The sequence below is a fragment of the Streptosporangium sp. NPDC000095 genome (assembly GCF_042899335.1).
Taxonomy (GTDB): domain Bacteria; phylum Actinomycetota; class Actinomycetes; order Streptosporangiales; family Streptosporangiaceae; genus Streptosporangium.
In genome coordinates this window covers 1-57,264 of sequence record NZ_JBIAZS010000024.1, presented here as the reverse complement: position 1 = coordinate 57,264, position 57,264 = coordinate 1, and the positions used below count along the sequence as shown (strand labels likewise).

At 70.2% G+C, this 57,264-nt stretch carries 46 protein-coding genes, 1 pseudogene and 1 riboswitch (1 of these 48 only partly in view); of the genes and pseudogenes, 18 read left to right on the top strand and 29 right to left on the bottom strand.

Annotated elements, in window-relative coordinates; all coding sequences use genetic code 11:
• A protein-coding gene (locus tag ACFY3V_RS36320) for a beta-N-acetylhexosaminidase (protein ID WP_362906656.1) crosses the window boundary here: on the bottom strand, window positions 1-1,374 show its 5' portion. It extends 270 nt beyond the left edge of the window; only the first 1,374 of its 1,644 coding nucleotides appear in the window; the start codon lies at window positions 1,372-1,374; its stop codon lies off the left edge, out of view.
• A 140-nt stretch (window positions 1,375-1,514) separates the two neighbouring features.
• Here ACFY3V_RS36320 and ACFY3V_RS36315 point away from each other — a divergent pair, with 140 nt between their 5' ends.
• Window positions 1,515-3,044, top strand: coding sequence for a N,N-dimethylformamidase beta subunit family domain-containing protein (locus tag ACFY3V_RS36315; protein ID WP_389779766.1), 1,530 nt, complete (start codon window positions 1,515-1,517; stop codon window positions 3,042-3,044).
• Between the two features lie 185 nt (window positions 3,045-3,229).
• Here ACFY3V_RS36315 and ACFY3V_RS36310 read toward each other — a convergent pair whose 3' ends face one another.
• The 3 genes from ACFY3V_RS36310 to ACFY3V_RS36300 form a co-directional block, all read right to left on the bottom strand.
• Window positions 3,230-4,144 (bottom strand): N-acetylmuramoyl-L-alanine amidase, encoded by a 915-nt coding sequence (locus ACFY3V_RS36310; protein WP_389779764.1) that lies wholly within the window; start codon window positions 4,142-4,144, stop codon window positions 3,230-3,232.
• A gap of 270 nt (window positions 4,145-4,414) precedes the next feature.
• Window positions 4,415-4,663, bottom strand: a complete 249-nt coding sequence (locus ACFY3V_RS36305) for a hypothetical protein (RefSeq protein WP_344978307.1) — start codon at window positions 4,661-4,663, stop codon at window positions 4,415-4,417.
• A gap of 122 nt (window positions 4,664-4,785) precedes the next feature.
• On the bottom strand, window positions 4,786-5,871 hold the full coding sequence (locus ACFY3V_RS36300) for a LacI family DNA-binding transcriptional regulator (protein ID WP_389779761.1): 1,086 nt from the start codon (window positions 5,869-5,871) through the stop codon (window positions 4,786-4,788).
• A 135-nt stretch (window positions 5,872-6,006) separates the two neighbouring features.
• Here ACFY3V_RS36300 and ACFY3V_RS36295 point away from each other — a divergent pair, with 135 nt between their 5' ends.
• Window positions 6,007-6,732 (top strand): TetR/AcrR family transcriptional regulator, encoded by a 726-nt coding sequence (locus ACFY3V_RS36295; protein ID WP_389779759.1) that lies wholly within the window; start codon window positions 6,007-6,009, stop codon window positions 6,730-6,732.
• 170 nt (window positions 6,733-6,902) lie between these two features.
• On the opposite strand, the gene bldC is transcribed toward ACFY3V_RS36295, so the two are convergent.
• Both bldC and ACFY3V_RS36285 read right to left on the bottom strand, forming a co-directional pair.
• On the bottom strand, window positions 6,903-7,106 hold the full coding sequence (gene bldC / locus ACFY3V_RS36290; RefSeq protein WP_013133571.1) for a developmental transcriptional regulator BldC: 204 nt from the start codon (window positions 7,104-7,106) through the stop codon (window positions 6,903-6,905).
• Window positions 7,107-7,424: 318 nt separating this feature from the next.
• Complete coding sequence (locus ACFY3V_RS36285; protein ID WP_362906648.1) at window positions 7,425-8,282, bottom strand: hypothetical protein; 858 nt, start codon at window positions 8,280-8,282, stop codon at window positions 7,425-7,427.
• Between the two features lie 180 nt (window positions 8,283-8,462).
• Between ACFY3V_RS36285 and ACFY3V_RS36280 the strand changes: the two genes are divergently transcribed.
• Together ACFY3V_RS36280 and ACFY3V_RS36275 are read left to right on the top strand one after the other, a co-directional pair.
• Window positions 8,463-9,566 (top strand): Leu/Phe/Val dehydrogenase, encoded by a 1,104-nt coding sequence (locus ACFY3V_RS36280; protein WP_389779757.1) that lies wholly within the window; start codon window positions 8,463-8,465, stop codon window positions 9,564-9,566.
• A gap of 149 nt (window positions 9,567-9,715) precedes the next feature.
• A complete protein-coding gene (locus tag ACFY3V_RS36275; RefSeq protein WP_350941243.1) occupies window positions 9,716-9,949 on the top strand; it encodes a DUF3073 domain-containing protein in 234 nt (77 codons plus the stop codon).
• A 198-nt stretch (window positions 9,950-10,147) separates the two neighbouring features.
• Here the strand turns inward: ACFY3V_RS36275 and purM are convergent, their stop codons facing one another.
• On the bottom strand, window positions 10,148-11,173 hold the full coding sequence (gene purM / locus ACFY3V_RS36270) for a phosphoribosylformylglycinamidine cyclo-ligase (RefSeq protein WP_362906643.1): 1,026 nt from the start codon (window positions 11,171-11,173) through the stop codon (window positions 10,148-10,150).
• A 28-nt stretch (window positions 11,174-11,201) separates the two neighbouring features.
• A complete protein-coding gene (gene purF, locus ACFY3V_RS36265) occupies window positions 11,202-12,647 on the bottom strand; it encodes an amidophosphoribosyltransferase (protein ID WP_362906641.1) in 1,446 nt (481 codons plus the stop codon).
• Window positions 12,648-13,261: 614 nt separating this feature from the next.
• On the opposite strand from purF, the gene ACFY3V_RS36260 reads away from it, so the two are divergent.
• Window positions 13,262-14,179 carry a hypothetical protein gene (locus ACFY3V_RS36260; RefSeq protein WP_389779754.1) on the top strand — a complete coding sequence of 306 codons (918 nt, stop codon included), beginning with the start codon at window positions 13,262-13,264 and terminating at the stop codon, window positions 14,177-14,179.
• Between the two features lie 21 nt (window positions 14,180-14,200).
• Here the strand turns inward: ACFY3V_RS36260 and ACFY3V_RS36255 are convergent, their stop codons facing one another.
• Window positions 14,201-14,656 carry a sterol carrier family protein gene (locus tag ACFY3V_RS36255; RefSeq protein WP_350950171.1) on the bottom strand — a complete coding sequence of 152 codons (456 nt, stop codon included), beginning with the start codon at window positions 14,654-14,656 and terminating at the stop codon, window positions 14,201-14,203.
• A 222-nt stretch (window positions 14,657-14,878) separates the two neighbouring features.
• On the opposite strand from ACFY3V_RS36255, the gene ACFY3V_RS36250 reads away from it, so the two are divergent.
• Window positions 14,879-16,978 (top strand): PhoX family protein, encoded by a 2,100-nt coding sequence (locus ACFY3V_RS36250; RefSeq protein ID WP_389779752.1) that lies wholly within the window; start codon window positions 14,879-14,881, stop codon window positions 16,976-16,978.
• 82 nt (window positions 16,979-17,060) lie between these two features.
• Here ACFY3V_RS36250 and ACFY3V_RS36245 read toward each other — a convergent pair whose 3' ends face one another.
• A complete protein-coding gene (locus tag ACFY3V_RS36245) occupies window positions 17,061-18,497 on the bottom strand; it encodes an MFS transporter (RefSeq protein WP_389779750.1) in 1,437 nt (478 codons plus the stop codon).
• A gap of 82 nt (window positions 18,498-18,579) precedes the next feature.
• Between ACFY3V_RS36245 and ACFY3V_RS36240 the strand changes: the two genes are divergently transcribed.
• Window positions 18,580-19,245, top strand: a complete 666-nt coding sequence (locus ACFY3V_RS36240; protein WP_389779837.1) for a TetR/AcrR family transcriptional regulator — start codon at window positions 18,580-18,582, stop codon at window positions 19,243-19,245.
• Here ACFY3V_RS36240 and ACFY3V_RS36235 read toward each other — a convergent pair.
• The 3 genes from ACFY3V_RS36235 to ACFY3V_RS36225 are packed head-to-tail and all read right to left on the bottom strand — an operon-like array spanning window position 19,231 to window position 23,542.
• On the bottom strand, window positions 19,231-20,715 hold the full coding sequence (locus ACFY3V_RS36235; protein WP_389779748.1) for an MFS transporter: 1,485 nt from the start codon (window positions 20,713-20,715) through the stop codon (window positions 19,231-19,233). The genes ACFY3V_RS36240 and ACFY3V_RS36235 overlap by 15 nt on opposite strands.
• A gap of 43 nt (window positions 20,716-20,758) precedes the next feature.
• Complete coding sequence (locus ACFY3V_RS36230) at window positions 20,759-21,427, bottom strand: Crp/Fnr family transcriptional regulator (RefSeq protein WP_362906932.1); 669 nt, start codon at window positions 21,425-21,427, stop codon at window positions 20,759-20,761.
• Between the two features lie 57 nt (window positions 21,428-21,484).
• The gene (locus ACFY3V_RS36225; protein ID WP_389779745.1) at window positions 21,485-23,542 is read right to left on the bottom strand and encodes an adenylate/guanylate cyclase domain-containing protein; all 2,058 of its coding nucleotides are present in this window, start codon (window positions 23,540-23,542) and stop codon (window positions 21,485-21,487) included.
• Between the two features lie 243 nt (window positions 23,543-23,785).
• Between ACFY3V_RS36225 and ACFY3V_RS36220 the strand changes: the two genes are divergently transcribed.
• Window positions 23,786-24,847 carry a hypothetical protein gene (locus ACFY3V_RS36220; RefSeq protein WP_389779743.1) on the top strand — a complete coding sequence of 354 codons (1,062 nt, stop codon included), beginning with the start codon at window positions 23,786-23,788 and terminating at the stop codon, window positions 24,845-24,847.
• 399 nt (window positions 24,848-25,246) lie between these two features.
• Here the strand turns inward: ACFY3V_RS36220 and purL are convergent, their stop codons facing one another.
• The 4 genes from purL to purS form a co-directional block, all read right to left on the bottom strand.
• Window positions 25,247-27,502 carry a phosphoribosylformylglycinamidine synthase subunit PurL gene (gene purL, locus ACFY3V_RS36215; protein ID WP_362906938.1) on the bottom strand — a complete coding sequence of 752 codons (2,256 nt, stop codon included), beginning with the start codon at window positions 27,500-27,502 and terminating at the stop codon, window positions 25,247-25,249.
• Complete coding sequence (purQ, locus tag ACFY3V_RS36210; protein ID WP_362906940.1) at window positions 27,499-28,182, bottom strand: phosphoribosylformylglycinamidine synthase subunit PurQ; 684 nt, start codon at window positions 28,180-28,182, stop codon at window positions 27,499-27,501. The genes purL and purQ overlap by 4 nt, the downstream gene beginning before the upstream one ends.
• 241 nt (window positions 28,183-28,423) lie before the next feature.
• Window positions 28,424-28,891 (bottom strand): ATP-binding protein, encoded by a 468-nt coding sequence (locus ACFY3V_RS36205; protein WP_389779740.1) that lies wholly within the window; start codon window positions 28,889-28,891, stop codon window positions 28,424-28,426.
• A gap of 142 nt (window positions 28,892-29,033) precedes the next feature.
• On the bottom strand, window positions 29,034-29,279 hold the full coding sequence (purS, locus tag ACFY3V_RS36200) for a phosphoribosylformylglycinamidine synthase subunit PurS (RefSeq protein WP_350950147.1): 246 nt from the start codon (window positions 29,277-29,279) through the stop codon (window positions 29,034-29,036).
• Between the two features lie 410 nt (window positions 29,280-29,689).
• On the opposite strand from purS, the gene pdhA reads away from it, so the two are divergent.
• The 5 genes from pdhA (at window position 29,690) to ACFY3V_RS36175 (ending at window position 36,347) form a co-directional block, all read left to right on the top strand.
• A complete protein-coding gene (gene pdhA / locus ACFY3V_RS36195; RefSeq protein WP_350950148.1) occupies window positions 29,690-30,781 on the top strand; it encodes a pyruvate dehydrogenase (acetyl-transferring) E1 component subunit alpha in 1,092 nt (363 codons plus the stop codon).
• Window positions 30,778-31,755 (top strand): alpha-ketoacid dehydrogenase subunit beta, encoded by a 978-nt coding sequence (locus ACFY3V_RS36190; protein WP_350950149.1) that lies wholly within the window; start codon window positions 30,778-30,780, stop codon window positions 31,753-31,755. Before pdhA ends, ACFY3V_RS36190 begins: the two co-directional genes overlap by 4 nt.
• A gap of 14 nt (window positions 31,756-31,769) precedes the next feature.
• Entirely contained in the window at window positions 31,770-33,332 is a 1,563-nt protein-coding gene (locus tag ACFY3V_RS36185) for a 2-oxo acid dehydrogenase subunit E2 (RefSeq protein WP_389779737.1), read from the top strand.
• An 887-nt stretch (window positions 33,333-34,219) separates the two neighbouring features.
• Window positions 34,220-35,950, top strand: a complete 1,731-nt coding sequence (locus ACFY3V_RS36180) for an ABC transporter ATP-binding protein (protein WP_389779735.1) — start codon at window positions 34,220-34,222, stop codon at window positions 35,948-35,950.
• Between the two features lie 103 nt (window positions 35,951-36,053).
• The gene (locus tag ACFY3V_RS36175; protein WP_362906947.1) at window positions 36,054-36,347 is read left to right on the top strand and encodes a Dabb family protein; all 294 of its coding nucleotides are present in this window, start codon (window positions 36,054-36,056) and stop codon (window positions 36,345-36,347) included.
• Window positions 36,348-36,376: 29 nt separating this feature from the next.
• Here ACFY3V_RS36175 and ACFY3V_RS36170 read toward each other — a convergent pair whose 3' ends face one another.
• The 5 genes from ACFY3V_RS36170 to ACFY3V_RS36150 form a co-directional block, all read right to left on the bottom strand.
• Entirely contained in the window at window positions 36,377-36,601 is a 225-nt protein-coding gene (locus ACFY3V_RS36170; RefSeq protein ID WP_350950153.1) for a DUF6458 family protein, read from the bottom strand.
• A gap of 53 nt (window positions 36,602-36,654) precedes the next feature.
• Window positions 36,655-37,881 (bottom strand): adenylosuccinate synthetase, encoded by a 1,227-nt coding sequence (locus ACFY3V_RS36165; protein WP_362906949.1) that lies wholly within the window; start codon window positions 37,879-37,881, stop codon window positions 36,655-36,657.
• A 358-nt stretch (window positions 37,882-38,239) separates the two neighbouring features.
• Window positions 38,240-39,196 carry a hypothetical protein gene (locus ACFY3V_RS36160; RefSeq protein ID WP_389779730.1) on the bottom strand — a complete coding sequence of 319 codons (957 nt, stop codon included), beginning with the start codon at window positions 39,194-39,196 and terminating at the stop codon, window positions 38,240-38,242.
• 147 nt (window positions 39,197-39,343) lie between these two features.
• Window positions 39,344-40,309: a lipopolysaccharide kinase InaA family protein gene (locus ACFY3V_RS36155; RefSeq protein ID WP_389779727.1), complete on the bottom strand. Its 966-nt coding sequence runs from the start codon at window positions 40,307-40,309 to the stop codon at window positions 39,344-39,346.
• Window positions 40,306-41,058, bottom strand: coding sequence for an NUDIX domain-containing protein (locus ACFY3V_RS36150; protein ID WP_362906953.1), 753 nt, complete (start codon window positions 41,056-41,058; stop codon window positions 40,306-40,308). The genes ACFY3V_RS36155 and ACFY3V_RS36150 overlap by 4 nt, the downstream gene beginning before the upstream one ends.
• A 122-nt stretch (window positions 41,059-41,180) precedes the next feature.
• On the opposite strand from ACFY3V_RS36150, the gene ACFY3V_RS36145 reads away from it, so the two are divergent.
• Complete coding sequence (locus tag ACFY3V_RS36145) at window positions 41,181-41,483, top strand: hypothetical protein (RefSeq protein WP_389779725.1); 303 nt, start codon at window positions 41,181-41,183, stop codon at window positions 41,481-41,483.
• 149 nt (window positions 41,484-41,632) lie between these two features.
• On the opposite strand, the gene ACFY3V_RS36140 is transcribed toward ACFY3V_RS36145, so the two are convergent.
• A complete protein-coding gene (locus ACFY3V_RS36140) occupies window positions 41,633-43,462 on the bottom strand; it encodes an acyl-CoA dehydrogenase (RefSeq protein ID WP_389779723.1) in 1,830 nt (609 codons plus the stop codon).
• Between the two features lie 191 nt (window positions 43,463-43,653).
• On the opposite strand from ACFY3V_RS36140, the gene ACFY3V_RS36135 reads away from it, so the two are divergent.
• From ACFY3V_RS36135 to ACFY3V_RS36125, 3 genes are all read left to right on the top strand, one after another.
• On the top strand, window positions 43,654-44,439 hold the full coding sequence (locus ACFY3V_RS36135) for a class I SAM-dependent methyltransferase (protein ID WP_389779721.1): 786 nt from the start codon (window positions 43,654-43,656) through the stop codon (window positions 44,437-44,439).
• Window positions 44,440-44,460: 21 nt separating this feature from the next.
• Window positions 44,461-44,526: riboswitch (guanidine-III (ykkC-III) riboswitch) on the top strand.
• Window positions 44,527-44,545: 19 nt separating this feature from the next.
• Window positions 44,546-44,869, top strand: a complete 324-nt coding sequence (locus ACFY3V_RS36130; protein WP_389779719.1) for a DMT family transporter — start codon at window positions 44,546-44,548, stop codon at window positions 44,867-44,869.
• 259 nt (window positions 44,870-45,128) lie between these two features.
• On the top strand, window positions 45,129-45,500 hold the full coding sequence (locus ACFY3V_RS36125) for a VOC family protein (protein ID WP_362906961.1): 372 nt from the start codon (window positions 45,129-45,131) through the stop codon (window positions 45,498-45,500).
• A gap of 248 nt (window positions 45,501-45,748) precedes the next feature.
• Here ACFY3V_RS36125 and ACFY3V_RS36120 read toward each other — a convergent pair whose 3' ends face one another.
• The 4 genes and pseudogenes from ACFY3V_RS36120 to ACFY3V_RS36105 all read right to left on the bottom strand — a co-directional run bounded on the left by ACFY3V_RS36120 (window position 45,749) and on the right by ACFY3V_RS36105 (window position 50,803).
• A complete protein-coding gene (locus tag ACFY3V_RS36120) occupies window positions 45,749-46,213 on the bottom strand; it encodes a hypothetical protein (protein ID WP_362906963.1) in 465 nt (154 codons plus the stop codon).
• Between the two features lie 86 nt (window positions 46,214-46,299).
• On the bottom strand, window positions 46,300-48,318 hold the full coding sequence (locus ACFY3V_RS36115) for a molybdopterin-dependent oxidoreductase (RefSeq protein ID WP_389779716.1): 2,019 nt from the start codon (window positions 48,316-48,318) through the stop codon (window positions 46,300-46,302).
• A gap of 178 nt (window positions 48,319-48,496) precedes the next feature.
• On the bottom strand, window positions 48,497-50,308 hold the full coding sequence (locus tag ACFY3V_RS36110; protein ID WP_389779714.1) for a M28 family metallopeptidase: 1,812 nt from the start codon (window positions 50,306-50,308) through the stop codon (window positions 48,497-48,499).
• Window positions 50,309-50,444: 136 nt separating this feature from the next.
• A pseudogene (locus ACFY3V_RS36105) lies at window positions 50,445-50,803 on the bottom strand (RpiB/LacA/LacB family sugar-phosphate isomerase).
• Between the two features lie 151 nt (window positions 50,804-50,954).
• On the opposite strand from ACFY3V_RS36105, the gene ACFY3V_RS36100 reads away from it, so the two are divergent.
• Window positions 50,955-53,381 (top strand): lysylphosphatidylglycerol synthase transmembrane domain-containing protein, encoded by a 2,427-nt coding sequence (locus ACFY3V_RS36100; RefSeq protein ID WP_362906969.1) that lies wholly within the window; start codon window positions 50,955-50,957, stop codon window positions 53,379-53,381.
• Window positions 53,382-53,500: 119 nt separating this feature from the next.
• Here ACFY3V_RS36100 and mgrA read toward each other — a convergent pair whose 3' ends face one another.
• Together mgrA and ACFY3V_RS36090 are read right to left on the bottom strand one after the other, a co-directional pair.
• Window positions 53,501-54,529, bottom strand: a complete 1,029-nt coding sequence (mgrA, locus tag ACFY3V_RS36095; RefSeq protein WP_350950169.1) for an L-glyceraldehyde 3-phosphate reductase — start codon at window positions 54,527-54,529, stop codon at window positions 53,501-53,503.
• On the bottom strand, window positions 54,526-56,586 hold the full coding sequence (locus ACFY3V_RS36090) for a S9 family peptidase (protein ID WP_389779711.1): 2,061 nt from the start codon (window positions 56,584-56,586) through the stop codon (window positions 54,526-54,528). The genes mgrA and ACFY3V_RS36090 overlap by 4 nt, the downstream gene beginning before the upstream one ends.
• Between the last annotated feature and the right edge of the window lie 678 nt (window positions 56,587-57,264).

Here is a 57,264-nt window from a genome sequence, read left to right as displayed (position 1 = left end):
CACCGCCCGCGCGTCGGGCAGCCGTTCGCTCCACAGCTGGAACTGTGCCCCGAGCACGTGTTCCCGCTCCTCGGCCGTCCACGACTCCGGCGCCGGAGCGTAGGCCGCGACGTCGGAGACGGTGATCGCGTCGCCGATCGCGAGGGGCTCCTCCTCACTGGAGGCCTCGGCGTAGTCGAAGTACAGGGGGAAGACGGGGGTCTGCACCACGTCGTGCCCGGCGGCGGCGGCGCGCCTCGCCACCCCGGGGCCGCGCCAGGGCATCACGATCGTGTCGGGCCTGAGCATGCCGCTCACGAACGCCTCGTCCCACACCACCGCCCTGCTGCCGTGTTCGGCCAGCTCGTCCGCGAGCCGGCGCAGGAACCAGGCGTGCAGGTCGCTCAGGCTCCCCAGCCCCAGCTCCGCCTGGAAGGCGACGATCTCGGGGGAGCCGGCCCAGTCGTCGAGCACGCACTCGTCCCCGCCGATGTGGACGTACGGGGTCTCGCCCAGCGCCCCGGTGATCTCCTCGATCACGCCGGTCAGGAAGTCGATCGTCTCCGGCAGGGGGGACAGGATCGCGGGGGAGATGCCCCAGCGATCCAGCACCGTGAAGGGCTCGGGGCTCCGGCCGCCGGTGGCGCGGGCGTCGAACCCGGGGTAGGCGGCGAGGATCGCCGAGGCGTGTCCCGGCACGTCGATCTCGGGCACGACCGTCACGGCTCGGGCCCGCGCGTAGGCGCCGATCTCCGCGAGGTCCTCCAGCGTGTAGTAGCCGCCGTGCGGTACGTCGTCGAAGGCGAGATCCTCCCGGTAGTGGCTGGTGACCGTACGCGGGCGGTGCGCGCCCACCTCGTGCAGCCGGGGATACCGACGGCTCTCGACCCGCCACCCCTGGTCGTCCACCAGGTGCAGGTGCAGGCGGTTCAGCTTGTGGACCGCCATGAGGTCGACCATCCTGAGCACCTCGCGCTTGGGCATGAAGTGCCGCGCCACGTCCAGGTGCACCCCGCGCCAGGAGAACCGGGGCGCGTCCCGCACCCGGCCGAGGGGGACGCTCCAGTCCGCCCCGCCGCCGGCCACCGTGCGAAACGCCGCCGAGGGCAGCAGCTGCCGCAGCGTCTGGCCCGCGTAGAAGGCGCCGGCGCGGTCTCCGGCCGCGATCCGCACGCCCTCGCCGGTCACCTCCAGGACGTACGCCTCGGCGCCGAGTGAGGCGTCCGGCTCCACCGTGATCGTTCCCGCCTCGCCCGGGCGCGGGTCGAGGACGGCGAGCGCGAGACGTACGGCGTCGACCGGCTCGGCGGGGCCGGAGACGACGACCCCGTGGGGCAGGCCGAGGGCACCGCCGGCAGGTGTGAAGGCGGAGGGGGACGGCAGGAGGTCAGTCATGCTGTAGATCATGCCAAATCGCCGGAATCGCCGGGGGGACCGGCTTTTCACGCCGGCGAGCCCGGACACGGGATCAAGAACCGCCCAAGTACCGCGCGGGAGAAGCGGGGAAGACTCTCCGCCCGGACATGCTGCTGCTCATGTTCCAACCTTCCAGGGTCTCCAGGCGTCCGGCCCGCACACCGTCGGCGATCCTGGTGACGATCATGCTGGTCGCCGGGTGCGCCGTCACCGTCGAGAACCCCTCGACCTCGTCCTCGCCCACTCCCACGGTGTCCTCCTCCGCGGTGAGGAGCGCCGAGGGGGACGACACCACCGTGGCGGAGAACGCGAGGGAGGGCGATCCCGGGTGGCGGGTGCGCCGACGCGGCGCCGAGCACGAGATCGAGGGCTTCGCCGACCGGGTGAGCGTGCTGCCCGGCGAGAGCTTCCGGCTGTACGTCTCGACCACCGCCGACCGCTACACCGCGAGGGCCTTCCGGATGGGCTGGTACGGCGGGGCCGGGGCGAGACAGGTCTGGCGGGCCGCCGGACTGCCCGGCGGGAGGCAGGCGCCACCCAGGACGATCGCCGCCACGGGAACGGTGACCGCCGCCCACTGGAAGCCCGGCCCCGAGGTGGACACCTCGGGATGGCCGGAGGGCTCCTACCTGATCAGGCTGGACGCCGCCACCGGGGGACGGCGCTACGTCCCCCTCACCGTGAGGTCCGCCTCCGCCGGGGGACGCCTCGTCGTCGTGAACGCGGTCACCACCTGGCAGGCGTACAACGACTGGGGCGGCCGCAGCCTCTACCACGGCCCCGGCGGCTTCGCGGACAGGTCCCGGGCGGTCAGCTTCGACCGTCCGTACGACACATCGGGGGCGCGGCTCTTCCTGGACATGGAACGCGACGCCATCGAGCTCGCCGAGCGTCGCGGCCTTCCGCTCGCCTACGTCACGAGCCTGGACCTGGACCGCGACCCGCACGTCCTCGACGGGGCCAGGGGGCTGGTGTCGCTGGGCCACGACGAGTACTGGTCGCCGGGCATGCGCCGCACCGTCGAGGCCGCCCGCGACCGCGGCACCAACCTCGCCTTCCTCGGTGCCAACGCGGTCTACTGGCGGATCCGCCTCGCCGCGACGCGCCTGGGACCTCGCCGCCTGGTGGTCTGCCACAAGGACGCCGCCGAGGACGCCCGGACGGTCCTGTGGCGGGCCACCGCCAGGCCGGAGAGCTCGCTGACCGGCCCGATGTACGACTGCTTCCCCTCCGAGTCCGCCTACGTGGTCAGGCGCCCCGGCAACTGGATCTTCAAGGGGACCGGGGTGCGGCGCGGCACCGTCTTCCCCGGGATGGTCGGCGTCGAGACCGACAGGGTCGGCGCGGGCGTACCGCGCCCCATGGAGGTCCTGTCGGTCTCCCCGGTCGACTGCGGAGGTCGCGCCACGGTCGCGCACAGCGCCTACTACACCGTGCCGAGCGGCGCCGGGGTGTTCAGCTCGGGCACGATGCGCTGGGTGTGCGCGATGCGGGGTGCCCGCTGCGGCCACGGCGTCACGCGGGAGGCGGGGGCCTTCGTCCGCAGGGCGACGGGGAACATCCTGAAGGTCTTCGCGGCCGGCCCGGCCGCGCGCAGCCACCCGGCCCGGGACAACCTGAGGTCCCTGGGTCTGGAAGGACCCCGCTGAGGTGCCCCCTCCCCCCGAGCATGGGCTCGGAGGTACCGCTGTAAGCCGCTGAGCGTGTCTCCGCGCCGCCGGAACTCCCTCCGGCGGCGGGGGCCCGGCGGTAACGCTGGAAGCCGCTGAGGGGCTTCTCCGTGCCCACGGGATACCGTCGGAGCCCGCCCGAGGTGCCTCGGGCTCGCCCTCGCCTACCGCTTGAGGTACTGCTGGAGCCCGTTCGCGAGAGAGAGCGCGATCTTCTGCCGGAACGCCGCCTGCTGGAACTTGGCCGCCTCGGTGGGGTTCTTCATGTTGCCCGACTCGATGAAGATCTTGGGAACCGTGGAGAGGTTCAGTCCGCCGAGGTCGTCGCGGTAGTCGAGGGCGTTCTTGCCGATGTAGGTGGAGTACGACAGCCCGGTGCCGCGCGCGAAGGCGTTGCGAACGTCCAGGCCGAGCTTCTTGGAGGCCCCGACCACCGGGTCGACCGGGCCGCCGATCTTCTCCGGCATGATCACATGGAAGCCGTGGTTGGCGGTGCTCGACCCGTCGGCGTGGACCGAGATCGCCGCGTCCGCCTTCGCGTCGTTGCCGATCGCGGCTCGCTCGGTGATGCACGGCCCGACGCCGGAGTTGTCGGCACGGGTCAGCTTCACCGTCGCGCCGCGGCTCTTCAGGATCTTGGCCAGGCGCTGCGAGACGTCCCAGGTGAAGGCGGCCTCGCTGTAGCCGTTCGCGGTGGCGGTGCCCGTGGTGTCGCACGCCTTCCACTGGGTCAGAACGTTGACCTTCTTGTTGATCTCCGCGGGGTGACGGTAGTTCTGCCCGTTGTGGCCGGGGTCGATGACCACGATCTTGCCGCTGAGCGGCCGGTCGCTCTGGACGCTCCGCCCCGCCGCGGGACTCGCGGTGGGATCGCTCGCCGTGCCGGTCGCCGGGCCGCTCAGGGTGTCGGCGGCCGGTGCCGCGGCCGTGTCGGCGGCGGGAGGGACGGGGCCGCGCTCTCGCGCGAGGTCGGCGCCCGTGGCGGTGCCACCGCAGGCGGCGGCGCCGAGTCCGCACAGGACAAGGGTCGTCGCGAGTGCTTTGCCGGTCACGCTCATCGCCCCCAAGGAAGTCGTCAATCATCCAACTTACGTGGCTCGGACGTGTGACTCAGCCGATGTCGCGATATGTGCTCGCCCGTCACGAGGCGTGACGCACTCCCTCCTCAGCAGGGCTCTCCCGCCCCGCGACGCCCGTCACGCGATGTGACACGTTCCCGCCTCAGGCGGGCCTTCCCGTCACGGGACACGGCCCGCCATAGGACACGGCCCGCCAGGAGACACGGCTTCGGGGAACCCTCCCCGTCACGGGACCCGGCCTCAGCCGGACTCTCCCGTCCCGGGACAGGCTCACCAGACGTGCTCGCCGACCTCCTGCTTCTGCAGGAGCGAGGCGAGCTCCCTGGCGTCCTCGGCGTCCAGCCCGAGGACCACACGCGGCCGTCCCCACGGATGGTCGATCGAATGAGCCACGTAACTGGCCACGGACTCGGCTCCGGCGTCGCCGCCGCGGCCCCGGGCGGCCCGCCAGTGGGCCCATGCCCGCTCAAGCTCGGCCGCGGCCCGCTGGGCGCATGACACAAGTTCCGGATCACGCATCGCTACCCCCTCGTCTCGGCCAGAGTCAACACCGGCGGCACGCGGGCGCCCTCGATGTTGACCCGGATTTGAGGAGGTCATGGAGCCTGCCTGGGCGGACTGTAACGCTCCAGGCAGGCTCTTCAGCGTTCGGTGGGGCCCGTGCTGTTCCGTACGACCAGCTGCGGCGTGACCTGACGCAGACGCGAGGCCTTGCCGGGGTCTCCGATCCGGTCGTTCAGCAGCGCGGCGGCGGAGCGTCCCATGGCGCGGCGGGGCTGGTCCACGGTGGTCAGCGAGATCGGCTGGGTGCCCGCCCGGTGGATGTTGTCGTACCCGACCACGGACAGGTCCTCGGGAACCCGCAGTCCCAGCTCGGTGGCCGCGGAGAGCACGCCCATCGCCACCCGGTCGTTGGCGGCGAAGATCGCTGTCGGCCGGGGGTCGCGCGTGAGCAGGCTGTGCGCCGCCCTGGCGCCCCCCTCCTCGCTGGACTCGCCCTCCTCGACCATGATGTACGGCGCCAGGGAGTGCCTGCGCATCGCGACCAGGTAACCCTCGCACCGGAAGCGCCCCGAGGAGATGCCCGCGGCCTCGATGTGGGCGATCCTGCGGTGACCGAGCTCCACGAGGTGGTCGACGGCGAGGCGGGCACCGAGCTGGTCGTCGTCGACGACGATGTCCACGCCGCCGAGGTCGATGTCGCGCTCGCCCACCACCACGGTCGGCGTGTAGCCGGTGGCCTCGATGAGCGTCCCGCTGGTGGGCGCGATGCCGAGCAGGACGAGCCCGTCGACGCGAAGTTCGAGGAACGCCTCGACCGCCTCGTCCTCGAAGGCGGGGTCCCACTGGCTGTTGCCGATGAGGAGTCTCAGCCCGTCGCCGTGCAGGCTCTCCTGCAGGCCGTCCAGGAACTCCGCGTAGAACGGGTTGTGCAGGTCGGCGACGAGTGCCCCGACCAGGTGGGTACGGCCCTCGACCAGGCTGCGCGCGACGGCGTTGGGCCGGTAGCCGAGGTCTCTGGCCGCCTGGAGCACGGCCTGCCTGCGATGTTCGCTGACGTGGGGCGATCCGCGCAGGACGAGCGAGACCAGTGATTTGGAGACACCGGCTCGTTCTGCCACGTTGCGGATCGTGGGTCTCGGGCGTGGCCCGCCCCCGTCGGATAAGACGGGCTCGGCGAACCCGCGGGCTCGTGTGACGGTGGTGTTGACTGACGGTCCTGACATGGCTCTCCCCCGCGATGGTGGATGGGCACCTGTCACTCAAAACGATCGAGTTCCGAATGGGGTACGGGTTGGAGGGAAGGGAACTCCGATCTTGACCAAGCGACCGGGCGGAACGGCTCCGATAGTCTTCACGATGTGAGGTCGACATCCGGAGCCGCCGAACGGGCGAAAACCGTGCCGGGGGACACGCGACCGGCGCGACGCAGGCTCAGTGTCGACCGGCGTCGCGAGGAGCTCATGGCGGCGGCGCTGGAGCTGTTCAGCAGGCATGACGCCGAGCACGTGTCGATCGACGACGTGGCCTCCGCGGCCGGCGCGTCACGGGCCCTGGTCTACCACTACTTCGGTGGCAAGCAGGAGCTCTACGTCGCCGCGCTGAAAAGCGCCGCGGCCCAATTGGAGGCGAGGCTCAGGCCTCAGGGGGCGGGCACCCCGCTGGACGAGCTCGCCGGAGGGCTCACCCGATACTTCGACTTCGTCGAGGAGCACGCGACGGGCTTCGCCGCGCTGCTCAAGGGCGGTCCCGCCAACCGCAGCGGCGAGATCGGGGAGGTCGTCGACTCGGTCAGGCACCGGCTGCTCAGGCTGATCATGAAGCAGATGCGGATCGAGGAGCCGGGTCCCGTGCTCCGGGTCGCGCTGCGCTCGTGGATCGCCTCCGTCGAGACCGCGGGCCTCGACTGGCTGGAGCGCCGCGACATCGAGCGGCCGACGCTGGAGCGGATGCTGATCGGCCAGTTGGTGGCGCTGCTCGGCGTGGCGGCCGAGCACGATTCGCGCGTCGGCGAGTTGCTGGACGACCTGTTCAGAGAACAGGCGAGTCGTCCCGTGGACCTGGAGAGGTCCGGGACGGACGGCTGAGGAAGCCCCTGGGGCACCCGCTGAGCCGTTCAGGAGCACGTGCCCGGCCGTGCGGAGCACGTGCTGGGGCGGCGCCGGGCGGGCGACGCCGCTCCCCACAAACCCGTGTGGCCTACACGCTCAAAGGGTGAGCGCGCACCAATCCCCCTAGGTCAGTGACGGCCCCCGTCTTACTCTGAGCGCTGCTGCGGAATCCCCGCGAGCAGCGCGCGAACCTCGGTCTCCCGGTATCGGCGGTGTCCACCCAGGGTGCGGATGGACGTCAACTTGCCCGCCTTCGCCCACCGGGTCACGGTCTTGGGATCGACGCGGAACATGGTTGCGACCTCCGCCGGGGTGAGCAGCGGCTCTGCCTCGGGTGTACGAGCTGACATTTGTGCGGCCTCTCCTCCATGTGGACCGGCGACAGCGATCCTGCGACTTGACGCTTGTCACGGATGTCCGCCTATGGCCCTTGCGTGCGGCTGTTTGGGCCATATGCGGCATCACCCGATGTGACCATACAGCCACGTAGAGCGATTGGCGAGTCTTTGAGCGACTCATCTCTCTTGTGCACGTGTTGTTGTCACGCTCGGTGATTCTAGCGACACGTTTCGTGGTATCGCAGTGAAAACGGCAAACTACTCAGTTCGTAGGTGCATCCCCGGTCATCGACGGACCTACTTACGCAGGTCGAAGGGATGATTTGCGACTCAGTTTGCTGATTCGAGAAGTTGTATTGATCGCCAGCGGAGGATGACGCGCTGGTACATGGCGAACGCCAGTTCTTCCTCGCCTTTTTCCAGACCTGTCAGCGCCGCCGTGAGTTCCGCCACGGACTCGTCGGCCTGGAGTGTCTCGTCGTCCATGAGGTTGACGATGCCGCCGTAGTCCAGCTCGACCAGGGAGTGCGGGTGGAACTCCTCCAGCCAGCGTGCCACGTCCTCGACCTCGGCCGTGACCGAGGCGTCGCCCACCTGCCTCTTGATGATCTGCAGGGCGCGGGCGCTGCGGCGCCTCGCGTGGGCCATGGAGGTGACGTAGATCAGGTTGCGCGTGGTGGTCGTGCCGCCCTGCCCCTCGCCGCCGTCGATCACCAGCCAGCGCTCGTTGCCGTCGAAGGGGACGAACCACGAGGTCGGAACGTGCCAGGTGGAGCCGCGGATGTGCGTGCGCAGCGCGGCGGAGTCGGTGCCGCGCTTGAACCGGTCGAAGTCGTCGGCCGTCCGCTCCGCGACGGCCGGCGGGAAGAAGCGCTCCATCAGCTTGGGCGGGGTCGCCCCGCGAAAGCGTGAGAAGGCGAGCCACGACCTCAGCCTGCTCTGCCAGGGGCAGACGTACAGGACCTCCTCCACGCGCCTCAGATAGGCGTTGGGGCTCTCCTGGGCGGGTGCCGGGGTAGGCGGTACCCCGAGGAGGCGCCGCACCGCCTCGCCGTGTTCGGCGTGCAGGGCGCTCGCTCGGCGCGGTCGGTCGGTCGTCTCGGAGTAGGCGGACCACGAGACGCGCTCCGCCGGGGCGAACGCGACCAGCGGTTCGTAGACGCGGAGGTACGCGGCATAGGGCAGCACGACCGCATCGTGTCACGAAGGACCGACCGTTGTCCGTAGCGAGCCCGCTTCCGCGGGGGTCGTCTCGGTCACTGAGATGGGACGTTCGTGCACGTCGTCCCGGTTGGGGACTTGTGGTTACGCTGAGGGTGATCTCCGCCGCAACGGTGCGGCGGTAACGAACGACTGGGAGTCACCACAGTGACCGACGTCTTCGGGCTGTCCCACAAGGACGCGGGCCCGGTAACCGGCCAGGCGAGGCACGAACAGGTCGTTTTCTGCTCCGACGAGCGAAGCGGCCTCCACGCGATCATCGCCATCCACAACACCGCTCTGGGCCCCGGTCTGGGCGGCACCAGGTTCTACCCCTACGAGAGCGAGCAGGCCGCGCTGGCGGACGTGCTCAACCTCTCGCGGGCGATGGCCTACAAGAACGCCCTGGCGGGACTCGACCTCGGCGGCGGCAAGGCCGTCATCATCGGTGACCCGGCGAAGGACAAGAGCGAGGCGCTGCTGCGCGCCTACGGCAGGTTCGTCCAGTCGCTCGGGGGCCGCTACTACACGGCGTGCGACGTCGGCACCTACAGCGAGGACATGGACGTCGTGGCCCGCGAGTGCTCGTACGTGACCGGCCGCACCCCGGCCAACGGCGGGGCCGGCGACTCGTCGATCCTGACCGCGCTCGGCGTGTTCCAGGGCATGCGCGCCGCCGCCGAGCACGCGTACGGGACGCCCTCGCTGCGTGGCAGGCGTGTCGGCGTGGAGGGCGTGGGCAAGGTCGGCCACCGCCTGGTCGGCCATCTGATCGAGGACGGCGCGGAGGTCGTGGTCTGCGACGTGAGCGAACAGGCGGTGGAGCGGCTGCGGCGGATCCACCCGCAGGTCGAGGTCGTCGCCGACCGGTCGGAGATCACCTCCGCCGACATCGACGTCTACGCGCCGTGCGCCCTCGGCGGGGCACTGGACGACGAGACGGTGGCCCGCCTGCGCGCCACGATCGTCTGCGGTGGGGCCAACAACCAGCTCGCCCACCCCGGCGTGGAGAAGCGGCTCGCCGACCGCGGGATCCTCTACGCGCCCGACTACGTGGTCAACTCCGGCGGTGTGATCCAGGTCGCGGACGAGATCAGGGGGTTCAACATGGAGCGGGCGCAGGCAAAGGCCACCCAGATCTACGACACGACTCTCAAGATCTTCTCCAGCGCGGCGGAGGAAGGCGTTCCCCCGGCGGTCGCAGCCGATAGGCTGGCTGAGCGCAGAATGTCGGAAGTCGGGCGAATTAGGGGCATTTGGCTGGGCCGCTAGCCCCACACGCCCATACGACGTACCGAGCCGGGCGTAAAACGGGTACGGTTGTAGGCGAACGAGAGCTGACGCCTAAGTCAGGTGGCGTCAGTGCGTGGTGCGTTAGCGACGAGGGGTCGGGCACGACCCCACACGAGGGGGTCGAGCCAATGGGGCGCGGCCGAGCAAAGGCCAAGCAGGTCAAGGTTGCTCGCCAGCTGAAGTACAACAGCGGTGGCACTGATCTTGAGCGTCTGCGCGACGAGCTCGGAGTCAGAGACGACTCCAACCACAATGACGACTCCAACGACGCCTACGACGAGCTGGCGGATCGGTACGCCGATTACGCCGATGACTTCGGCTCCGGAGATGACCGCGACGACGGGAAATCCGGCCGCCGCTAGGCGGATTTCAGGTTGATGTGAGCAGGGCACCCGGTGGTGGACACAAGCCGCCGGGTGTTCTTCTCGCTGCGGGTCGACCATATGCGGCGCTCCGGTGGGTCCGGAGCGCCTTTCGCCGTACCCGCCTCCCATCCGGTTCCTCCTCCCCTTCGCGAGGGGAGGAGGACAGCACGGGGGTTTCTCGGAGAAAAGCGCCGATCAGCGGAAACGTGCCTCGCCCGAGCCCTCGACGATCTCACCGAGCACCCAGGCGGGGAGGTTCCGCTCGCCGAGCAGCGCGAGGGCGGGCCCCACGGCCTCGGCGGGGACGACCGCGGCCATGCCCACGCCCAGGTTGAACGTCCGGTCCATGTCGGCCTGGGCCACCCCGCCGTGCCCCGCGAGCACCTCGAAGACGGCCGGCGGGGTCCACGACGAGCGGTCGAGCAGCGCGTCCAGCCCCGGAGGCAGCGAGCGGGACAGGTTGCCCGCGAGGCCGCCGCCCGTGATGTGGGCGTACGCGTGGACGTCGACCGCGCGGGCGAGCTCCAGGCAGTCGAGGGAGTAAATCCTGGTCGGCTCCAGAAGCTCCTCGCCCAGCGTCCGCCCCAGCTCGGGCAGCTCGGCCTCCAGCGAGAGCCCCGCCCGGTCGATGATGTGCCTGACCAGCGAGTATCCGTTGGAGTGCACGCCCGAGGACGCCAGCGCGAGGACCACGTCGCCCGCGCGGACCCTGTCGCGGCCGAGCATCCTGTCGGCCTCCACCACCCCGGTGGCGGCGCCCGCGAGGTCGTACTCGCCGGCCTCCATGGCGCCGGGGTGCTCGGCGGTCTCCCCGCCGACGAGGGCGCAGCCCGCGAGGCGGCAGCCCTCGGCGACGCCGCCCACGATCTCGGCGATCCGCTCGGGGACCACCTTGCCGCAGGCGATGTAGTCGGTCATGAACAGCGGCTCGGCGCCGCAGACCACCAGGTCGTCGACGACCATGCCGACCAGGTCGATCCCGATCGTGTCGTGCTTGTCCAGCCGCTGGGCCAGCATGACCTTGGTGCCGACACCGTCGGTCGACGTGGTGAGCAGCGGTCGTCTGTACGAGAGCAGGGCCGAGGCGTCGAAGAGGCCGGCGAAGCCGCTGGCGTCGTCCACGACCTCCGGTCTGCGCGCCCGCGCGACCTTCGACTTCATCAGCTCGACGGCGCGCTCGCCCGCGTCGATGTCCACTCCGGCGGCCGCGTAGCTGGTCATGAACCCTCTCCTCGCGTGCCGAGCCCGCTCAACGCTTGGCCTCTAGCACGTACTTGCCCACGTTGTCCTGGTCGATCGGGATCGGATACTTACCGTCGAAGCAGGCGCGGCAGAGCCGGTCCTCGGGGATCGTGGTGGCCGCGGTCAGGCCCTCCAGCGAGATGTATCCGAGTGAGTCGGCGCCGAGCGAGGCGCGGATCTCCTCCACGCTGAGCGAACCGGCGATCAGCTCGGCCCGGGTGGCGAAGTCGATGCCGTAGAAGCAGGGCCAGCTGACCGGCGGGGAGGAGATCCGGACGTGCACCTCGGTGGCACCCGCCTCGCGCAGCATCTTCACGATCGCCCGCTGCGTGTTGCCCCGCACGATCGAGTCGTCCACGACCACCAGGCGCTTGCCCGCGACGACCTCCTTCAGCGGGTTGAGCTTCAGCCGGATGCCCAGCTGCCGGATCGTCTGGGACGGCTGGATGAAGGTGCGGCCCACGTAGGAATTCTTGACCAGACCTTGACCGTAGGGGATCCCGCTCTCCTCGGCGTAGCCGACGGCGGCGGGGGTGCCCGACTCGGGCGTCGGGATGACCAGGTCGGCCTCGATCGGGTGCTCGCGGGCCAGCACGCGGCCGACCTCGACGCGCGTGGTCTGCACGCCGCGCCCGGCGATCGTGGTGTCGGGGCGGGCGAGGTAGACGTACTCGAACAGGCAGCCCTTGGGCTCGGCGAGTGCGAACCTGCGCGAGCGCACACCGCGCTCGTCGATGGTGATCAGCTCGCCCGGCTCGATCTCGCGGACGAACGTGGCGCCCACGATGTCCAGCGCCGCGGTCTCCGAGGCCACCACCCAGCCGCGCTCCAGGCGTCCCAGGACCAGCGGGCGGACGCCCTGCGGGTCACGGGCCGCGTAAAGGGTCTTCTCGTCCATGAAGACGAGCGAGTAGGCGCCCCTGACCTGCGGAAGAAGTTCGGCGGCCGCGTCGTCGATCGACCGGTCGCGGTCCTGGGCCAGGAGTGCGGCCAGCACCTCGGTGTCGGTCGTCGCCCGGGTGGAGCCGGGGGAGAGCCGCCTGGACAGCTCCGGGGTGTTGATCAGGTTGCCGTTGTGGGCGAGCGCGAGCCCGCCCGACTCGGTCGAGCTCAGCGTCGGCTGCGCGTTCTCCCAGACGCTCGATCCGGTGGTCGAGTAACGGCAGTGGCCGATCGCCAGATGGCCGCGGAGGGTCCCGAGCACGGACTCGTCGAAGACCTGGGCCACCAGGCCCATGTCCTTGTAGACGAGGATCCTGCTGCCCTCGCTGACCGCGATGCCCGCGGACTCCTGGCCGCGGTGCTGCAACGCGTACAGCCCGTAGTAGGTGAGTTTGGAGACTTCCTCCCCGGGGGCCCACACTCCGAAGACGCCACATGCGTCCTTCGGAGGCCGGTCGCGGGAGTCGAGGTCATGGCTCAGATGGCCGTCGCCCTTCAGCACATGCTTCATTCTAGGTCGGCTTCTTCCCTGCTCGCACCCAGGGTCCGTTCCGTGGCATGTCGCACCCTGACCGAACGATCATCGGTGTTTTGCCGTGTCAGCCTGTTTCGTCGCCGGTCGACAGGGGAGTGTGAGATATCCGGCTTGCCCGAGCGTCGGGAGACGAGACGTGACAACACCTGTGGACCCTGTGGACCCGAACCAGCCCGGCCCGCGACGAGTGCCGCGGGACAGCGGCTCCGACCAGGAAGGGTCCGGCGCGGAGGAAACGCGGGACACCTCCGAGGAGGCGGCCGTCCCCGGCGAGCCCGAGCACGCGCCCGCCGCCCCGGAACCGGGCGCGTGGCCCGTCCCTCCCTCGAACGAACCGCCCACGTGGCGGGAGCCCGCCGCCCCGGCGAGCGGGTCCACCGGGTGGACCGAGCCTTCCGGTTCCGCCGAGCCTCCCGACAGGACTGCGTCGACCGGGTGGACGGAGATTCCCGGCAGGGCCGAGCCGCAGGGCGGGGTGCCCGGCGAGGGGGCCGTGTGGGGTTGGGGGGGGGGGGGGGGCCCCCCCCCCCCCCCCCCCCCCGACGCCGTCGGTTCCCGAGCCGTGGGAGGAGCCGGACCCGGAAACACCCGTGCCCGATCCCAACGAGCCGACCTGGAAGCCGTCCTCCATCCCCACGGAACCGCAGGTGCCGCCGCACCCGGACACGCCGACCGCTCCCGAGGTGCCCCCGCCCGACCAGGGGGGCGGCCGGCACGTCACGCCGGGCTCTTCCGGGACCCCGGGAAGTCCCGGGGCGCAGGGAACGCCGATCGGCCCGTCGCCTGAGGGGGCGCCCGAGAGGACACCCGAAGGAGCACGGGAGGGGACGTCCGGGGGAGCCGGGGAGCCCGAGGGGCAGCCCTACACGGTGCCCGGCACCACGCCGTCCGCCTACCCCGGCTGGGAGAGTGCCTCGGAGACCTCCGGCGAGTCCGGCAGGCCCGAGCCTGATCACCCCGAGGTCCCTGAGCCCTCCACCCCGCCCTCGCGCTACGAGCAGCCGGGACCGGGGTACGAGCAGCCGAGATACGGGGAGGCGCAGCAGGCCGGGCAGCCCTACGGTGGTCCGGGAGTGCCGCCACCCGGGGCCGCCCCCTCCCAGCAGCCCCATGCCGGCGCGCCGTATCCCGCACCGCAGGGCGCGCCCGGCTATCCGTATCCCGCGACCTATCCGGCGTATCCGGACGAGGGGCGCCGGTCCAGCGGGAAGCTGGGCACCGCCGCGCTCGTGCTCGGGATCGTCGCGATCCTCTCGCTCGTCGTCTGCGGCTTCGGCGTACTGGTGGCGGTCGTCGGCCTGATCATCGGCATCGTCGCGCTCGCCAAGCGGTCGGCTCCCGGCAGGGCCTGGGTGGGAATCGTGCTGAGCCTGCTCACCCTGGTGATCGCGGCGGTGTTCCTGAGCTGGGTCTACAGCAAGGTCGGCGACTGCATGAACCTGCCTCCCGAGCTCCAGCGGCGCTGCATCGAGGACAGGTTCGGCATCCAGGTGCGGCCCGCCCCGTAACGGCGGGTGGCCGGACCGGGGTTACCGCAGGGGCAGGTGGCCGGACAGGTCGGCGCGGGCGCCGCTCGCCGCGATCTTTCCCGCCGCCGTCGCCTCCGACCAGGTCAGGCCGCCGGTGGCGAGTTCCAGCCAGGTGCGCGCGTCGGTCTCCACCACGTTGGGCGGGGTGCCCCGGGTGTGCCGGGGCCCCTCCACGCACTGCACCGCCGCGTAGGGCGGGACCCGGACCTCGACGGTCCTGCCGGGGGCCGCCGTCGCGAGCTCGTCCAGCAGGTGCCGTACGGCGAAACGGGTGATGTCCCGCTCCGGGCGGACCTCCCGGGCGAAGGCTCGCAGCACCACGCTCACGCAGGCGCCGAGCAGCGCCGCGAGCCCTCCCGGCCCGTCGTAGGGTGGTTCGTCGAGGGCGCTCAGCTGGGTGTCGAGAGCGGCGCGGACCTTGGCCGGGTCGGGTTTGTGAGGTGGCACGCCCTCCATGATGCCCGCCTGAGCCGCGCCTGCGGACGACTCCGGACCCACTCGCGCCTTCCGGACGGTGTCGGAGCGGCCCGTACCGGCCACTCGTCCGGGGCGTGACGCTCACCTGAACAGCTCATTCGGACAGACGGTTCATTATCCCGGCAAACGTCGTTCACCTCAGGTTCGGTCGGCGCACGTAGCCTCCGGGCCGGAAGACCTCGCCCCTTTTTGGAGGACCCCGTGGCGAACACGTCACCGCGCCGACTGCTCCCCCTGCTCACGAGCCCGCACAAGGGAGGCCGCAGCGCGCTCACCTGCCGGTTCCGCTGCGGTGACCAGTGCGCCCACGATGTGGTGAACACCAGCGACAACACCTACTTCGGCGACGTGGTCGCCGAGGCGATGACCCGCAGGGGCATGCTGCGCGCCGGCGCCCTGGGCGCGGTCGTCGCCGGCGTCGGGCTCGGTACGGCGGCCCCCGCCCTCGCCGACCCGGACACGGACGTGAACGCGAAGACCCTCGGCGGAGGCCACGGTCCGGGCCACGGCCCCGGCCGGCAGGGCGGCCTCCGCTTCACCGCCATCGCGCCGAACACCGACGACAAGGTGACGGTCCCCTCGGGCTACCTGTCGGCGGCCGTGGTGCGCTGGGGCGACCCGGTTCTGCCCGGCGCCCCCGCGTTCGACTTCGAGAGGCAGACGGCCGCCGCGCAGGCCAAGCAGTTCGGCTACAACTGCGACTACGTCACCCTCTTCCCGATGGGGCAGCACCGGGGGCTGCTCTGGGTCAACCACGAGTACACCGACGAGAACCTCATGTTCCGCGGCTACACGGACGGCACCGCCGCGACGGAGGAGCAGATCAGGATCGCGCTGGCGGCGCACGGCGGTTCGGTGGTCGAGATCGAGCGGGTGAAGAACTCCGGCCAGTGGAAGCTGGTCACCAAGGGCGCTCGCCGTTACAACCGCCGCATCACCGTGCAGACCCCGATGAAGTTCACCGGCCCGGCGGCCGGAAGCGCCCTGCTGAAGACCGCGGCCGACCCCCGGGGCACCACGCCGATCGGCATGCTGAACAACTGCGCGGGCGGCACCACGCCGTGGGGCACGGTGCTCAGCGGCGAGGAGAACTTCAACCAGTACTTCGTCAACGGCAACGGCGTGCCCGAGGCGCAAAAGCCGTACCTCGCCCGGTACGGGGTGAGCACCACCGCGGGCATCCCGAGCGGCAACCGCAGGTTCGACCGGGTCGAGGAGCGCTTCGACCTGGCCAAGCACCCGAACGAGATCAACCGCACCGGCTGGATCGTGGAGATCGACCCGTTCGACCCCGACTCCGCCCCGATCAAGCGCACCGCCCTGGGCAGGATGGCCCACGAGGGCGCCACCACCTCCCTCGCCGCCGACGGCCGGGTGGTCGCCTACATGGGCGACGACTCCCGGTTCGAGTACGTCTACAAGTTCGTCTCCCGGCAGCGCTACGTCCAGGGCTTCGACCGGCACAACCGGACCCTGCTGGACGACGGCACGCTGTACGTGGCGAAGTTCACCGGCGACAGCCCGGCCGCCGAGATCGACGGCACCGGCACGCTTCCCGCCGACGGGCAGTTCGACGGTTCGGGCGAGTGGATCCCGCTCGTCACCGGCAAGGTCTCGCACGTTCCCGGGATGACGGCCGAGGAGGTGCTCGTCTACACGCGTACGGCGGCCGACAAGGTCGGCGCGACGAAGATGGACCGTCCCGAGGACGTGGAGCGCAACCCCGTCACCGGCGGCGTCTACGTGGCCCTGACGAACAACACCAACCGGACCCCGGCCCAGGTGGACGAGGCGAACCCGCGTCCGGCCAACAAGCACGGCCACGTCCTGGAGATCGTCGAACGGCGCGACGACGCCGGGGCCACCACCTTCGCCTGGTCCCTGCCCCTGGTCTGCGGAGACCCGAACGACCCGGCGACCTACTTCGCGGGGTTCGACAAGACCAAGGTCTCGGCGATCTCCTGCCCCGACAACGTCGCCTTCGACGCGGACGGCAATCTCTGGATCGCCACCGACGGCAGCCAGCTCGGCGCCAACGACGGCCTGTTCGTCATGCCGGTCCGCGGTCCCGAGCGCGGCCATCTGAAGCAGTTCCTGAGCGTGCCCGTCGGCGCCGAGACCTGCGGCCCGCTGGTCAGCGAGGACCAGCGCAGCGTCTTCGTCGCCGTACAGCACCCCGGTGAGACCAACGGCGCCACCCCTGAGGCCCCCAGCAGCCGCTGGCCCGACGGCGGCACCTCCCAGCCCCGCCCGTCGGTCGTGGTCGCCTGGCACGCGAAGGGCGACAAGATCGGCTCCTGACCAGGCCGCCGGCCCGCGCCCCTCGGGAGGGGCGCGGGCCGGTGCCGTTCCAGATGTGCGGTCTCGGTAGGCGGGAGCCTCCCTAGCCCACCGGTACGGCCGGACGCTCCTCGGCGGCCATGGGCGGGTTCGCGGTCCGGGAGGCCCGCAGGGAGAGCAGGCTGACCGGCACGCCCACCAGCACGATGGCCGCGGCGACGACCAGTGTGTACCGGTACGCGTCCAGGAAGGCGGTCAGCTGTCCCGCTCCCTCGGCCAGGAGCGAGGACTGCCGCGCGTTGAGGATCGCTCCCAGGACCGTGATCCCGAGCAGGCCGAAGACCTCGCGAGAGACGTTCAGCACCCCCGAGGCGACTCCCGTCCTGTCGGCGGGTAGCGCGCCGAGGATCGCCGTGGTGAGCGGCACCAGCATGCCGCCGCCCAGTCCGTATACCAGGAACCACGGCAGCAGGTCGCCGAACGCCCCGTCCTCCCCGATGAACGAGATCCCGAACACCGACACGGCCATCAGCAGGAGCCCGGTCGCCACGGTCCGCGCGGTGCCCAGGACCCTGGCCAGCCTCGGGGCGAGGACGGCGGTGACGGCCATCGTCAGCGCCATCGGCACGAACGCGGCCCCGGCCTCGATCGGCGAGAAGCCCAGCGCGTTCTGCAGGTACAGCGCGGTGAAGAAATAGATCCCGAACACCCCGAAGGACCACAGGCCCATCGACAGCGTGCCCCCGCTGAACACCCGCGACCGGAACAGCGACAGGTCGATCATCGGCTCCCGGCTCCTGAGTTCGATCGTCACGAAGGCCGACGCCGATACGGCCGCGACCCCGAAGGCGCCCAGGATCTCCGGCGAGGTCCATCCGGCACCCGCGCCCTCGATGAGCGCGTACGTCAGCGCGAACAGCGTCAGGCTCGATGTCACCAGGCCCGGGACGTCGAGGCCGCGCCGTACGGTCTCCTGCGGGGCCGTCCTGATCGCCCAAAGAGCGAGGCCGAGCGTCACGGCCCCGATCGGCACGTTGATCAGGTAGATCCAGCCCCAGTGCCAGCGTTCGCTGATCAACCCGCCGGTCAGCGGGCCGAGGGCGAGGGCCAGCGCGCCGATCGCGCTCCACAGGCCGACCGCCGTGGCGCGTTCCCTGCCGTCGGGGAAGATCGAGGTGAGCAGTGCCAGCGCCGTGGGGGTGAGGAAGGCCGCCCCCACACCCTGCACCGCCCTGGTGGCGATCAACACGCCGCCGTCGGTGGCCATCCCGGCCGCGAACGACGCCACGGTGAACACGACGAGGCCGATCAGGAAGACGCGCCGCCGCCCGAAGACGTCGGCCAGGCGCCCGCCGACGAGCATCAGCCCGGCGAACACCAGGATGTAGCCGCTCACGATCCATTCCAGCCCGGAGATGCTCAGCCCGAGGTCACGCTGGATCGTCGGCAGCGCCACGTTCACCACGTTGTTGTCGAGATATGTCATGAAAGTGGCCAGTGAGATCGCTCCCAGCGCCCACCACCTGCGGGTGTCCGTCATTCCCCGTCCTCTACGTTGTACTTATACGTCGTACATGTACGGCGTACAGTGGAACCCGTACGGCGTATAGTTGTCAAGCGTGATGGGGAAACTGACCCGTGAAGCGGTCGTCGAGCAGGCGCTGGAGATCGGCGACGCCGAAGGACTGCCGGCGGTGACCATCCGGAGACTCGCCCAGGAGCTGGGCGTCACCCCGATGGCGCTCTACTGGCACTTCAAGAACAAGGAGCAGCTGACCGTCGGCATGGCGGACCACCTGATCGAGGACTTCGTGATCGAGGGGGGCTACACGGGCCCGTGGCAGGAAGGGCTCCGCGAGCTCGTCGCGGGCCTGGTCAGGGTGCTCCGGCGCCACCCGTGCGCGGCGGACGTGCTGGACGCGGTGGACCACACGGAGGTGCCCACCTTCCTGGAGGTCTGGGACACGACCCTCGGTCTCGCCAAGCGCGGCGGGTTCTCCCCCGAGGAGAGCTGCATGATCTCCCAGTATCTGCTCAGCGGAGCGATCGCGCTGGCGGCGGGGCCGGGGCGGCATTCCCCTCCCGGGGTCTCCGAGCAGGAGGCGGCCGAGCGGATGCGCCTCAAGCGGCTCAGGCTCCAGTCGTTGCCGCCGGACGTCTACCCGCACATCGTGGAGATGGCCGTTCCCCTCTCCGAGGGCGGGGATCCCGACCTCTACGACACCTTCGGCGTCGACGTCCTCATCTCCGGCATCGAGCTGCTTTCCGCCCGTTCAGGAGGGCGCTGACCTCGCGCGTCCCGGGCGGCGGGGACGGGCGAGGGCGGCCGTGAGGGCACCGGTGAGCGCGACGGCGAACAGGACGGCGTAGGTCCGCTGGAAGCCGGCCATCAGGTGCTCGACGGCGACGGGGGAGAGGCGCGACAGCGTGCCCGCGTAGACCTGGCCGCGCAGCTCGGCACTGACCGAGCCGGTCAGGACGCTGAGCGTGAGGGCGACGCTCAGCACGATCCCGACGTTCATGATCATGAGTCGGAAGCCGTTCACCACGCCCAGGCTCCCCGCGGGCAGGGCGGACATGACCTGGGTCGTGTTGCCGGTCATGAAGGTGCCGCTGCCGCAGCCGCACAGGAACAGGCCCACCGCGATGATCCAGTACGGTGTGGCGGGGGCGGTGTTCAGCAGCAGGACGCCCAGCCCGGTCGCGCTCAGCAGGGTGCCGCCCACCGAGAGCGCGTACGGCCTGATGCGGCGGCCGAGGGCGCCGGTGATCGGGGAGGCGAGGGCCATGCCGATCGGGACGGGAAGCACGCCCAGGGCCGCGGTGACGGCGTCGAGGCCCCTGGCGGCCTGGAAGTAGAGGGCGACCAGCAGGATCAGCGCGGAGCGCGCCAGCGCGTTGCAGAAGGAGGCGAGGTTGGCGAAGGCGAGCACGCGCTCGCCGAACAGCCCCACGTCGAGTACGGGATGCGAGGCCCGGCGCTCCACCACGACCAGCGCCGGCACCAGTACCGCCGCGATCGCCGCGCCGACGATCACCACGGGGCTCGACAGGCCGCGCGACCCCGCCTCGGACAGCGCGATCAGGGCCGCGGAGAGGGCGGCGAACACGATCAGGTTGCCGAGCGCGTCCACCGGCCGGCGCGCCCCCCGCGAGACGTGGCGGAGCGTGAACGCGCCCCAGACGAGGGCGATCAGCCCCGCGGGCACGTTCATCCAGAAGACCCACTGCCAGCCCGCGGTGTCGGCGATGAGGCCGCCGAGGGTGGGACCGGCGAGCTGGGCGACCGAGAGGGTGCCGATGTAGACGCCCATGCCCTGGCTGAGCCGGTCGCGAGGGAAGGCGTCGGTGATGATCACGGTGCCGTTGGCGAGGATCATCGCGGCACCGATCGCCTGCACCACGCGCATCGCGATCAGGAACCAGATCCCCGGCGACAGCCCGGCCAGCAGTGACCCCACGGTGAACAGGACGAACCCCGCGAGGTAGATCTCCCGGCGCCCGAGCAGGTCGGCCACCCTGCCGAAGAACACCAGCGTCGCGGTGTTGACGAGCAGGAAGGCGAGCAGCACCCAGCCCGCGGAGAACGCGTCGGCGTGGAAGTGCCTGACCACGGTGGGAAGCGCCACGTTCAGGGTGCTGCCGGAGATGCCGATCAAGACCAGGCCGAGGCTGGTGACCGAGCAGACCCGCCATGCGTAGCGGAGCTTAGATGTGTATTCGGGGGATCCGGGTAGGTCTTGGGGGATTGCGACCATACCTACCAGTCTGACGTACGTTGTACCTCGCCCCTTGGGGCCCTCAGCGGGCCCGTTTGCGCAGGCCCTCCATGTCGTGGATGATCACGCGGCGCCGGCCCGTCTCGATCAGCCCGCGATCGCGCAGGGAGCGCAGCGCCTTGCTGACCGCCTCGCGGGAGGCCCCGGTCCAGCCGGCGAGCTCGTCCTGGGAGAGGGGCAGCGCCACCCGCACCCCGCCGTTGTCCGGCTCGCCGTACCGCTCGGCCAGCTCCACCAGCCGGGTGGCCACCCGGCCCGTGGTGTCGAACGCGCCGTACTCGATGCGCTTGCGGTCGGAGTCGCGCATCTTGCCGATCACCATCCGCATCAGCAGTACGGCGACCCTCCCGTGGTCGCGCAGGTACGAGGAGAAGTCGCGGACCGTGATCCCCTCCACGGGTTCGAGGGCGGTGACCGTGGCGGACCTGGGCAGCCCGTCGATCGCCGCGAACTCGCCGAGCAGCGCACCGGGTCCTCGTACCGCGAGGACCACCTCACTGCCGACCGCGGTGTGCGAGGAGACCTTGACGCGGCCGGAGGTGAGGACGAGCACCCAGTCGCTCTCGTCGCCCTCGGTGCACACCGTGTCACCCCTGTCCCAGCGCCGGGGCCTCCCGGCGGCGTACAGGGCCTTCACCTCGTCTTCCGTGAGCAACGTGATGAATTCGCCCGGTTCGGGGGAAGAAATCATGACCACCTCCTGGCGACTTCGATTGTGTGCGCGCCGCTCTCGCGGCGAAAGGTACTTTTACCTGAGACCGGACAGTACGTAGGCATGGACGGGTTGCGCCCTTCCCTTGAGGCTGAGCGGGCCCAGCGATCGGGTCTCGGCCCGGGAGCCGATCAGGTCGAGGGTGCTCTGGCCGATCACGACGCTGCCCGGCTCGGCGATCCCCTCAAGCCGGGCGGCCACGTTGACGCAGTCGCCCATCGCGTTGAAACCGCGCAACTCGGGGCTGCCGATGTTTCCGACGAGCGCCTCACCGGTGTTGATCCCAATTCTGAAGCGAGGATATCCGGGCATTCCCTCCGCGATCTCCTCGGCGGCCCGCTGCATCGCGAGGCCGGCCCGCACCGCGGCGAGGGCGTGGTCCTCCTGCCGGGCCGGGGCGTTGAACAGCGCGAGCAGCGCGTCACCCACGAACTGCACGATCGTGCCGCCGTTGCCGAGCACGATGGGCACGGCCGCGGTGTGGTAGCGGTTCAGCATCTCGACGATCTCGCCGGGCGCCACCCGCTCGGAGAAGCTCGTGAAGCCCTTCAGGTCGGCGAAGAGCGCGGTGAGCTCCACCAGCTCGCCGCCGAGCGCCGCGGTCTGGGGGTCGGCGAGCAGCGACTGGGCCACGTCCGGTGACATGTACTGCCGGAAGAGGGTCTCCAGCTCGCTGTAGAGCCGGGCGTTCTCCAGGGAGATGGACATCTGGCCGGCGAGCGTGGCGGCGAGCGCCTCGTCCTGCGGGGTCCTGCCGACCGGCACCTCGATCGCCCCGGCGAGCCTGCCCTTCACCATCAGCGGGTGGACGACCTTCCCCTCCAGCCGGATCGGCCGGTCCTCGGGGAAGTCCCGCCGGCCGTACTCCGTGGAGTTCACGGTGACCCGGCCGTTGTCGACCAGCTTGATCCGCACGTCCCCGTACGCCTGTCGGACGCGGTCGAGACCCTGGGCGAGCATCTCCTTCTCCGGCAGGCCCACCCGGGCCTGCCTGCCGATGTCGGCCAGCGCCGCGAGCCGGTCGCTCAGCTCCCGCTCGTTGGCGAGCGCCTCACCCGCCCGGTCGAGCACCGCCGCCTGCGACTCGGTGAGCCCGAACTTGCCCGCCAGCCGGTCCGCGATCGGGACCCTGCTCTCCTCCCCGCGCCGCAGGTGGCCGACGAGCTCCTCCAGGGCGGCCTCGTAGTCGGCCCTGATCCTGCGGACCGTCGCCGACAGCGCCACCGAGTCGAACAGCCCCGCGCTGGTGCCCTCCCGCCGGAACTGCAGGTAGGCGCTGTAGGCGACGAAGACGAACGCGGTGGTCAGCAGCGCGTGCCACAGCCACCACGACAGGTGCCAGTTGCGGTGGGACAACCCCGCGACCAGCGCCTCGGCGAGGAGCGCGTACGCGGTGACCAGGCTGATCAGCACGACCGCCGGGCGCCTGCGGTGCAGCTGGAACATCATCGCCGACGCCGCCGCGAACAGGGCCACCCCGACCCACTCCAGCCCGCCCAGGCCCGTCCCCATGGGAGGCGAGCCGCTGAGCGGGGTGAGGTCCGGCACCAGGCAGGCCACCCCCCACCCGATGATCAGGGCGGCGAGTCCCCCGCGCAGCCACATCTGGTTTCTCAGCACGGCCTCGGCCGCCCGCTCGCCCAGGGGCAGCGCCGACGCGAACGCGAACACCGAGGCGACGAGAAGACCGACCGGATGGGAGAGGTCGAAGCCGTAGCTCGTGCCCTCCAGGATGATCCCCGGCGTGGTCAGCCCGTGCACCAGGAACGACCCCGCGCCGCTCAGGAAGACCAGGGAGACCAGCAGCAGGCGGGCGTCCGAGCGCCGGGCCGACGCCTCGCCGACCATGAGCCCCAGGACCAGGTTGATCCCGGCGATGGTGATGATCAGCCAGAAATGACTGGGGTTGTCCTGCAACACGATGTTCAGGTCGGGCTCGGCGAGCAGCAGCCAGAGCCCGAGCATCGGCAGCGCCAGATGCAGCGCCCACACCACGGTGCGGATCGGCTGGGTCGCCGGTGGAAGGTACGGTTCCCGCCGGGCGCGGTTTTTCGCGTCTTCCGCGACCGCGTCTGTCGGGTTGATGGTCGGCACGGTGGCCTCCGCGTCTGGAGAACCCTGTCGGTTCCCTGTCTTTGTTCGTCCGCGCCCAGCGGGCGGGTTCCCCCGAACGGCCCGATTATCCCGTACGCGGCAGGTGTCGGCAGGCGAGTCGAACGGCAGGGTTTCGAGGCCTAAGCGTGATGTTTGGCGTGCCAACCCTTGGAACGCTTGAAACGTGTACTACGTGTACCTCTTCAATCACACCAGGCTCTGGTGTCGCAGAAAGGAAGCCCAGTGGCTATCAGGTTGCCGGGCGGACGCTCGCTCGCCGCCGTCACCGTTGGCGTGCTCGTAGGAACGCTGTTCACCGCGGGCGGCAGTGCCGTCGCCTCGTCGGCGGGCGCGGAGATTCACGCGTGCGTTCACAAGCAGACGCGCTACACCCGGATCGTCAACGCGACGGCCAAGTGCAGGACGACCGAGATCCGGATCAGGTGGGGGCAGCAGGGCGAGGCTCAGCAGCAGGGCATCGCCAGCGCCGGCCCGCAGGGCGAGCGCGGTCCGCAGGGCCTCAAGGGCGACGCCGGACCGCAGGGCCCGCAGGGTCCGCAGGGGCTGCGCGGTCTTCCCGGCAAGAACGGCGCCACCGGCCCGCAGGGTCCCAAGGGCGAGGCCGGACCGCAGGGCCCGAAGGGTGAGGACGGCAAGGACGGCGCCACCGGCCCGCAGGGCCCGAAGGGCGACGCCGGGGCCCAGGGCCCGAAGGGCGCCGACGGCAAGGACGGCCTTCCGGGCAAGAACGGTGTGGACGGTAAGCCCGGTCTCCCCGGCAAGGACGGCAAGGACGGCCGGAACGGCTACAACGGTAAGGACGGTAAGGACGGTCTCCCCGGCAAGCCCGGTGCGGACGGCAAGCCCGGTCTTCCCGGTAAGGACGGTGCGGACGGCAAGCCCGGTCTTCCCGGTAAGGACGGTGCGGACGGCAAGCCCGGTCTTCCCGGTAAGGACGGAGCCGACGGCAAGGACGGTGCCAAGGGCGCTCAGGGTCCGGCCGGTCCCGCAGGTCCCGCGGGTCCTGCCGGTCCCGCAGGTAAGGACGGCAAGGACGGCAAGGGCGCTGTCCCGACCATCACCACCGTGACCGGGTCGTTCAGCTTCAGCGGTCAGGGTGGAAACCAGAGTGTGAGCTGTGGTTCGGGCAAGGTCGTCACGGGCGGTGGCTTCAGCAGCAACGGTGGCGGCGGCGGCAGCGCTTCCGCTCAGATCTACACGAGCGCGCCCTCCAGCAACGGCTGGACCGTGGCCGGCAAGAACGCCAGCGGCACCGTCTACGCGCTCTGCATGAGCGCCTCCTGATCTTCGGCGGCACTCCACGGCACGTGAGAGATCCCGGACGGTTGTCAGGATCTCTCACCTGCCGTGGAACGCGGACGGCCGCGCGATCCACCGTGTGATGCCACGGTGGCGGTCACGGAAGAGGAATCCTCGTGCCCGGGCGCCGTCCTCGTGATCCGTCCGGTCGCCCGACCCGTCTTCACGGGAGCGCGACCCACGTGATCCTTCCGACCCGTTTTCGCGGGAACGCGAAGGGCGGGCGGCGCGGTGGGGACTCACCGTCCTCACCGCGCCGCCTCCCGGCGCCGACCGTGTGATCCACATAGATCGGCCGGGCCCCTCACCGTCACCACGACGGTGAGGGGCCCGGCCTCCCAAAACCCCTGAGATTCCCGAGATGCTTGGGATCTCGTACGAGGATCAGCCGAAGATGCCCGGCAGGGTGGACGTGTGGGTCTCCCTGAGCTCGGCGACCGGGATCTCCAGGACGCCCTCCACCTTCAGCGCGTCGCCACCGGTGGTGCCCAGGCCGTAGCAGGGCACGTCGCGGGCCGCGCACAGCTGCGCGAAGGCGTCGAACGACTCCGGCGCGACGGTCACCAGCGCGCGGGCCGACGACTCGCTGAACAGGTCGACGAACGCGTCGTCGCCCGTCAAGGAGACCTCACAGCCCACGCCCTGGGCGATGCACGCCTCGGCGAGGGCGATGGCGAGCCCGCCGTCCGACAGGTCGTGAGAACCGGTGAGCAACCCCTGTGAGGCGGCCTCCGTCAGGACGAGGGCGAGGTCGCGCTCCGACTCCAGTCGCGCCACGGGCGGCAGGCCGCCGAGGTGGCCGTGGGCCACGTGCGCCCACTCCGAGCCGCCGAACTCCTCCTCGGTCTCGCCGAGCAGGACGATCCTGTCGCCGTCGCCGGTGAAGCCGCTGCGAACCCGCGAGGCCACGTCGTCGATGACGCCCAGCACGCCGACGACCGGCGTCGGGTGGATCGGCACGGATCCCGTCTGGTTGTAGAACGAGACGTTGCCGCCGGTCACCGGGACGCCGAGGGTCTTGCAGGCGTCGGCGAGACCGCGCACGGCCTCGGAGAACTGCCACATGACCTCGGGGTCCTCGGGGGAGCCGAAGTTGAGGCAGTTCGTCACCGCGAGCGGCGTCGCGCCGGTCACGGCCACGTTCCGGTACGCCTCGGAGAGGGCGAGCTGTGCCCCCGCGTACGGGTCGAGGCGGGTGTAGCGGCCGTTGCCGTCGGTGGCGAGCGCGATGCCCCTGGTCGTCTCCTCGGCGCCGGGCATCGCCTCGCTGATGCGCAGTACGCCCGCGTCGGCGGGCTGGGCCAGCACGGTGTTGCCGCGGACGTACCGGTCGTACTGGGAGGTGACCCACTCCTTGGACGCGAGGTTCGGCGAGCCGAGGAGTTCGAGCAGCGTCGCGCGCAGGTCGGTGGGGCGGGCGAGACGGCCGGGGACGTCGCCGTTCAGCGCGACCTGGCCGGCGGGCTCGTGGAACGGCCGCTCGTAGACCGGGCCCTCGTCGGCCGCGGTGCCCGGCGGGATGTCGACGATGGTCTCGCCGTGCCAGGTCATCACGAGACGGCTGGAGTCGGTGACCTCGCCGATCACGGTCGCGGGGATGTCCCACTTCGCGCAGATCGCCATGAAGGCATCGATGTCGTCGGGGGTGACGACCGCCATCATGCGCTCCTGCGACTCGCTCATCAGGATCTCCTCGGGCCGCAGCGAGGGATCGCGCAGCGGTACGAGGTCGAGCCTGACGTCCATGCCGCCGGTGCCCTTGGCCGCGAGCTCGGTGGTCGCGCAGGAGACGCCGGCGGCGCCGAGGTCCTGGATGCCGACGACCACGTCCGCCTGGTACAGCTCCAGGCAGCACTCGATCAGCAGCTTCTCCATGAAGGGGTCGCCGACCTGGACGCTGGGGCGCTTGGCCTGCGACTCGTCCTCGAACGTGGCCGAGGCGAGCACGGACGCGCCGCCGATGCCGTCGGGGCCGGTGAGGGCGCCGAACAGGACGACCTTGTTGCCGGGCCCCGGCGCCACCGCGAGCTTGATCTGGTCCTTGCGCAGCAGGCCGACGCACAGGGCGTTGACCAGCGGGTTGCCGATGTAGCAGGGGTCGAAGACGACCTCGCCGCCGATGTTGGGCAGGCCCAGGCAGTTGCCGTAGTGGCTGATGCCCTCGACCACGCCGGGCAGCACCCGGCGGGTGTCGTGGGCGTCGGCCGCGCCGAAACGGAGCGCGTCCATCACCGCGATCGGCCGGGCGCCCATCGACATGATGTCGCGGACGATGCCGCCGACGCCGGTCGCCGCGCCCTGGTGAGGCTCGACATAGGACGGGTGGTTGTGCGACTCGATCTTGAAGGTGGCGGCCCAGCCGTCGCCGATGTCCACGACCCCGGCGTTCTCCCCCATCCCGACGAGCAGCGCCTCCGACGCGGGGGCCTTGGTGCCGAACTGGCGCAGGTGCACCTTGGACGACTTGTAGGAGCAGTGCTCGCTCCACATGACGCTGTAGATGGCGAGCTCGGAGCCGGTGGGCCGGCGGCCGAGGATCTGGCGGACCCGCTCGTACTCGTCGAGCTTCATGCCCAGCTCGGCGTACGGCTGGCGCTCGTCCGGGGTGTCCTCGGCCCGCTTGACGGTGTCGAGACTCATGCGTTCACCAGATTCTTCAGGATCGAGGAGAAGAAGCCGCGGCCGTCGATGCTCGGGGCGCCGGTGAGGTCCTCGACGGCGTGCTCGGGGTGCGGCATGAGCCCGACGATGTTTCCGGCCTCGTTGCGGATGCCCGCGATGTCGTTCAGGGAGCCGTTGGGGTTGCCGCCCGCGTACCTGAAGACGACCTGTCCGCCCGCCTCCAAGGCGCTCAGGGTCGCCTCGTCGGCGACGTAGCGGCCCTCGCCGTGCTTGATCGGCAGCACGATCTCCTGACCCTCGGTGAAGTCGGAGGTCCAGGGGGTGGCGGTGTTCTCGACCCGGATGCCCTGGTCGCGGCAGACGTAGTGCAGCCCGGCGTTGCGCATCAGCGCCCCGGGCAGCAGGTGGGCCTCGCAGAGGATCTGGAAGCCGTTGCAGGTGCCGAGCACCGGCAGCCCGGCCCTGGCGGCGGGGATCAGCTCCTCCATCAGCGGCGCGAACCTGGAGATGGCCCCGCAGCGCAGGTAGTCTCCGTAGGAGAATCCGCCGGGCAGGAAGACCGCGTCGACTCCCTTGAGGTCGGGGTCGGCGTGCCACAGCGGGACGGCCTCGCCGCCCGCGTGGCGCACGGCGCGAGCCGCGTCCTGATCGTCGAGAGTTCCGGGAAAAGTGACCACGCCCACGCGGGCAGCACTCATCGTGTTCCTTTCAGCGCGGAGACCCTGCCTTCGGCTTCAGCCGTGGGGGAAGAAGTCAAGACAGCGTTCCCCTCCACAAACGAGCACCGCGCCGGCGTCTCACACACTCGGACGTCGGTCCGCGGCGGTGCTCCCAGGTTATCCGCTCCCGGTGGGAGCTCAGCCGCGGAGTGTCCGATCGCACAGCTCAGCGGGCGGTGGCCGGGTTCGTACGGCCTCGGGTGCGCGGCCGGGCGGGCCTTCAGACGGCGGCGAGCATCCGGTCGCGGAGGTGGGCGGCGTCGTGGTCCCAGTCGAGGTGCTTGCACAGGTGCACGACGGTCCCGCGGCCGGGAGTGATGTCGAAGGAGATCTCGTCGACCACGGCCTGCATGATCAGCAGGCCCCTGCCGTTCTCGGCGTCGGTCGGCGGGTAGTGCTCGGGCACCCGGACGAGGCCCTGGCCCCGGTCGATGATGCGGACGTCGCAGCGGCCGTGGCCGATGGCGGTCTCGACCTCGTAGCGGGTGGCCGGACCTCCGTGTCTCACGGCGTTGGCGCACGCCTCGGTCACCGCCAGCAGGATGTCGGAGACGCAGTCTTCCGTGACGCCGAGCGAGCGCAGGGAGTCACCGAGCGCCCTGCGGACCATCGGTATACCGACGGCCTGTCGTGGCAGAGCCAGCGAGAACTCCATGTCCACCGGTTTCCTCCCGGGGTCAGACGTCACCTTGTGAAGGCTTCCCTGCAGAATCCGGGCTAACCGCAAAATAACCGTAATGTTATTGACTGGTGGTCAAGCCGTGGGATTGCTCCGCCCCTAAAGCCGGATATAACCGGATTTGTGCAGTCGATCTGCGTGGAGTGACGGCCTAGGACTCGACGGTGACGGTGTAGTCCTCGATCACCGTGTTGGCGAGGAGGGTCTCGGCCATTTTTCGGACGTCCGCAATTGCCGCCTCGTCGGCGGGCCCTTCGAGCTCCACCTCGAATCGCTTGCCCTGCCGTACCGCTGAGACACCCGCGAAGCCGAGCCGCGGCAGTGCACGGGCGATCGCCTGCCCCTGCGCGTCGAGAATCTCGGGCTTCAGCATGACGTCGACGATGACGCGCGCCACGGTGTTCCTCCTGGTTGAGACGGGGACGGTCCGGCGCCTCAAGAGTAACGGGCTCCGGCCGCGCTCCGGTGCGGGGGCCGGACCCAGGGATCCCGCGCGAGAGGTCACGGACGGTGAACGGCCGCGGATCTCGCGGATGAAGGGACCCGGCGGCGGGTGACACCCCTGGATCCCCGACGTGGCAGGCGATACGCCGGATCTCGCGTGGAGGTACGGGCGGGTGAAAGGGGACGCGCGGGGAACGGGGAGCATATGGACGTCGAGGCAGGTCTTGCGCACAGGTATGTGACCTCTGCCACGATGGCCACAAGCGCGGACGAACCACCACCAGAAGGGTCGAACGCGTCGCGAATCGGCCGGACGACGGTGGAGAACCCATCCAGACGGCCCCGAGCACACAGGAGTGGCACGTGACAGCCGACGCCTCTCGTGGTGCGGAAGCACCTCCGGAGCTCATCCAGCTGCTGACCCCCGAGGGAGAACGGGTCGAGCATCCCGACTACGACATAGATCTGACACCCGAGGAGATCCGCGGGCTCTACCGGGACCTGGTCCTGGTCCGCCGCGTCGACCTGGAGGCCGTCGCACTGCAACGCCAGGGCGAGCTGGGGCTCTGGGCCTCGTTGCTCGGGCAGGAGGCCGCGCAGATCGGCTCCGGCCGGGCGCTGACCGAGGCCGACATGGCCTTCCCGACCTACCGCGAGCACGGGGTGGCCTGGTGCAGGGGGGTCGACCCGGTCAACCTGCTCGGCCTGTTCCGCGGCGTCAACCACGGAGGCTGGGACCCCGCCGAGCACAACTTCCACCTCTACACCATCGTGATCGGCAGCCAGACCCTGCACGCGGTCGGCTACGCGATGGGTATCCAGCGCGACGGCGCCGAGGCCGCGAGCATCGTCTACTTCGGCGACGGCGCCACCTCCCAGGGGGACGTGAACGAGTCGTTCATCTGGGCGTCGGTGTTCAACGCGCCGGTGGTGTTCTTCTGCCAGAACAACCAGTGGGCGATCTCGGAACCGCTGGAGAAGCAGTCGCGCATCCCCCTGTACCGCAGGGCGAGCGGGTTCGGGTTCCCCGGCGTCCGTGTCGACGGCAACGACGTCCTCGCCTGCCTCGCCGTCACCCGCAAGGCGCTCGCCGACGCCAGGTCCGGGCAGGGGCCCATGCTGATCGAGGCCTTCACCTACCGGATGGGCGCCCACACCACCTCCGACGACCCGACCCGCTACCGGGTGGCCGCCGAACTGGAGGCGTGGAAGCTCAAGGACCCGATCGAGCGGGTCAGGGCCTACATGTTCAAGAACCAGCTCGCTGACCAGGAGTTCTTCGACGCGGTCGACGCCGAGGCCGACGAGCTGGGACGTGACGTCCGCAAACGCTGTCTCGAACTGCCCGACCCAGAACCGTCGGCCATCTTCGACCACGTCTACGCCGAGCGGCACTCCCTGATCGACGCCGAGCGTGCCGAGTTCGCCACCTACCTGGAGGGGTTCGAGGCATGAGCATTCTCACGATGGCCAAGGCGCTCAACGAGGGGATGCGCAAGGCCATGGAGGACGACCCCAAGGTCCTCGTGATGGGGGAGGACGTGGGCAAGCTCGGCGGGGTGTTCCGGGTGACGGACGGCCTGCAGAAGGACTTCGGCGAGCAGCGGGTCATCGACACCCCCCTGGCCGAGTCGGGCATCGTCGGGACGGCCATCGGCCTGGCGCTGCGCGGCTACCGCCCGGTCTGCGAGATCCAGTTCGACGGGTTCGTCTTCCCCGCGGCCGACCAGATCATCACGCAGCTCGCCAAGATGCCGCTGCGCTCGCTGGGCAAGCTGAGGCTGCCGGTCGTCGTACGGATTCCGTGCGGCGGGGGCATCGGCGCGGTGGAGCACCACAGCGAGTCGCCCGAGGCCTACTTCACCCACACCGCGGGCCTGCGCGTCGTGGCCTGCTCCAACCCGGCCGACGCCTACACCATGATCCAGCAGGCGATCCGGTGCGACGACCCGGTGATCTTCTTCGAGCCCAAGCGGCGCTACTGGGAGAAGGCCGAGGTGGACGTCGACTCCTCCGGCTGGCCGCCCTTCGACGAGGCCAGGGTGGCGCGGCCGGGGACGGACCTCACCCTGCTCGCGTACGGGCCGATGGTGAAGACCTGTCTGGAGGCCGCGAAGGCGGCCGAGGAGGACGGCCGCTCCCTGGAGGTCGTCGACCTGCGCTCGCTCAACCCGCTCGACATCGCGAAGGTCACGGAGTCGGTGCGCGCGACCGGGCGCTGTGTCGTGGTGCACGAGGCGCCCGTCTTCAACGGCTTCGGCGCCGAGGTCGCCGCCCGCGTCACCGAGGAGTGTTTCTACCATTTGGAGGCCCCGGTCCTGAGGGTCGGCGGACCCTCCACCCCCTACCCGCCCTCGCGGCTCGAGGACCACTACCTGCCCGACCTGGACCGGGTCCTGCACGCCGTCGACCGCGCGTTCGCGTTCTGAGGAGGGGCGGAGAGATGAAGGAGTTCAGGCTCCCCGACGTGGGGGAGGGCCTCACCGAGGCGGAGATCGTCCGCTGGCACGTGAAGGCCGGGGAACCGGTCAAGGTCAACCAGATCATCGTGGAGATCGAGACCGCCAAGGCCGTCGTCGAGCTTCCCTGCCCGTTCGAGGGCGTGGTGGCCGCGCTGATGGCGGACGAGGGCGAGGTGGTGGACGTCGGCAGGCCGATCATCTCGGTGGACGACGGCACGGGCGCCTCTCCGGCTCCCGCCCAGACCCCCGCTCAGGCCACGGCCCCTGACGGGGCGGCGGTGCGGACGGAGGCCCTCGCCGACGACATGGTGCCGACCCCGCCGGCCGAGGTCCGGCAGCCGGTGCTGGTGGGGTACGGCGTGAAGCCGGGCACGGCCAAGCGTCGTCCCCGCAAACCGGTCTCGCCCGGCTCGTCCCCCGCGGCGGGGGCGACGCGGCCCGAGGAGGGTACGGCGGATGCGTCCACGGGGACGGCGTCCACGACGAGGGCCGCCGAGTCGGCGCCGTCCGGTGTGAACGGTCCGGCTCGTCCCGGTATGAACGGTCCTGTCTCGTCCGGTGTGAACGGTCCTGGTCCGGCCGGTCCCGGGGTGGCCGGTCCCGGCGCGGGTCCGGTCTCGTCACCGGGGAAGATCGCGGTTCTGGCGAAACCCCCGGTGCGGAAGCTCGCCAGGGACCTGGGGGTCGACCTGGCCTCCCTGGTGGGGACGGGCCCGCACGGCTCGATCACCAGGGGTGACGTCCAGGCCGCTCTCGACGCCGCCCCCATCCTCGGGGACGCCGTCGAGACCGGGCTCACCCCCGGGAACGACGTCAGGGCACGAGTACCGGCCGCGACCTGGGAGGACGAGGAACGAATCCCGATCAAGGGGGTGCGGAAGGCGACCGCGCAGGCGATGGTGTCCTCCGCGTTCACCGCGCCACACGTGACGGAGTTCCTCCAGGTGGACATGACGGCGACCATGGACGCGGTCCGGCGTCTTCGCGGGCTGCCCGACTTCGCCGAGGTCAAGGTCTCCCCGCTGCTCATGGTCGCGAAGGCGGTGCTCGTCGCCGCCCGTCGTCACCCGATGATCAACTCTGCCTGGGACGAGGCCCGCCAGGAGATCGTGGTCAAGCACCGCGTCAACCTGGGCATCGCCGCGGCCACCCCGCGCGGCCTGCTCGTTCCCAACGTCAAGGACGCCCACCGCCTGTCGCTGCCCGACCTGGCCGTCGCCCTCGGAGCCCTCGCCGAGACCGCGAGGGCGGGCCGTACCCAGCCCGCCGACATGGCGGGGGGGACGATCACGATCACGAACGTGGGTGTCTTCGGGGTGGACGCGGGCACCCCGATCCTCAACCCGGGGGAGTCGGCGATCCTGGCCTTCGGGCAGGTGAGGGAGATGCCGTGGGTGGTGGACGGGCAGGTCGTGCCGCGCAGGGTCTGCACGCTCGCCCTCTCGTTCGACCACCGGGTGGTGGACGGGCAACTCGGCTCGCTCTTCCTGCGAGACGTCGGCGCCATGCTTGAGGACCCTCTCCGCATGCTCGCCTGGGCCTGACCCCGTGACCCCGTGACCCCGTGACGTGGTCTCCCCCTCCTCCCACGGAGGGGGAGACCACGTGCGCGTCCTCTCCCGCCGCGGTGAGAACTCCCTCCCGCGCCCGAGAGCGCGGATTTCCCGCGGCCGCGAGCGTCTCTTCCCCGCGCGGGTAAGGGCTCTTTCCCACCTGTCAGGAGGGATGGGGCCCTTCCCACATGTCCGTGAGGGCGCCTTTCCCTTCGTGCCCGTCGGGAAAGTGGGGTGGGAGAGAGAGGGGCGATATACCCCCGGTGCTCGCCTTCCCTTTCCCGGCTTCACAAGTCGATTACCTCGGTGGGAAAACGAGGGGGCGCCTCGGGAGGGTCCGTACCGAACAGCCGGGACGCGGTGCGAGCCGTCACCCGGCCGGTAATGGGAAACCCCTTTTTTCTCCTGCGGATCGATCTTTAAGGTGCGCTTCCCCGGCTCCGGCGGGGCGGCGGAGCGATGCCGGGAAGCCGAGGCGGTCTTTACTCGCGATCCGTTTGCGGCCTTTACGAATCGCTTGGCGAAACATCTTGAATGCGTGATAAATGTGGCGGTTTGTCCGGGTATGAGAGTTAGTGTCGTGATTGGTAAGCGCGACGAGCTCAATGCGAAGGGGGAAGCCATGTCTTTCAAGCAGCTCTTCCCGGCGGGCCGTTATCTGGACTGGGGAGGCGGCTGGGGGTGCTGCCGTCGCCGCCGCCGCTGTGGATGCCGCTGCGGTGGTTGCGGCGGCTGCGGAGGGTGCGGTGGCGGATGGTGGTGGTGAGCCGGATCCGGTGCTAGCGGAAACAAATGAGAGCCGGCGGGTCAACCGTCGGCTCTCATTCTCAGAGTCGCTCTCGCCCCACGGGGCGAGGGCCACCGTACGCCGTCCTCCGGTGGCACCCACGGTCTCCATCCGCAGGACCTTCCGGGAGTTCTGGTCGTACACCCGCGGCCTCCGCCGTCTGCTCGTGGCCGGTGGCGTGCTCGCCGTCGTCGCGGCCGTCTGCGAGGTCGCCGCGATCGGCCTGTTCGGGTACATCACGGACGAGGTGCTCAGCAGGCAGAACCTGGGGGCCTTCTGGCTCCCCGCCGCCGCCTGGCTAGGCCTCGCGGCCGTCGCGGGTCTGGTCTCCTTCGTGGGGTCCTACCTCACCGCCCTGGGCGGCGAACGCTTCCTGCTGAGGTTGCGCGACAGGGTGTTCGAGCACATCCAGACGCTCACGCCCGACTTCTTCGACAACCGCCGCCTGGGCGACCTGATGGCGAGGCTCACCGACGACATCGAGGCGATCGAGGAACTCGTCGGCTCCGGCCTGGTCAAACTCTTCACCACGCTCGTCAGCGTCGTCTTCTTCGCCGGTGCCGCCTTCTACATCAGATGGGACCTGGCGCTGCTGACGTTCCTGCTGGTCCCGGCCTTCCTGCTGGTCGCCAAGGGTTTCGCGAGCAGGTTCAGGATCGTGTCGGCGCGTGAGCGGCTCAGCAACGGGATCATGAACAGCGTCATCGAGGAGAGCCTGTCCAACCAGTCGCTCGTCCAGGCGTACAACCGCCAGGGCGCCGAGGCCGAGCGGCTGCACTCCGAGGGACACACCTGGATGCGGGCGAACGTGGCGCAGGCGTGGCTCTCCTCCCTGTACGGCCCCGTCGTCCAGGTCATCGAGACCGCCTGCCTCGTCATCATCCTCGGGTTCGGCGCCTGGGAGATCTCCTCGGGGCGCCTCACCATCGGCGGTCTCCTCGCCTTCGCCGCCTACCTCGCCTACCTCTACCCGGCGGTGCAGAGCCTGGGGCAGATCGCCCTCACCGTCTCCGAGGCGGCGGCGGGCTCCGACCGTGTCATCGAGATCCTGACGACCCGGCCGACCGTCGTCGATCGCGACGACGCCGTTCACCTGGGGCGCGGACGGGGCCGCATCGAGTTCCAGGGAGTCGGCTTCACCTATCCGAACAGGAGAAGACCCACGCTGCGGGACCTGTCCTTCACCGTCGAACCCGGAGAACTGGTCGTGTGCACCGGGCCGAGTGGCGTGGGCAAGTCCACGCTCGCGAAGCTGCTGCTGCGCTTCCACGACCCCACCGCGGGACGCGTCCTCCTCGACGGGATGGACCTCCGGGACCTGTCGCGCGAGTCGCTGCGTGACAACATCACCATCCTGCAGCAGGAGAGCCTGCTCTTCTCGGGGACCGTACGCGAGAACATCGCCTACGGAAGTCCCGGCGCCGACCTGGACGCCGTCGTGCGGGCCGCCGTGCTGGCGGACGTCCACGACTTCGTCACCACACTCCCCCTCGGGTACGACACTCCGATCGGGCAGCGCGGCCGGTTGGTGTCGGGCGGGCAGCGCCAGCGGATCGCCATCGCGAGGGCGATCCTGCGCGACGCTCCCGTCCTCGTCCTCGACGAGCCGATGACGGGCCTCGACGCGCCCACGGCGGCGCGGATCATGGAACCGCTCAAGAGGCTCATGGCCGGGCGCACGACCATCCTGATCACCCACGACCTCAGGTTCATCCCCGAGGCGGCCCACAAGATCGTGCTCGAAGCCGTGCCGAGACGCTCCGGCCGGATAAGGATCAAGGCCGCCGGACGCCGTCGAGGGTCCACATCGCGTCCCGCGTGATATCGGCTCCCGTGCCGTGGGGGCGCCGCCGCGTCCCGGCGCGTCTGGCCGTACGCTGGCCGGGCGCTCAGGGCACCTGGGATACCCGAGGGAAGGGAAGATCATGTTCCGGCATGTCGTGCTGTTCACCTGGACGGAAGAGGCCACCGAGGAGCAGAGGGCCAGGGTCGCCACGGAGCTCGCCAAGCTGCCCGGAGCCATCACCGAGATCCGCTCCTACACCATCGGCTCCGACGCGGGCGTGAACCCCGGCAACCACCAGTTCGCCGTCGTCGCGGACTTCGACAGCGCCGACGACTTCCTCGTCTACCGTGACCACCCGCTGCACCAGGCCGCGGTCGTCGATCACATCAAGCCGATCGTGGCCTCGCGGGCGGCGGTGCAGTTCGAGGTCTAGGACGGCACAACCCGAGACCCCCGGGGGTCCTAGACCTCCGGTGGGTGGTTCTCGCGGTGCATCAGGCGATCCTCGGACGTGTGCCCGCGCTTGGGGGACATCACGATGCTCAGCACGATCCCGACAGCGCCGACGATCATGAAGATCAGGCCGATCACGTCGATGTGCACCGCCTCGCCGAGGACGTCGGGATCGATGGCGAAGCGGAGGATGGCGCCGAGCGTGAGAAAGAAGATGCTGACCCCGACACCCATGAGTTCCTCCGGGTAAAGGCTGTACGCCAGGCAAAGAGAGAGTCCGGGATTGGTCATACCCTTTCCGGCGTGATCACACCACCGAGAAGGACCTTGTCTGCGGCGGTGGGTCCCGACGAGCCCAGCCACACCGGCACCCCGAGGGCCTCGGCCACCGCCGCGGGCCAGTCGTCGATCCCGTCGGCGTAGCGCGGCCCGGCCCCCGTCAGCGGTTCCAGAAGCCGTTCCGTCAGCCGGGCCTGCCCGTCGAGGTCGCCCGTCACGCCCACGGGAAGCTCGCCGATCTCGTACGAGACGCACATCCGCGACACCGGCGCGTCCAGGTGGGTGAGCGCGAGGGCGTCTGCCCCGCCGCAGACCGCGAGCGCGTAGCGGTGGGCCACCGCGTCGAAGTGGCCGGCGCGGAAGGGGCCCTGCCAGGGGCCGGTCCCGTTGTGGGCCTCGGGCAGCGCGAGGTCCGCGTCCTCGGTGACGAGCGGTCCCGGGCCGTGCCGCGGGGTGTAGGTCCGCAGCACGCCCAGCCGCGTGGCGGGCACCCCGTCGAGCAGTTCCAGCGCGTTGGCGAAGGTCGTCGTGCTCCAGGTGGTGTACGGATGGAAGCCGTGCCACTCGTCGAGCAGCACACCCTGGGCCCCCTCGAAGACCACGGGCCGCCTGCGCAGCAGCGCCGCCGTGAACGAGGAGCCGACCAGGATCACCCGCTCGGCGAACGCCCGGTAGGCGTCCACGCAGTCCGCCACGGGCGGCCCGCTCCCGCCGAGGGCGTCGCGGAGCGCACGCAGCTTGCGGGTGAGCCGGACAGGTTCCTCGCAGTCGCCCGCGACCGGCGCGAGATCGGGGTGCTCCAGGGCGTAGGCCATCGTCTCCCCGACGCCCATCCCGCACGACCCGTGCCGGTCCTCACCGCGCGCCAGCTCCCTGGCCCGCCCCGCCGCCACGTGGTACGGCGTGGCGAGCAGGGCGTCCCGGTCCACGGTGAGCAGGCGGAACGGGTCGGGGACGCCCAGCGCCTCCAGATGGGCCGCCTCCCCGGCCAGCGAGAGCGGATCCACGACCATGAACCTGGACAGGTGGGTCGGCACTCCTCTGAACGTGCCCGACCCGAACTGCGCGAACGTGTGGTGTCTCCCGTCGGGCAGGACGACGTTGTGCCCCGCCTGCGCGCCCCCGTTGAACCTGACGACCGCCTGGACGGGCTCGCGGGCGCAGAGCCAGTCGACGACGGTGCCTTTTCCCGCGTCGCCGTACCCGAGGTCGGTCACGATCACGTGTTCACGCATACGGCCACCCGTTCACCCTCGTCTCCCCTTCTTCTGCTTCTCTTCCGGACGAGCCGTTCTCCGGCCGGTCTCTTCAGCCGGTAGCCCTTGCCGGCCCCTCCGTCGGAACCGTTGGAGCCGTCGGTTTCCTCGGCCGGAGGCTCTTCGAAAGTCCCTGCCGGAGGCTTCTCGAAGGTTCCCGTCACCGGAGGCACCGGGACGGTCGCCTCCGTCGAGGCCCGTCGAGGCCCGTCGAGGCCCGTCGAGGCCCGTCGAGGTTCCTCCCCGGCGGGTTTCGTCCCGCCGGGGAGGAACCGTCTCCCTTCGTGGTGGCACTCCCCGCCGCTTTCGCGGTGGCCGCCGCACGGCGGGGAGGTTCTCAGAGCCGCATCACGCCGCTGTCGCCGCCCAGGTCGAGCCCGTCGGACACCACGAGGGCGCCCCGGTCGAGCTTGGCGAGGGCCTTGCCCACGGCGCTTCCGGCGTTCGAGCCGATCTCGTCGAGGTCGTCCAGACCTTCTCGCAGGTCGATGGCGTCCTCGCCGAGGCCGACGGTGAGCGCGATGGTCTCGCAGACCGCGTCCAGGTCGTCCAGCTCCAGCACGTTCTGGCCGAGCAGTTCGCGCCAGGCGGCGAGCACCCGGCCGTCCCCGGCGTAACTCGATCCGGCGGGGAGGATGTAGTAGACGTCGTAGATCCTGGTCAGCTCGGCGACGAGGTTCTTGGTCGGGATGTCGCGCTGGAGCCGCTCGCCGACCACCTTCTCGACCTCGCGCCGCTTGACCTGCGGATAGGGCAGCTCGTCGCCGATGATGAACAGGTAACCCCGGCGGCCACGCTTCTCGAAACAGTCGATCGAGGTGTGCCTGGCCATGAAGTACATCGCCAGCTCGTACGACTCGGACATCTGGCCGCCGCCCCCGCCTTCGAGCAGGATCTTGCCCAGGTGCTCGTCCATCCGGTTGTCGGACTCGAACTGGCCCACCTGAAGGGGAGCGCGGTCGCAGGTGGCGTCGCCGATCGCGCCGAAGAGGATCTGCGGGTCGGTGGCGTACCCCTTGCGGAGCAGCAGTCCGAGCAGGTCGGGCAGCTTGGTCTGGAGGGTGCGGGGCACCCCGCGCATCGAGCCGGTCACGTCGAACAGGACGGCCACGGCGAGGGAGTTGGGGTGCTCGGCGGAGTCGCGGCTCTCGCGGAGCGCGACCTTGTGCGGGTCGAGGTCGGGGTGAGCGGAGCGGGCGCCGCTGTCGCTGTAGGCGAAGGCGCTCGAACCCTTGGCCGCGCGGTAGCTCGCGGCGGCGGAGTAGACGTCGGTGGACCAGATTCCGCTTCCCACGGGGGATCTCCTCGGATCAGGTGGAACGTTCTATGAGGTCGTTCCTGAGGTCGTCAAGGTCGTTTCGAAGGTCGTTCTGGGAGTCGAAGGTTTCGAGAGTCGAAGGTTTCGAGGGTCGGAGTTTTCGAGGGTCGGAGTTTTCGAGGGTCAGAGATGGAGCGGCCGGTATTTCCTCGGCCCGTACAGGTCGTCGAGCAGCTCGTCGAGCTCTCCCAGGAGCCGCCAGGCGTCGTTCGGCGGGCTGAGCAGGCTGCCCCGGACGAAGTGCCTGACCGGGGTGGGGACGCGGTCGCCCATGAGGGCGGCCACGCAGCGGGTGGCGAGGTGGATGTCGGTGGCCGGGGTCGCGGGCTTCCTGTCCAGGACCCAGGGCGGATAGTCGTCGCGGTGCCTGGCCACCAGGGCGGTGATCGGAGTGCCGAGCGGGACCGACTGGCTCCAGTCGACGAGCACCAGGCCGTGGTCGAGCGGGTGGACGAGGACGTGGTGCCCGAACACCGCCCCGTGCACGACCCCCGCCCGGTGAGCCGCGCCGACGGCCACCAGCAGCCGCCGCCAGATCCACGCCGCGTCCCGCACGTCCAGCACCGGCCGGCGCCGCCGGACCTCCTCCAGGCTCAGGAACCCGTCCGGCACCCGGCTGATCACGTTGGCCTGCCGCTCGACCCCGTCGGACCGGTGCCGGAACGACTCCACCAGACGGGGGACGTACGGCAGGAGCAGCGGGTCGCCGTCGTGCGCGATCGTCTCCAGCGACTCCGCCTCACGGCGCATGAGGTCGTTGTCCGCGTGGCTGCGCGGGAGCTTGAGCAGCGTGTCGGTGCCGCTCTCGTAGAGCACGGCCGTCGCGCCCCGCCGGAAGACGCCCCCGATCCGGTAGGTGCCCCGCCTGGTGGTGATCACCACCTCCTTGGCCTGCTCCGAGGCTCCCTCGCGGGCCGCCCACAGCTCCGCCAGCCGGGTGAACGCCGCGGCGGCCTCCGCTCCCGGCGCGAGGTCGGGGTGGAGCAGCCTCGCGAGCCTCCGGTACGCCCGGTGGGGGGAGTCCCCGCCGAACAGGTCCTCGGGCGTGTGAGCGGCGGTCACCAGCGCGATCGCCTCGGCCGTGGTCATCGGATCTGCTCCTCCCTGGCCGGTCGCAACAGGGCGGGGTGCAGGAGCCGGGCGTCACCGGCCCGGTAGAGCTTGGCGCGCGGCCCGCCCCTGGCCCCGCCGCTCTCGGTGGTCTCGCCGGTGCTCTCCACGAAGCCGGGAACCGACAGGATCTTGCGGTGGAAGTTGCCCGCGTGCAGCTGCACCCCCCAGACCGTCTCGTAGACGCCGCGCAGCTCGGAGATCGTGAATCTCTCACCGGCGAACGCGGTGGCGAGCGGGGTGTACTCCAGCTTGCCGCGCGCCCGCTCCAGCCCGTGCGCCAGGATGCGGTCGTGGTCGAACGCGAGCTCGGGCAGCTTGTCGACCGAGTGCCAGGAGGCGTCGGCCGCGTCCGAGCCCGCCCGGGGATCGGGCAGGTCGGGGGCGAAGGCGAGGTAGGAGATCGACACGACCCTCATCCGCGGGTCACGCTCGGGCGCCCCGTAGCTGGCGAGCTGCTCGATGTGGATTCGGCCCAACGGCCCAGACAGGTCGGACAGCCCCGTCTCCTCGGCCAGCTCCCGCGCCGCGGCCTGTGGCAGGTCCTCTCCCGGCCGGATGAACCCTCCGGGTAGCGCCCACAGCCCCGCATGGGGTTGCTCGGCCCGCCTGATCAGCAGAACGCGCAACCCGCCCCCGCGAATGGTGAGCGCCACCACGTCGACCGTCACCGCGACCGCCGGGTATGCCCGAGGGTCATAGCCGGCGAGGAACTCCGATTCATCCATCCCATGTCCTTCTCAAGTTGAGACAAACTCAGTATGAGAATAACAGAGGGCTCCTGTCAACGACTTCGCGGCGATCCGTCCTCCGGGAAGCTACTGTTCGCCAGGAAGGTGAGGTGATGACCGTGACACGAGACGAAATCGACGACTTGGCCGATTACTACGACGAGCACGACACCACCGCGGAGCTGGAGCGTGCGGTTCCGCGCGAGCCGGTGCCCGCCGACGAGGTGATGATCGTCACCTCGCTGCGATTGCCGAAACCCGTGATGGACCAGGTCCGCGCGCGAGCCCAGGAGTGCGGCATGAAGCCCACCACGCTCATCAGGGAGTGGGTCGAGGCGGCGCTTGCGGGGCAGGACGCCGTCGTCCCGATCAGTGTGATCATGGCCGCGGTCGCCGAGTATCAGCACAGGCGCGCATCCTGACCGTTCCGTGCGCGGAGAAGCGGAAAACGGACGAGGGACCGGCCCCGGGAGAGCGGGGCCGGTCCCTCGTCGTGCCTGCCGCGGGAGCAGGTGATCATGCGGCCTGAACCGACGGGGATCGGGCCGGTGTCAGGCCGGGATGAGGCGGGTCAGAAGGCCTCTTCCGGCAGTTCCATCAGGTCCTGGTCCGTGGCGTCGAGCGTGCGGCGCTCGGCGGCGATGCGGGGCAGGACGGTCTGCGCGAAGAACGAGGCCGCGGAGACCTTGCCGCTGTAGAAGGCGTGGTCGCTCCCCTCGACGGTCGAATCGAGGGCGGCCAGGGCCACCTCGGCCTGGCGCAGCAGCAGCCAGCCGATCACCAGGTCGCCCAGGGCGAGCAGGAACCGGGTGGTGTTGAGACCGACCTTGTAGACCTCCTGCGGGGTCTCCAGCGAGCCGATCGCCCAGCCCGCCATCGTGTCGGCCATCGCCTTGACCTCGTCGGCGGCCTCGTCCAGGAGCTTGCGCCCCTCCTTCAGCCGCCCGTTGCCCGCCTCGGAGGCGGCGAAGGCCTTCACGTCCGCGTACAGCGAGCCGAGGGCGGCCCCCTGGTTGCGCAGGACCTTGCGGAAGAACAGGTCCAGGCCCTGGATCGCGGTGGTGCCCTCGTAGAGGGAGTCGATCTTCGCGTCCCTGATGTACTGCTCGATCGGGTAGTCCTGCAGGTAGCCGGACCCGCCCAGGGTCTGCAGCGAGCGGGCGAGCAGCTCGTACGAGCGCTCGGAGCCGACGCCCTTGACCAGCGGGAGCAGCAGGTCGTTCATCGCCTCGGCGTGCTCGTTCCTGCGGCCCTCGTGCTCGGCGAGCAGCACGTCGTCCTGGTAGGTGGCGGTGAACATGACCAGGGCGCGCATGCCCTCGGCGTACGACTTCTGGAGCATCAGCTCCCGGCGTACGTCCGGGTGATGGGTGATCGTCACGCGGGGGGCCGACTTGTCGGCCATCTGGGTGAGGTCGGCGCCCTGCACCCGCTGCCTGGCGTATTCGAGGGCGTTGAGGTAGCCGGTGGAGAGCGTGGCGATCGCCTTCGAGCCGACCATCATCCGGGCGTGCTCGATGATCATGAACATCTGCTTGATGCCCTCGTGCACCTCGCCGATGAGCGTGCCCACGGCCGGGTGCTCGCCGCCGAAGGTGAGCTCGCAGGTCGTGGAGACCTTGAGGCCCATCTTCTTCTCGACGTTGGTGACGTACACGCCGTTGCGCTCGCCGAGCTCGCCGGTCTCCAGGTCCACGTGGTACTTCGAGACCAGGAACATCGACAGGCCCTTGGTGCCGACGCCGTGGCCCTCGGGGCGGGCGAGCACGAGGTGGAAGATGTTGTCGGACAGGTCGTGCTCGGCGCTGGTGATGAAGCGCTTCACGCCCTCGATGTGCCAGGTGCCGTCGTCCTGACGCACGGCCTTCGCGCGGCCGGCGCCCACGTCGGAGCCGGCGTCCGGCTCGGTGAGGACCATGGTGGCGCCCCACTGCTTCTCGATGGCGAGCTCGGCGTAGCGCTTCTGCTCCTCGGTGCCGATCACGTGGAGCACGTGGGCGAAGGCCGGGCCGCTGGAGTACATCCAGATGGCCGGGTTGGAGCCGAGGACCATCTCGGCCAGCGCCCAGCTCACGCTGCTGGGCAGACCGGGGCCGCCGAGCTCGGCGGGGAGGCTGAGGTTGGTCCAGCCGGCGTCACGGTAGGCGGCGAAGGACTTCTTGAAGCCCTCCGGCATCGTCACCGTCCCGGTGGCGGGGTCGAACACCGGCGGGGTGCGGTCGCCCTCCTCGAAGGAGTCGGCGAGCACGCCCGTGGCGAGGCGGTTGACCTCGTCGAGCAGGCTCCGCACGACGTCCTCGTCCAGATCGGCGTAAAGACCGCTGCCCAGGATGTCCCGGCGTCCGAAGACCTCGAAGAGGTTGAACTCCAGGTCACGGACATTGCTCTTGTAGTGGCCCATGGGGTCTGCTCCTTGAAACCGGGGGATCCGGAACTTTCCATACTCGTCAGTAACGTTACCGGTAATGCTACCCGCGGGTAACCCCTAGAAAACACCCCTGACTGGGACGTTCATCACGCCTCCGTACTGCTGGAACGGTGCCCGGGCGACGCCGATCGACGGGGAGGGGAGAGCTCTTCTAGGCTCTTCCCATGGACGAGCAGTGGCGGGCCGACCTCGGGATGTGGGGCATTCCCGCGGAGATCGCGGCGAAGGCGCCGGCCGATCCCTGGGGCCACTCTCCCGCGAGATTCGCCGAGCGCACCGACCTCGCCCTCGCGGCCCCCGAGGGACCCACCCTGGCGCGGATCGCCGAGGCGCTCCCACCCGGTGGGAGCGTGCTGGACGTCGGTGCGGGGACCGGGGCCGCCTCCCTGCCGCTGGGCCGGGACCTCGGGCGGCTGATCGCGGTCGACACCTCGGAGGCGATGCTCGCCGAGCTGGCCGTCAGGGCCGAGGCGCTCGGCGTTCCCGCCCTCGTCGTCAACGGCCGCTGGCCCGACGTGGCGGCGCGGACACCGGTGGCGGACGTCGCGGTCTGCGCCCACGTCGTCTACAACGTGCCCGAACTGGCGGGATTCCTTACAGAACTCACTCGCCACGCCCGCGCCCGGGTCGTCCTGGAGCTCACCGGCCGGCACCCGATGAGCTGGCTCAACCCCCTCTGGCAGCACTTCCACGGCATCACCCGCCCCAGCGGGCCCACGGCCCACGACGTGATCGCCATCGCGGAGGGCCTCGGCCACGAGGTTCGCCACGAGCGGCGCGTGGCCCCGCTGCCCCGCTTCACCCGCCTGGAAGACCTCGCCGAGAGCGCCTGCCGCAGGCTCTGCCTCGGACGGGAGCGGGCGGACGAGGTCATCGCGGCGGTGGTCGAGCTGGACATGTGGCCGGTGCCCCGCGACCAGTGGTTCACAATCTGGTGGGAATCAAAGTGAGGCCCGGCTACGTTCCACTGTCACAACGCTCAAAAGGAGCGTTTCCGGACGAGACGCGCCGTACCCGGTAGGCAAAGACGACGCTCCTGATCAAGGGGGAGTTGTCATGGCCTGGATCTTCATCGTGGTCGCCGGTCTCTTCGAAGTCGCGATGGCGTACTCACTCAAGTTGAGCGACGGATTCTCCGTGCCACTGCCGAGCATCGGCTTCCTGGTTTTCGGCGCGTTCAGCTTCGGCCTGCTCGCCCTGGGCCTGAAGACCCTGGAGGTCGGCACGGCCTATGCCGTCTGGACGGGCATCGGAGCCGTCGGCACCGCCACACTCGGCATCGTCGCCCTCGGCGAGGACGCGTCGGCCCTCAAGATCGCCTCGGTCCTGCTCATCGTCGCGGGCGTCGTCGGGCTCAACCTCGCCGCCGGCGGCCACTGACCGCGCACCCGGACGTCCCGGCGGGCTGTACGCGTACATCCGGCGCCACGATCCGCACGTTCGGCAACCCGATCCGCGCGCTCGGCGACCGGGCCGGTACGTCCGGTCATTCGACCGGCGAGAACCGAGAGGCGTACATCCGGTGACGTGACCGGCGAGAACCGAAACGCGTGGGTTCGACGGCGTGACCCGCCGGAACCGAACCGGGCTATCCGGAAACCTGCTTGACGGCTTTGGTGGTGTCGGGTTGGGTGGAGCGATGATTGACGTTCACTGCGTGACCTTCGACTGCGCCCAGCCGTACGAGCTGGCGACCTTCTGGCGCGACGCCACCGGTGGAAAGCTTCACCCGGATACGGAGAAGAACGACGACGAGGTCCTTCTCCAGGGAGGCAAGATCGACCTGCTGTTCATCAAGGTCCCCGAGGACAAGGCGGTCAAGAACCGCGTCCACCTGGACCTCACCGGCTCCGCGGGCACCACCCGTGACGAGGAGGTCGAGCGCCTGGCCGGACTCGGCGCCACGATCTCCGAGGACCACCGCGACCCCGAAGGCAGCGGCTGGGTCACGATGCTCGACCCCGAGGGCAACGAGTTCTGCGTCTGCCGCGCCGAGCACGAGAGGGTCTAGCGTCCCCGGACGCCCTTGGCCCGGTCACGCGGAAAGGCCCGGCCGGGCCGCGAGACCGGGCGACACACACGCCCCGGCCGCTCGCCGTGGCCCCTGAACACCCACCGGAGCCTGAACGTCCACCGGGCCCCTGAACACCCGCCGGGAGCCTGGACGTCCACCGGAGATCTTGAGCACTCGCCGGGGCCTTGAACGCCCGCCCGGGAGCCGGACGGTCACCCGGGAGCCGGACAGCCGGGTCGTGGGGTTCAGCGGCCACCGGGGAGCGAGGTCTGGCCGCGTCCCTTGAGCGTGAGGGCGACGATCGCCGTGATCAGATAGACCACGACACCCCCCTGGAGCGCGTCCAGCGCCGCCCCGAACACGCCCTCGCGGTCGAGGACGAGCTGCACCGGATACATCAGGATCGCGGAGCCGAGCGCGGGATAGAGGGCGAACCTCCAGGGGTGGCGCAGCGCCCAGAGCCGGGCCTGCCGGGTGACCCGGTCGCCGACGTCGGGCTTGCTGACCGAGCCGATGGCCGCGATGAGCGAGAACAGGCCGATACCGACCACCATCGCCCACGTAAGATCCAGATCCCCGTCGAGCAGGTCCAGCCCCAGGCTGACCGCCGCCACCGCACCGCCGGTCACCGCCGCGGTCTTCCAGGGAGCACCGCGCAGCGCCGCTCCGGCGAGGGACATCTCGTCACGTCGAGTCAGTTCGTCGTTCATGCCTCCAGGGTGCCTCTCGTCTCCCCTTGCCCACATCGGGGAGTAACCCTGACTTGTTCCCTGAGTCGTCGACCCGGGACCGCCGGTCATTCCGTGGTGGTGCAGGGGGCGAGTTCGACCAGGTTGTCGTGGTAGACGGCGCCTCGGCCCATGTCGGCGTCGCGGGCGGCCACCACGGCGTTCGCCGTCGCGCCCCCCGGGCTGAGCTTGCGCCAGTGGCCCTTGGTGGACGCGACCACGCCGGGCCGTACCCTCTCGGTGATCTCGACCACGGCCTCGAACTCGCCCTCGTCGTTGAACACCCGCGCCCGCTGCCCCTCGCTCAGCCCTCTCCGCGAGGCGTCCTCGGGGTTGACCAGGACGCGCGGGCCCTTCGAGCGCCTCAGCAGCTCGGGGTTGTTGCCGAAGGTGGTGTTGAGGAAGGTGTGGGAGGCGGGCGTGATGAGCGCGAGCGGGTACGGCCCCGGCGCGGCCGTGGCCGTGTGCGGGGGGACGTAGGCCGGCCCCGAGCCGAACTCCATCCGGCCGGAGGGCGTCGGGAAACCGTCGGTGAACGGCACGAACGGCTGGGGGACGTTGAGGCGGACCCAGCCCTCCTTGCGCAGCCGGTCGAGGGTGATCCCATCCAACGACGGGTGCCCCGAGGTGAGCAGCTCCTCGGCCAGCTCCAGGTCGGAGTCGTACAGGGACGGTTCGGTGAGCCCCATGTGCCGCGCCAGGCGGCGGAACGTCTCGGTGGTGGACAGGCACTCGCCGGGCGGCTCGACGGCGGGCTCGTTCCACATCAGGTACATGTGCCCGTAGCCCGCGTGCAGGTCGGCGTGCTCGATCTGCATGGTGGCGGGAAGGACGATGTCGGCGTAGTCGACGGTGTCGGTCGGGAACTGCTCCATCACGACGGTGAACAGGTCCTCGCGCAGCAGCCGCTCGCGGATCCGGTTCTGGCCGGAGGTGGAGCCCATCGGGTTGGCCGCGTACACCCACAGGCACTTGACCGACTCGTCCAGCTCGTCGGCGAGCCGCGTCATCGTGAGCGTTCGGACAGGGCCGGGGAGCAAGTCGTCGCGGGTGTCGATGTTCAGGTGGATGTGCCCGCTGGTGGAGTACACGATCCCGCCGCCCGGGTGGCGCCAGTCGCCCGTCACGCCGGGGATGGAGGCGATCGTACGCATCGCGGTGCCGCCGCCCGCGTGCCGCTGCATGCCCATGGTGGCCCGGATGCCGGTGGGCCGCGTACGCGCCAGACGCGTCCCCAGGGCCCGGATGTCGGCCTCGGGCAGCCCGGTGATCTCCGCCACACGCGCCGGAGGGTGGCGCAGGATCTCCTCGCGGAGGTTCTCCCAGCCGTTCGTGTGGTTCTCCAGGTAGTCGCGATCCTCGGCGCCCTCGGCGAGGACGACGTTCATCAGTCCCAGGGCGAGGGCGGCGTCGGTGCCGGGCCGGATCGGCAGGTGCTCGTCGGCCTGCTCGGCGGTGCGGGTGCGGATCGGGTCGATCGCCACCACGTGCGCCCCGGCCGCGCGGGCGTCCTGGATGAATTTCCACAGGTGGTGCCCGGTCGTCAGCGTGTTCGTCCCCCACAGCAGGATCAGTTTGGACAGCGCGAACGTCTCGGGATCCATGCCGCCCGGCGTGCCGTAGACCTGCTGCAGCCCGTGGTTTCCGGCCGAGGCGCAGATGTTCAGGAAGTGCTTCGACGCCCCGAGGACGTTCCAGAACCGCCTCCCGGCGATCCCCTCCGACCCCTGGACGTATCCCAGCGTTCCGGTGCCCACATAGGGCCAGATCGCCTCGCCGCCGTGCTCGTCGACGATGCCGCGCAGCCGTACGGAGATCTCCTCCAGGGCCTCGTCCCAGCTGATCCGCTGGAATCGGCCGGACCCCTTGGGGCCGACCCGCCGCATCGGGTGCAGGATGCGGTCGGCCGCCCTGGTGTGCTCCAGGTAGCGGTTCACCTTCACACAGAGCGCGCCACGGGTGTAGGGATGGTCCGGGTTGCCGCGCATCCTGACGGCACTGCCGTCCTGGACGGTCACCACCCAGGAACAGGTGTCCGGGCAGTCCAGCGGGCACGCCCCCAGCACTCGCAATTCGCCTGACGACATGTCCCGACTGTAGCCGCGCTCTCCGCGCGGGGTGCACGCGCGTTCCCCTCCGCGCCCCGCGCCCCGCGCCCCGCGCCCCGCGTCCCGGGTTCCGCGGTCCGCCCGGCCCTCCATATCCCGTCGTTTCCCGTGTCCGGCACCCCGCACCCTCGTGGCCGTACGCCACGCGGCCCCCGTGCTACCGGAGGAGGCCGCCGTGGTCGTGGTCGTGGCCGGATTCCAGGCCGCCCGCGCCGGCGCCCGGCCTGCCGGGGACGACGGCCCCCTTGCCGGGCACCCCGGGCACTCCGGAGCCCTTGGAACCCCTGGAGCCCAAGGAACCACCGGCGTTCGGCGGGCTGTTGGGAGCGTGGGGGAGGTCGTCGGCGTACCCGTAGGTGAACGCCGCCGCCGCGATCGCGCCGCTGTTCACCAGCAGGGCCTTGTCGTTGATGTTGGCGATGGTGTCGCACGCCTGGTGGTAGCACTTGTCGTACGCGACCCCGGCGGTGCCGCCGAACTTCTTGGCCTCCTCGGTGCTCTTGAGGCCCTCCGCGCCGGTGAACAGCCCGCCGGCGGGGATGCCGATCCCGATGAAGGGGCCGTAGTCGGATCGGCCGCTGAAGTCGGCGTCCTGGTACGGCTCGCCCACCGCCTCGAAGTACGCCTGGAGGAGCTTCTCGATCTGGCCGGAGCCGGGAGGAGGGGTCGCGCTGATCACGTTGCCCGACGAGTTGCCGTCGTAGATCCCGAAAACGTAGTTCGGTGAGGCGATCATGTCGAAGTTCAGGTAGAGCTTGACCTTCGCCCGCTCCGCGGGGGGCAGGGCGGACACGTAGTACTTCGACCCGAGCAGGCCCAGCTCCTCGGCGCCCCAGAAGGCGAAGCGCAGCCTGTTCTTCGTCCGCAGCGACTTCGCCGCCAGCGCCGTCTCCAGGACGCCGGCGGTGCCCGAGCCGTTGTCGTTGATGCCGGGGCCCATCATGACGCTGTCCAGGTGGGCGCCGAGCATGACGACCCTGTCGGGGTCACCCCAGGTGCTCTCGGCGATGAGGTTGCGTGTCCTGCGGTCGGGGGCGATCTCGGTCTGCACGACGAGTGCCACCGTCGTTCCCCGGGCGGCCAGTTGCTCACCGGTCGCGAAGTCGGCGCTGACGACCGGGATGCGCACGGTGGAGGTGTTGATCGAGCCGCCGAACAGACCCTTGTGGGTGTCGGCTCCCTCGGCCCGGCCGTCGTTGAAGATGATCACGCCGGACGCGCCGGCGGCCTCGGCCCGCTCCGCCTTGGCCTGGAAGCTGCAGGTGCCGCGCTGGATCAGCGCGATGTTGCCCCGGACGAATCTGGAGAAGTCGCTCGCCTCGCACCCCGAGGTGGATTCATGCCCCTTCTTCGGCGGCAGGACCAGATCGACCGCCTGCACCGGGGCCGTCACCTCCCCCGAGCCGGAGTACGTCATGGTCCTGAAGTCGGTGCCGGGAACGTACTTCTTGGCGAGGGGCCGTGTCCGCTTGAGCACGGGTGTCGCGACCTCGCGGAAGAAGGAGATCTTGAACTCCTGCGAGGTGAGCCGGTATCCGGCCTCGCGGAGCCTGTCCGCGACGTAGGCGAGCGAGGCGGCGTAGCCGGGTGTGGCCGCCGCCCGGTTGCCGCCGTTGGCGTCGGCGATGCTCTGGAGCCTCTCCAGGTGCCCCCTGAGGGCGGCGAGTTTGATCGACGCCCCGAACGCCTTCGCCTCCGGCGGCAGAGGGCTCCCGGTCGGCGGCGCGGAGTCGCCGCCCCCGGAAACAGGTGCCGCGCCGGCCGGGATGACGAACCCGGCGGCTCTCTCGGAGTCGTCGCCTCCCGCGAGAGGAGTCACGTCTCCCGCGACGGGTCCCGAGCCTTCCATGACGGCTGCGGATGCGACGGGTCCCGGGCCTCCCGCGACGGGTGCCGCGTCGGCCGGGGCGGGGGTCGCGGCCGACACCGCGGCCAGGGACAGGACCGAGACCGCGGTGATCGCGGTCATCAACTTCCTGGGGACGACGGAAGGGGCTTTCCGCCCCTCGGACGCGACTCGGCGGGACGCGAGCGGGTGACGGAACATGGTGTTCAGCCTTCCAGCCCTTCACCCATCGAATTGATTGTTCTCGCAGGTAGAACGGTCAATTCTCCACCTGCGACAGGTACGCTGTGTTCGCCCTGTCCTCCTCGTCGAGGCTGGGACTCCCCGCGAACCAGGCGTCCAGGATCTCCCCGAACCGGGGGGCGGAGGTCAACCGGAGGCTGATCGCCAGCACGTTGGCGTCGTTCCAGCGACGTGCCCCGTACGCCGTGACCGCGTCCGCGCACAGCGCGGCCCGTACGCCGGGCACCTTGTTCGCCGCGATCGACGCGCCGTCCCGGTCCAGCAGCACACGATCGCCTGATCGGCCACCCCCGAGGCCACGTCTCCGGCGGCACGCGCGCAGCACCACGCCCAGTCGGCCCGCTCGTCGGCCAGGGCGCCGTGAGGTATCACCATGTGGCCTCGTTTTTCGATTTCGGAGACCAAGATGGAGGCCACACCGTCAAGACTGTCAGAGGCGACCGAGATGCGCATGACTCTGATTGTGAACACTCAACGAGAAGATCGGTGACGCACCTGTAATGCGGAACATGCAGAATCGCAGGCGGTGACGGAAATCAAGGAACTGGACGAAACGGCGTCCGTCGACGGCACACGGCCGCCGGCAGACGGCGATCTCGCCGTGCACGTCGTCGAGCCGCTGCTCCCGCAGCGGATCCGCCGTCCCTCCGACCTGCTGCGGTTCCTGGCGACCCTGCTCGTGCTCACGGCCGTGGTCCTGCTCGCCCTCGTCGCCAAGAAGACCCTGAACGGCCTGGAGGGCGACGTCGCCGACGGCACCAGCCGGGCACCGTTCCTGCTCAGCGGTCTGGCCGGGGTGCTGAGCGCTTCGGCCATGCTCGGCGTGCCCGTCGCCTTCGCCATCGAGAGAGTGCTGCACCGCGACGGACTCAGGGTGGCCGAGGGGCTCTTCGCGGCGATCGCCGCGATGGTGTTCTCCTTCGCGCTCGGCGAGTGGATCCTCAAGGCCGGTCCCGAGGACCTGCGGGTCCTGCTGACCGGCGGCCGGGCCGGGGTCGAGCCGATCAACACCCTGCTCACCCCGATCATCGCCTACGTCACCGCGGTGCGGATATCCCGCCGCCCCACCTGGCGGGCGGCCCTATGGAGCGCGGTCGCGCTCAACGCCGTCGCCCTGTTCGCGGGGCTCGCCGCGACGATCCTCGGCATCGTCGTCTCCATCCTGATCGGGCTGGCCGTCGGCTACGCCACCCTGTACGGCGTGGGCAGCCCCAACACCCGCCCCCCGGGCAGCACGGTCGTCGCGGCGCTCCGCAAGCTGGGGTTCGCCCCCGTCAAGGCCCGCAGGCTCGACGACGACCACCAGAGCAGCCGCCGCTACGCCGTCGACCTCAGGGACGGCAGCCGTCTCGACGTCACCGTCCTCGACCGTGACCGCCAGGTCGCCGGTGTGCTCTACCGCCTCTGGCGGCGCATGCGCCTCAACACCGAGACCCGCCGCAAGGCCATCCGCTCGCTCCGCGCCGAGCTGGAGCGCGAGGCCCTCATGGCGTACGCCGCGCAGGCGGCCGGAGCGAGCACCCCCAGGCTCGTCGCCACCAGCGAGATCGGCAGCGAGGCCGCACTGCTCGCCTACGAGCACGTTCCCACCCGCGCGCTCGACAGCATCCCCGACAACGAGATCGACGACAACCTGCTCGCCCAGATCTGGGAGCAGGTCCTGCTGCTGCAGGTCCAGCGGCTCGCCCACCGGCGACTGACCGGCGACAGCATCCACGTCGACGGCGACGGCCGGGTCGTCCTGATGGACGCCCGAAGCGGCGAGATCGCCGCCGGTGACCTGCTGCTCCGTCTCGACGTCGCCCAGCTGCTCACCTACCTCAGCCTGCGCGTCGGCGCCCAGCGGGCGGTCGCCGCCGCCGCGGCCGTGGCCGGGTCCGGCGTGCTCGCCGACGCGCTCCCCCTGCTCCAGCGGATCGCGCTGACCCGCGAGACCAGGGCCGCGCTCACCAGGAACAAGGAACTGCTCACCGAGATCCGCGACCGGATCGTCGAGCTCAAGCCGAAGGTCGAGGCCGAGGAGGTGCGCCTGGAGCGCTTCCGTCCCCGGACCCTGATCACCATCATCGGCACCGCGTTCGCCGCGTACTTCCTGGTCTACTACCTGACCCAGATCAACCTCAACATGATCACGTCGGCCAAGTGGAGCTGGACCGGAGTGGCGCTCGCCGCGGCGATACTGAGCTACGTCGCCGCCGCCCTCATGCTGAGGGGGTTCGTCCCGGAGAAGCTGCCCCTCGGCCGTACCGTTCTCGCCCAGTTCGCCGGGTCGTTCGTCAAGCTCGTCGCGCCCGCCGCGGTGAGCGGGGTCGCGGTCAACACCCGCTACCTGCAAAAACGGGGTATCCCTCCGGGGCAGGCGGTGGCCAGCGTAGGGGCCTCCCAGCTCATCGGGCTCGTCTCCCACGTCGGCCTGCTGCTGCTTTTCGCCTACGTCACCGGTTCCAACACCGCCTCGTCGTTCACCCCGTCGCGCACGCTCGTGATCACGCTGCTCGCCGTGGCCGTACTGACCCTGGTCGTGTTGAGCGTCCCGCGCCTGCGCCGCCTGATCACCGCACGGCTCCGCTCACTGTTCTCCGGCGTCGTCCCGCGTCTGCTCGACATCCTCCAGTCACCTCAGAAGATCATCGAGGGCTTCGGCGGCACCCTGATGCTCACCCTGTCCTTCGTGATGTGCCTGGACGCCTGTGTCCGCGCCTTCGGGGGTTCCATCAACTTCGCCGCCGTCGCCATCGTCTTCCTCGCGGGCAACGCCATCGGCTCGGCCGCCCCGACCCCCGGCGGGCTCGGAGCCGTCGAGTTCTCCCTCACGGCCGGCCTCACCCTGGCGGGTGTGCCGCGCGAGGTGGCGGCCCCGGCCGTGCTGCTGTTCCGGTTGCTCACCTTCTGGCTGCCGGTCCTGCCCGGCTGGGCCTCGTTCACGTACCTGCAGCGAAACGAGGCGCTCTGACCCGATCCGCGTTCGTCTCGGGTCTCTGTAACGGCTTTCGAGAACGGTTCCGACGGGCGGAGGCCGCCGGTCACCTGGACCGGCGGCCTCCTCGGAAACGCGCGGACGGGCGGGACAGGTCAGACCTCGCTGGACCTGGCCCAGATGTTGATGCCCGCGTCGACCGCGTCCTTGTCGATCGTCTCCAGCTCCCTGTCGTCGAACGACAGGTTCTCCACCGCGGAGAGACTGTTCTCCAGCTGCTCGACGCTGCTCGCGCCGATCAGCACCGAGGTGACGCGCCTGTCGCGCAGCGCCCACGCCAGCGCCATCTGCGCCAGCGACTGACCGCGCCGGTTCGCGATCTCGTTCAGGATGCGGATGTGCCGCATCGTCTCGTCGGTGAGCATCTCCGGGGTGAGGAAGCGCCCCTGCGAGGCCCGCGACCCCTCGGGGATCCCGTTCAGGTAGCGGTCGGTCAGCATGCCCTGCGCCAGCGGCGAGAACGCGATGCAGCCCACGCCCTCCTCCTCCAGGACGTCGAGCAGGCCGCCCTCGATCCACCGGTTCAACATCGAGTACGAGGGCTGGTGGATCAGTAGCGGCGTGCCCATCTCCCGCAGGATCCGCGCCGCCTCCTTGGTGTGCTCGGGCGAGTAGGACGAGATGCCCGCGTACAGCGCCTTGCCCGACCGGACCGCGTGGTCCAGCGCGCCCATCGTCTCCTCGAGCGGGGTGTCCGGGTCGAACCGGTGGCTGTAGAAGATGTCGACGTAGTCGATCCCCATCCGCTCCAGCGACCGGTCCAGGCTGGAGAGCAGATACTTGCGCGAACCCCACTCGCCGTACGGGCCCGGCCACATGTCGTAGCCCGCCTTGGTGGAGATGACCAGCTCGTCCCGGTACGGGGCGAAGTCCTCGCGGAAGTGCCGCCCGAAGTTGGTCTCCGCGCTCCCGGGCGGCGGGCCGTAGTTGTTGGCCAGGTCGAAGTGGGTCACCCCCAGGTCGAAGGCCCTCCTGAGGATGTCCCGCTGGACCTCGAAGGACTTGTCGTCGCCGAAGTTGTGCCAGAGCCCCAGGGAGACGGCGGGCAGCTTGAGCCCGCTCTTGCCGACCCTGTTGTACGGCTGACGGTCGTCGTACCTGTCGTTCGCCGCGATGTACGTCACTGAGCCACCTTTGCCGTGTCGAGGATCCAGGAGAGGGTGAAGGCCTCCTCGCGCCAGGAGTCGTACCTGCCGCTGCGGCCGCCGTGTCCGGCGCCCATCTCCGTCTTGAGCAGGAACGGCCCGCCACGCGCCACCTCGCGGAGCTTCGCGACCCACTTGGCGGGCTCGTGGTAGAAGACCCGGGTGTCGTTGAGGCTGGTGATCGCGAGGATCGGCGGATACACCCGGCCGTCCACGTTCTCGTAGGGCGTGTACGACTTCATGTACGCGTACACCTCGGGGTCGTGCAGCGGGTCGCCCCACTCGTCCCACTCGATCACGGTCAGCGGCAGCGACGGGTCGAGAATCGTGTTCAGCGCGTCCACGAACGGCACCTCCGCCACCACGCCCGCGAAGGTCTCCGGCGCGAGGTTGGCGACCGCGCCCATCAGCAGCCCGCCCGCGGAGCCACCCCTCGCGATGATCGCGCTCGACCAGCCGGAGGCGGAGAGGTGCTCGGCAGCGGCGACGAAGTCGGTGAACGTGTTCTTCTTCTGCTGGAACTTGCCGTTCTCGTACCAGTGGCGGCCCATCTCACCGCCGCCCCTCACGTGCGCGACGGCGAAGACGAAGCCCCGGTCGAGCAGGCTGAGCCTCGCGACGGAGAACGAGGGGTCGATCGAGATCTCGTAGCTTCCGTAGCCGTACAGCACGGTGGGAGCGGGCCGCTCCGTACCCTTTTTGACCACGATCGAGATCGGCACGCGGGTGCCGTCCGAGGCGGTCGCCCACTCGCGGAACTGCTCGTAGTCGGCCGGGTCGTAACCGCCCAGCACCACCTTCTGCTTGAGCAGGACCAGCTCGCCCGCGCCCAGGTCGTAGTCGTAGACCGACGGCGGGGTGATCATGCTGGTGTAGCCGAGCCGTAGCCGTCCCGTGACGAACTCCGGGTTGCCGGAAGGGGCGACGTCGTAGATCGGCTCGGGGAAGGGGATCTCGTACGCCTCCCCGCCGCGGGGCAGGATGCGGATGCCGGTGAGGCCGTCCCTGCGGAAGTGCACGACGGTGTGGCCCTCGAAGGCGTCGACGTCGAGCAGCCGGGTGTCGGCGCGGTGCTCGATGAGCGGCGTCCAGTCGCCGGGGGCGTCGAGGGGCGCGGTGGCCAGCTCGAAGTTCTCCGCGTTCCGGTTGTGCAGGACCAGGAAGTGGTCGCCCGCATGGTCGACGCCGTACTCGACACCGGTCTCCCGGGGCCTGACGACGCGGAACTCACCGGAGGGGTTGTCGGCCTCCAGGATGCGCACCTCGCTGGTGATCTTGCTTCCGGCGGAGAGGACCAGGTAGCGCTCGCTGCGGCTGAGCCCGATACCGACCCAGAACCGCTCGTCGGACTCCTCGTGGACGAGCACGTCGTCCTCGGCAGGGCTTCCGATCGCGTGCCGGTGGACCTGGTTGGGGCGCCACGCGTCGTCGACCGTCGTGTAGAAGAACGTCGTGCCGTCGGCGGACCAGGCGCCGCCGTAGAAGATGCCGGGAATCTCGTCGGGGAGGGTCTCGCCGGTGGCGAGGTTCTTCACCTTCAGGGTGAAGCGCTCGTCGCCGGTGAAGTTGGTCGAATAGGCCAGCAGGGTGCCGTCGGGGCTGACCGAGCTGGTGCCGATCGAGAAGAAGTCGGAGTCTCCGGCGAGCTCGTTGCCGTCGAGCATGACCTCCTCGCCGGGAAGCGACTCCCCGGCCTTCAGCTCGGGCGGCGTCTCGCCGTCCGCGGCCACCCGGCACTGGATGCCGTACTGCTTGCCCTCCTCCGTCCGCGAGTAGTACCACCAGCCGCCCTTGCGGGTGGGAACCGAGAGATCGGTCTCCAGGGTGCGTGCCTTGATCTCCTGGAAGAGCGTCTCCCGCAGGGGCTTGAGGTGGGCGGTCGCCTCCTGCGTGTAGGCGTTCTCCGCCTCCAGGTAGGCGACCACCTCCGGGTCGTCCTTGACCGTCAGCCACGCGTAGTCATCGACCACGGTGTCCCCGTGGTGCACGCGCTCGCTGGGAACCTTCTTCGCCGTCGGCGGCGTCTGGCTGCTCACTCGGCCGAGTCTATGTTTCCGCCGGTGCCTGTTCGGGTGTACCCGCTCGGTCGTCGCGCTTCGTTCCATTCGGTTTCGCCGGGTCCCCCTTGGCACTGCCTGTCTCGCTGGCGCTGTCCGTCTCGCTTGGCCGGTCCCTTCCGTGCGGGCGCGCTCGGCTGAGGGCCGAGGCCGCCCGGGGAGCCGGGCCCCCAGCCCTCGGGGCGCCGGCTCGCCGGCTCCTCCCGGCTAGGGGAGTCCGGGGAATACGGCCGCGAGGTTCGTCGTTGTGTCCTGAGCGGTCCGCGAGGGCTGCTAATCTTTTGATGTCGGCGAGGTCCGGCGCAAACCACTCCAATCACTCCGGTGACTTCCGTATGGCTTGTGTCGTGTTCGTCGACAATCCCTTTGAAGCCAACGGCCTCGGAGATCGGTTCGCAGAGCCGCTCAGAGGCTGGTAAGTTTGAGGGGTTGCTCTGGAAACGGAGCCGCCTGAATTCCATCAGGATCTGCCAGATCGAATCAACCGGATTAAAACGAGCCGGTTTGACACGAAAAAGCGGGCCTGAAAGAATAAAGGCACAACGAAAGAACAGAATAAAACGAACGCCCCGGAGTTCTGCCGGACCGGTTGGTCGGGTCAGGGTGATGGTGTACGCGTCCGTTTCTTGAGAACTCAACAGTGTGTTAAAAGCCAGT

Bases quoted from the DNA above. Each gene is read 5' to 3' on its own strand.
- ACFY3V_RS36130 (WP_389779719.1), top strand. From the start codon at position 44,546: ATGGCCTGGATCTTCATCGTGGTCGCCGGTCTCTTCGAAGTCGCGATG.
- purL (WP_362906938.1), bottom strand. From the start codon at position 27,502: ATGAGTCTCGACACCGTCAAGCGGGCCGAGGACACCCCGGACGAGCGC.
- ACFY3V_RS36230 (WP_362906932.1), bottom strand. From the start codon at position 21,427: ATGATTTCTTCCCCCGAACCGGGCGAATTCATCACGTTGCTCACGGAA.
- ACFY3V_RS36275 (WP_350941243.1), top strand. From the start codon at position 9,716: ATGGGGCGCGGCCGAGCAAAGGCCAAGCAGGTCAAGGTTGCTCGCCAG.
- bldC (WP_013133571.1), bottom strand. From the start codon at position 7,106: ATGTCAGCTCGTACACCCGAGGCAGAGCCGCTGCTCACCCCGGCGGAG.
- ACFY3V_RS36305 (WP_344978307.1), bottom strand. From the start codon at position 4,663: ATGCGTGATCCGGAACTTGTGTCATGCGCCCAGCGGGCCGCGGCCGAG.
- ACFY3V_RS36240 (WP_389779837.1), top strand. From the start codon at position 18,580: ATGGGGAAACTGACCCGTGAAGCGGTCGTCGAGCAGGCGCTGGAGATC.
- ACFY3V_RS36255 (WP_350950171.1), bottom strand. From the start codon at position 14,656: ATGGAGGGCGTGCCACCTCACAAACCCGACCCGGCCAAGGTCCGCGCC.
- ACFY3V_RS36150 (WP_362906953.1), bottom strand. From the start codon at position 41,058: ATGGATGAATCGGAGTTCCTCGCCGGCTATGACCCTCGGGCATACCCG.
- ACFY3V_RS36235 (WP_389779748.1), bottom strand. From the start codon at position 20,715: ATGGTCGCAATCCCCCAAGACCTACCCGGATCCCCCGAATACACATCT.
- ACFY3V_RS36185 (WP_389779737.1), top strand. From the start codon at position 31,770: ATGAAGGAGTTCAGGCTCCCCGACGTGGGGGAGGGCCTCACCGAGGCG.
- ACFY3V_RS36115 (WP_389779716.1), bottom strand. From the start codon at position 48,318: ATGTCGTCAGGCGAATTGCGAGTGCTGGGGGCGTGCCCGCTGGACTGC.
- ACFY3V_RS36300 (WP_389779761.1), bottom strand. From the start codon at position 5,871: ATGTCAGGACCGTCAGTCAACACCACCGTCACACGAGCCCGCGGGTTC.
- ACFY3V_RS36135 (WP_389779721.1), top strand. From the start codon at position 43,654: ATGGACGAGCAGTGGCGGGCCGACCTCGGGATGTGGGGCATTCCCGCG.
- ACFY3V_RS36120 (WP_362906963.1), bottom strand. From the start codon at position 46,213: ATGAACGACGAACTGACTCGACGTGACGAGATGTCCCTCGCCGGAGCG.
- ACFY3V_RS36175 (WP_362906947.1), top strand. From the start codon at position 36,054: ATGTTCCGGCATGTCGTGCTGTTCACCTGGACGGAAGAGGCCACCGAG.
- ACFY3V_RS36155 (WP_389779727.1), bottom strand. From the start codon at position 40,309: ATGACCACGGCCGAGGCGATCGCGCTGGTGACCGCCGCTCACACGCCC.
- ACFY3V_RS36110 (WP_389779714.1), bottom strand. From the start codon at position 50,308: ATGACCGCGATCACCGCGGTCTCGGTCCTGTCCCTGGCCGCGGTGTCG.
- ACFY3V_RS36190 (WP_350950149.1), top strand. From the start codon at position 30,778: ATGAGCATTCTCACGATGGCCAAGGCGCTCAACGAGGGGATGCGCAAG.
- ACFY3V_RS36245 (WP_389779750.1), bottom strand. From the start codon at position 18,497: ATGACGGACACCCGCAGGTGGTGGGCGCTGGGAGCGATCTCACTGGCC.
- ACFY3V_RS36165 (WP_362906949.1), bottom strand. From the start codon at position 37,881: ATGCGTGAACACGTGATCGTGACCGACCTCGGGTACGGCGACGCGGGA.
- ACFY3V_RS36140 (WP_389779723.1), bottom strand. From the start codon at position 43,462: ATGGGCCACTACAAGAGCAATGTCCGTGACCTGGAGTTCAACCTCTTC.
- purF (WP_362906641.1), bottom strand. From the start codon at position 12,647: ATGAAGCATGTGCTGAAGGGCGACGGCCATCTGAGCCATGACCTCGAC.
- ACFY3V_RS36315 (WP_389779766.1), top strand. From the start codon at position 1,515: ATGTTCCAACCTTCCAGGGTCTCCAGGCGTCCGGCCCGCACACCGTCG.
- ACFY3V_RS36125 (WP_362906961.1), top strand. From the start codon at position 45,129: ATGATTGACGTTCACTGCGTGACCTTCGACTGCGCCCAGCCGTACGAG.
- ACFY3V_RS36170 (WP_350950153.1), bottom strand. From the start codon at position 36,601: ATGGGTGTCGGGGTCAGCATCTTCTTTCTCACGCTCGGCGCCATCCTC.
- purM (WP_362906643.1), bottom strand. From the start codon at position 11,173: ATGACCAGCTACGCGGCCGCCGGAGTGGACATCGACGCGGGCGAGCGC.
- purQ (WP_362906940.1), bottom strand. From the start codon at position 28,182: ATGAGTGCTGCCCGCGTGGGCGTGGTCACTTTTCCCGGAACTCTCGAC.